The sequence below is a fragment of the Nocardia sp. NPDC003482 genome, from assembly GCF_053588115.1.
Window position 1 is genome coordinate 112,095 of the sequence record NZ_JBSFPI010000014.1, and the last position, 53,165, is coordinate 165,259.

Genomic DNA, 53,165 nt, shown 5'->3' on the forward strand with positions numbered 1-53,165 from the left:
CGGGTGGCGAGCCGGTCGATCGCCCACAGGAACGCCGACAAGGTCTTCCCCGAACCCGTCGGCGCGACGACCAGGGTGTGTTCACCGGCCGAAATGGCCTGCCACGCGCCCAACTGAGCGGCCGTCGGCGCGGCGAAGGCGCCGTCGAACCACTCCTGGGTGGCGCGCGAGAACTGGTCCATGGGTCCCAGTCTGCACCCCACCACCGACAACAACGGGTGGAGCGAAGGCGCGGCAATCACGACCCGCGCCGCCATCGAGCGCCGTACGCTTCGAACCGTGCAGAAGGTCCTCCGACTCGACCTCGTCAGTCACGGTATGACCGAAGCGATGCGCAAAGCCAGATTCCCGGTGGACGAACCGCTCACCGAGGCGGGCCGCCGGGCCGTTTCCGCGTGCGGGCGATTACCCGCGGCGCGGGTCCTCACCGCGCCCGAGCGCCGGGCCGTCGAGACCGCGGCGCTGCTGGGCCTGCTCGGCGACGAGGACGATCGGCTGCGCGATCTGGACGCCGGGGCCTGGCGGGGCGGGGAATTGCTGTCGGTACCCCAGGACGAGCTCTACGCGTGGCTGACCGATCCGAAGTTTCGCGGGCACGGGGGTGAGTCGGTCGTCGACGTCCTCGAGCGGACGCGGGAGTGGCTCGACGACATGGCCGCCCAGGACGTGTCCACCATCGCGGTCACCCATCCGGCGGTCGTCCGCGCGGCGCTGCTGGTGACCCTCGACGCGCCCGCGAAGTCGTTCTGGCGCATCGACATTCCGCCGCTGAGCGTCACCCGGTTGCACTATCGTGGCGAGTGGACGCTGCACTTCCGTTCGTAGCCGAGCGCAGCAGACCGCGGACCGCCGCGGTGATCAGGCGCGCGGACAGCGACGGATCCACCGCCCGCTGAATGCCCAGGCCCAGTCCCGTACTCAACACCAGCGTGGCCGCGTCCTCGGCGGGCATCGGCAGCTCGACGCCGAGATCGCCGGCGAGGGCGTGCAATTGGGCGGCGACCGTGCCGCGCACCAGGCTCAGATCGGCGACCAGCGCGGCTTGGAGCGCGGGGTCGTCGCGGGCGACGATGGCGAACTCGAATTCCAGCATGGTCCAGCCCACGTCGCCGAGGGTGGCCTCGGCCCAGTCCTCCAGCCGGGCGAGCCGATCCTCCAGCGTGCCCGCGGTGCGCACGACCTCGCTCACCTCGGCGAACTTGGTCTCGTGGATGAGGGCCAGCACCTCGAGGCAGAGCTGGGATTTGGTGCGGAAGTTCGAGTAGACCGCGCCCTTGGAGTAGCCCGCCTCCTCGGCCACGCGTTCCAGGCTCGTGCGGGCGTAGCCCTCGGACAGGAACAGCGTCCGCGCGGTGTCGAGCAGCTCCGCGCGAGTGCGGGCCTGGCTTTCGGACCGGGTCAATCGGGGCATGGGGTGATTCTAGGGACGAGAGGTTTTGGGATACCGGTGGTATTTGAAGTCTGTTAGTGTGCGAAACCATGAGTAACGGCAATGGGGCCAGGCGCGGATTGGCGATCGGGTGCGGCGGCACCCTCGGGGCGGCGTGGACGGTGGCGGCGCTGGGGGCCGTGCGGGACGTGCTGGCGTGGGATCCGCGGGAGGCGGACGTGCTGATCGGGACGTCGGCGGGGGCGGAGCTGGTGACCATGCTGGGCAGCGGGGTGGGAGTGGACGAGCTGCTGGATATGCAACGCGGACAGGGCGATTCGGTGTTGGCGCGACATCTGCGGGACGCGCCCGGGCGGTTTCCGCCGTTGCCGCGCCCACGGCTGGGCTCGCCGCGGCACGGGCTGCGGACATTGGCGTCGCCCCGGGTGCGGCGGGGACAAGGGCTGTTGACGGCGGGCAGCGGGTTGTTGCCGGAGGGCGGGGGCGACGCGGCGTGGTTGCAGCGGCTGGCCGAGGAACTCGCGCCCGGCCGGGAGTGGGTGTCGCATCCGGCGACCTGGCTGGTGGCGATGGACTACGCGAGCGGGCGGCGGGTGGCGTTCGGGTCGCCGGGCGCGCCGACCGCGAATCTCGGTGCGGCGCTGCGGGCTTCGTGGGCGATTCCCGGCTGGTTTCCGCCGGTGACGATCGAGGGGCGGCGGTATGTCGACGGGGGCGCGGCCTCGACGGCGTCGGTGGATCTGCTGGCGGACGCGGAGCTGGACGAGGTCGTGGTGCTGGCGCCGATGGCGTCGGCGCGTCGGGAGCGGGCCGAGGGGCCGGGGCATCTGTTGGAGCGGCAGCTGCGGAATCGGATGAGCGCCAGGCTGTCTCGGGAGATCGCCGGGCTGCGGGCGCGGGGGACGAAGGTGCTGCGGATCGACGCGCGGGCGGAGGATCTCGCGGTGATGGGGGCCAATTTCATGGACGGACGGCGGCGGGTGGCGACGTTCGAGCACAGTCTGCGCAGCACTCGGCGCGCGGTGGAACAGGGAGTCTTCGCATGAATCTCTTCGGAAACGATTATCCGGCAATCGATTTGAACGGCGCGCGCGTGTTCGTCACCGGGGGCGGGCGCGGTATCGGCGCGGCGACCGCCGAGTCGTTCGCGCGGAAGGGAGCCGAGGTCGTGGTCGCCGATGTGGATCTCGCGGCGGCGCGGGAGGTGGCCTCGGCGGTGCACGGGCGCGCGGTGCGGCTCGATGTCCGGGTTCGGGAGCAGTGGGACGCGGCGGTCGGCGAGATGGGGCGGATCGATGTGCTGGTGAACAATGCCGGGGTGATGCCCGCCGGGGAGTTCCTGGCGGAGCCGGATGCGGTGGGGCGCACCACGATCGATGTGAACGTGTGGGGATTGATCCACGGCATGCGCGCGGTGGTGCCCGGCATGATCACCCGCGGGCGCGGTCACGTCGTCAATGTCGCCTCCCTCGCGGGCAAGGTGCCGCTGCCCGGCCTCGCGGTCTACAACGCGAGCAAGTTCGCCGCCGTGGGCCTGTCGGCCGCCACCCGTTTGGAATTCGCCGATCACGGCATCAGCGTCAGCTGCGTCCTCCCCTCGGCCGTCCGCACCCGCCTCTCCTCCGGCCTCACCCTCGGCCGCGGCCTCCCCACCGTCGACCCCGAGGACGTGGCCGCCGCCATCGTCAAAACCTGCCACACCCGCCGCCCCGAAATCCCCGTCCCCGCCTACCTGTCCCCCCTCGACCTGGCCCTGGCCGCCACCCCCGAACCCGCCACCCGCCTGGTCCGCCGCCTCCTCAACGGCACCCGAGCCCTCCACCCCACCGACCCCACCACCCGAAACACCTACGAATCCGAAATCCGAACCCTCTAACGCCAAACCTCTCAAAACGCCAGGCGCTCAAGGGTTTACGGCATCCCCAGCCGCACCCTTTATCTGGATCCGCACCCTTTGTGGGGCCCTGGAACGGGTGCGGATTCGAATAAAGGGTGCGGCTGGGTTGGTTTGCCTGGGGGTGGTCAGGTGAAGTGGATGCCTTGGGCGAGGGGGAGGTCGGGGGAGTAGTTGATGGTGTTGGTGGCTCGGCGCATGTAGGACTTCCAGGCGTCGGTGCCGGATTCTCGGCCGCCGCCGGTTTGTTTCTCGCCGCCGAAGGCGCCGCCTATTTCGGCGCCGGAGGTGCCTATGTTGACGTTGGCTATGCCGCAGTCGGAGCCGTCGGAGGAGAGGAAGAGTTCGGCCTCGCGTTGGTCGGTGGTGAAGATGGCCGACGACAGGCCCTGGGGGACGGCGTTGTGCAGGGTGATCGCGGCGTCGAAGTCGTCGTAGGTGAGGACGTAGAGGATGGGGGAGAAGGTCTCGGCGCGGACGATGTCGGTCTGGGCGGGCATGCGGATCAGGGCGGGGCGGACGTAGTAGGCGTGCGGGTCGGGGCCCTCGACTCGGTCTCCGCCGCAGCGCAATTCGCCGCCGTCGGCCTCCGCGCGGGTGAGCGCCTCCCGCATGGCGGTGTAGGCGCGTTCGTTGATCAGCGGGCCCACCAGGACGCCGTCGTCGAGCGGATTGCCCACGCGCAGTTGGCGATACGCCTGGGCGATCCGGTCGACCAGTTCGTCCACCACCGACCTGTGCACGATGAGCCGCCGCAACGTCGTGCAGCGCTGTCCGGCCGTGCCCGCCGCCGCGAAAACGACGCCGCGCGTGGCCAATTCGAGATCCGCCGAGGGTGTCACCACGGCCGCGTTGTTCCCGCCCAACTCCAGCAGGCAGCGCCCGAACCGGGCCGCCACGCGCGGCGCGACCGCCTGCCCCATCCGCACCGAACCCGTCGCGCTCACCAACGCCACCCGCTCGTCGTCCACCAGCAGCGCGCCGACATCGCCCGCGCCCTGGATCAATTGGTGGATCTCCGGATCCGCCCCGACGTCCTCCGCCGCCCGCCGCACCAGCGTGTGACAGGCCAGCGCCGTCAACGGCGTCGTCTCCGACGGCTTCCACACCACCGTGTCCCCGCACACCAACGCGAGCGCGGTGTTCCAGGACCACACGGCCACCGGGAAATTGAATGCCGACAACACCCCCACCACACCCAGCGGATGCCAGGTCTCCATCAGCCGGTGCCCGGGCCGCTCCGACGGCATCGTGTAACCGTAGAGCTGGCGCGACAATCCCACCGCGAACTCGCAGATGTCGATCATCTCCTGCACCTCGCCGCGCGCCTCCGCGCCGATCTTGCCCGCCTCCAGCGTCACCAATTCGCCCAGCGCGCCGAGATGTTCGGTCAGCAGTTGTCCCAGCCGCCGCACCACCGCCGCCCGCACCGGCGCGGGCACGGTGCGCCAGGACCGAAACGCGTTGGCCGCCTTGCCGATCGCCGCGTCCACCTCCGAAGCCGAACTCGGCGCGAGCGTGGCCAGCTCACCGCCGGTGATCGGGGTACGGGCCGACAGCGGGCCCGGTGCGGGCGGGGTGGCGCCCAACTCGCGCAGCAGTTGCTCGGCGCGGGCGCGCAGTTCGTCGGTCAATGGTGCGGTGGGTGCGGATGTCATCCATTTCTCCATGTGAGGCGGGAATCTTCGGACGGCCCGAGACCATGTTCCGGCCACGAGTTCGGTTCGCTGGGTTAGCCTTCGCTGATGGCGGATGCACCGACGAAAGCTGTTCTGGACGATATCGATCGACTCTTGATCCGCGAGCTGATGGCCGACGGTCGCGCCACGCTGTCGAATCTCGCGGAGAAGGCCAATCTGTCGGTGTCCGCGGTGCAATCGAGAGTTCGGCGGCTAGAGGCGCGCGGGGTGATCCGAGGCTATACCGCGAAGGTCGATCCGGAAGCCCTGGGACAACTGCTGTCGGCATTCGTCGCCATCACTCCTCTCGACCCGTCCCAACCCGATGACGCCCCCGCCCTGCTGCAACACATCCCCGGTATCGAGGAGTGCCACTCCGTCGCGGGCGACGAGAGCTACGTGCTGCTGGTCCGGGTGGCCTCGCCGCGACACCTCGAACAGCTGTTGCAGGAGATCCGCGCGACCGCCAACGTCCGCACGCGCAGCACCATCATTCTCCAGACATTCTACGATCGTTAGCCGGAGATCGTTACTTTTTACGGTGTTTCCGTAGTGATGTCGTAAAAATTTACGTTAGCCTGGTTCGTGTGACCCTCGAACTGGAGCGGCCGGGGGCAGTCGCCGACGCGACGCCGGTCACCCCCGCCCGCGTACACGACATCCTGTCCGCGAACATCCTCGCCGACGGCTTCGACCTGGTGCTGGATCTGCGACGCTCGCAGGGCCGGCGCCTGGTCGACGCCCGGGACGGCACCGCGTATCTCGACATGTTCGGCTTCTTCGCGTCCTCGGCGCTGGGCATGAACCACCCCGCCCTGGCCGCCGACGACGAGTTCCGCGCCGAACTGACCACCGCGGCGCTGAACAAGCCCAGCAACTCCGATGTCTACACCGTCGAAATGGCGCGCTTCGTCGACACTTTCGCGCGTGTGCTCGGCGATCCCGCACTGCCGCACCGGTTCTTCATCGACGGCGGCGCCCTCGCGGTGGAGAACGCGCTCAAGGCCGCGTTCGACTGGAAGAGCCGCCACAACGAAATGCACGGGCGCTCAGGCGATCTCGGCACCAAGGTGTTGCATCTGACCGGCGCCTTCCACGGTCGCAGTGGGTACACCCTCTCGCTCACCAACACCGAACCGGTCAAGATCGCGCGCTTCCCGAAGTTCGATTGGCCGCGCATCGACACCCCGTACCGCACCGACGGCGTCGACATCGCCGCCGCCGAGCGCCGGGCCCTGGCGCAGGCCCGCGCCGCCTTCGCCGAAAACCCTTACGACATAGCGTGTTTCATCGCCGAGCCCATCCAGGGCGAGGGCGGCGACCGGCATCTGCGCGCGGAGTTCCTGCTCGCGATGCAGGAGCTGTGCCACGAATACGACGCGCTGTTCGTCCTCGACGAGGTGCAGACCGGCGCCGGCATGACCGGAAGTGCTTGGGCCTACCGGCAACTCGGCCTCGCGCCCGACATCGTGGCATTCGGCAAGAAGACCCAGGTCTGCGGAATCATGGCGGGCCGCCGCGTCGACGAGGTGCCCGACAACGTCTTCCGGGTCAGCTCGCGGCTGAACTCCACCTGGGGCGGCAACCTCGGCGACATGGTCCGCGCCCGCCGCATCCTCGAGGTGATCGAACGCGACGGACTCATCGAGCACGCCGCGACGCTCGGTCCCTATCTGCTGGATCGCCTCGAGGGGCTGGCCGCGCGCCACGCGGAGGTCACCGAACCGCGCGGGCGCGGGCTCATGTGCGCGATCACGCTGGCCTCGCCCGAACTGCGCGATGCCGTGGCCGCCGAACTCTACGAGCGCGAACGCGTCCTCATCCTCGGCACCGGCGAGCGCGGCCTGCGGTTCCGGCCGCCGCTGACCGTCACCGCCGAGGAACTCGACGAGGCCGTCGACGCGCTGGATCGGGTACTGAAGTCTTTGCTGCTCAGGGGCTTTCACCAGCGGTTTCTTACTGACGAGTAGCCAATAGCGGTACCCGCGGGTAGTGGATACTGGAATTTTCAGGAGGTCTCGGACTGGTTACACTCCCCGTCATGACGAGTGTCCAGCAGCAGCCTCAGCCGGGTTCGGCGGGCGCACCCGATATCCACACCACCGCCGGGAAGCTGGCCGATCTGCGCAACCGCATGGAAGAGGCCCAGCACCCGATGGGTGAGGCCGCGGTCGACAAGGTCCACGCCAAGGGCAAGATGACCGCGCGCGAACGGATTCTCGCACTGCTGGACGAGGGCTCGTTCGTGGAACTGGACGCGCTCGCCCGCCACCGCAGCGTCAACTTCGGGCTGGAGAACAACCGTCCGCTCGGCGACGGCGTGGTGACCGGTTACGGCACCATCGACGGCCGCGATGTCTGCATCTTCTCCCAGGACGCCACGGTCTTCGGCGGCAGCCTCGGCGAGGTGTACGGCGAGAAGATCGTCAAGGTCATGGATCTGGCGCTCAAGACCGGCCGCCCGCTGATCGGCATCAACGACGGTGCGGGAGCGCGCATTCAGGAGGGCGTGGTCTCGCTCGGCCTCTACGGCGAGATCTTCCACCGCAACATCCAGGCCTCCGGCGTGATCCCGCAGATCTCGTTGATCATGGGCGCGGCCGCGGGCGGGCACGTGTACTCCCCGGCGCTCACCGACTTCGTCGTCATGGTCGACGAGACCAGCCAGATGTTCATCACCGGACCGGACGTCATCAAGACCGTCACCGGTGAAGAGGTCACCATGGAGGAGCTGGGCGGCGCCCACACCCACATGGTCAAGTCGGGCACGGCCCACTACGTGGCCTCCGGCGAGCAGGACGCCCTGGACTGGGTCAAGGATCTGCTGAGCTACCTGCCCAGCAACAACCGCGCCGAGGCCCCGCGCTTCCCGGCCAGCGATCCGATCGAGGGCGCGATCGAGGAGTCGCTGACCGAGGAGGACCTCGAGCTCGACACGATCATCCCGGACTCGCCGAACCAGCCCTACGACATGCACGAGATCATCCGGCGACTGCTCGACGACGACGAGTTCCTCGAGGTGCAGGCCGAGCGCGCGATGAACGTCATCGTCGGCTTCGGTCGCGTGGACGGCCGCAGCGTCGGCATCGTGGCCAACCAGCCCACCCAGTTCGCGGGCTGCCTCGACATCGACGCCTCGGAGAAGGCCGCGCGGTTCGTGCGGACCTGCGACGCGTTCAACGTCCCGATCATCACCCTGGTCGACGTCCCCGGCTTCCTGCCCGGCACCGGCCAGGAGTACAACGGCATCATCCGGCGCGGGGCCAAGCTGCTCTACGCCTACGGCGAGGCCACGGTCGGCAAGATCACCATCATCACCCGCAAGGCCTACGGCGGCGCCTACGACGTCATGGGCTCCAAGCACATGGGCGCGGACGTGAACCTGGCCTGGCCCACCGCGCAGATCGCGGTCATGGGCGCGTCGGGCGCGGTCGGCTTCGTCTACCGCAAACAGTTGCAGCAGGCCGCGGCCGAGGGCGCCGACGTCGACGCGCTGCGCCTGGAACTGCAGAACGAGTACGAGGATACGCTGGTCAACCCCTACGTGGCCGCCGAGCGCGGCTATGTGGACGCGGTCATCCCGCCCTCGCACACGCGCGGGCAGATCGTGTCGGCCCTGCGGTTGCTCGAGCGGAAGATGGTCACCCTGCCGCCGAAGAAGCACGGCAACATTCCGCTGTGATCGGACGATATGCGCGGTGAGAGGGACAAACTGTGAAATGTCCAACAGATCTCTCTCGATCAGTGTGAACCGGCTCGTTCGGGTCAAGATGGAAAGAGATGGACGCCGACCCCACCCGGGTCCGGCACCTGACAGGAGGAGCTGGCGCTGTGACGGCTGTGGCTGATGAAGAAGTTTTGCGCGCCGCGGAGCTGGATCTGGCGGCCGATGATCTCGCCGCGATGGAACCGCTGGTCGCCGATGCCGAGTCGGACGCGGGACCCGTCATCCGGATCCTGAAGGGCGCGCCCACCGACGACGAGATCGCCGCCCTGGTGTGCGTGCTGACCGCCGCGGCCGCGAGCGCCGATTCCGCGCCGGAGCCGCGCGGCCCGATCGATCTGTGGGGACGGCCGACGTTCATGCATCGCGGCACCGTCCCGTTCTCGCCGTACGCGTTCGGCTACCCGAACGCCTGACGTGCCCCGATTCGTTCTCGCCTCGGCCTCGCCCGCGCGATTGCAGGTGTTGCGCTCGGCCGGGGTCACCCCGGTGGTCCGGGTCTCCGACGTGGACGAGGACGCGGTGGCCGCGGCCCTGCCCGCCGGGACCGCGCCCGTCGATGTGGTGGTCGCCCTGGCCAGCGCCAAGGCCGAGGCCGTCGCCGCCGCCCTGATCGCCGAGGACGCCGACGTGATCACGGATTGCGTTGTGGTGGGCTGTGATTCGATGCTGCTGCTCGACGGCGAACTCCAGGGCAAACCGCTGACCGCCGAGGTGGCCCGCAAGCGCTGGGCCGTGATGGCCGGGCGCGCGGCCGAACTGCTGACCGGACACTGCGTACTGCGCCTGCGCGAGGGCCGAATCGTCGCGCTGGCCCACGACTGTTGCGGCACCACGGTCGAATTCGGCACGCCCGACCCCGACGAACTGGACGCCTACATCGCCACCGGCGAGCCGTTGCGGGTGGCCGGGGCCTTCACCCTCGACGCCCGCGGCGGCTGGTTCGTCGAGGGCCTGCGCGGCGATCCGTCCAGTGTGATCGGGATCGGCCTGCCGCTACTTCGTCGACTGCTTCGCGACGTGGGCGTCTCCGTTGCGCAATTGTGGGTCGGCGGTACGCAATTGGGGAGCGACCCGGCCTCCTGAGGGCGTCGCGATGCGCGGCTCGCCGGTCTCGGGCCGGGCGTCGGGCATGGTCGCGGCGTCGGGCACCAGCACGGTCCGCAGCGCCTCGAGCCGGGCCACGCACAGTTCGGGCTGCACGAACGGATGCAGCCGCACGTTCACCGTGTCGCGGCCGCCGTTGCGGTCGATCACCTCGCGCATCAACCCGAGGTGCACCCCGCACACGACCTCCGAATGGGTGCGGGCCAGATCGCGCAGCGGGCAGGCCGTCATCCGGATCAGCACCTGATCGCCGGTCTCGCTGCCGGGGTCCCGCTCGGGGGCGTAGCCCAGTTCGGACATCATCGTCATGGTGGCGTCCTTGGCGTCGTCGAGCGAGGTGATGGGTTGTTCCATCGTCTCGAGTCGCGCGCCCCACGCCCGCCCGGCCGCGATGGCCGCGTCCGAGCGCCGCCGCGGATCCGACCCGAGCTGATCGGCCAGCACCTGGGCCAGATCCTGGTAGCCGACCGATCGCTGAACGGCGGTGTACCCGATGCGCGGACGGCCGCGCCCGCGTGGCGGCTGCTGGAACTGCCGCACCAGCGACTCACGCGTCAACACGTCCAGGTGGAAGCGCACCGTGGTCACGTGCTGCCCGGTCACTCTCGCGAGTTCCTGGGCATCGAGAGGCTCGCTGGCGCCACGCAGGATCGCGAGCAGGCGCCGTCGTGGCCAAGAATCGGACATAGCTCACCCCTCCTCCCAGGAGACTTTATCGGATGGAGCTGCGACTTAATCGAGCTTCACCAGATTCGTGATGTGAAACCGGTTGCTGTCGGTTCCCCGCCTACCATCGGAGAGGAACCGCTGACTCACAACGAAGGACCGACCATCGTGCCCGTCGCCCCGGACCCGCATCACTCCTTCGGCGCCCACGCCTATCCTCACCGACTAGTAACCACAGAGTGGCTGTCGGCAAACATCGGCGCGCCGGGATTGCGGATCGTCGAGGCCGACGAGGACATCCTGCTATACGACATCGGCCATGTCCCGGGTGCTGTCAAGATCGACTGGCGGGCCGAGCTTACCGACCCGGACACCCGGGACGTGGTCGATAGCGTCCGTTTCGCGGAATTGATGCGAGCCAAGGGCATCGAGCGCGACGACACCGTGGTCCTCTACGGCGACAAGGGCAACGGTACGGCCGCGGCGGCGCTGTGGGTCTTCGACCTGTTCGGCCATCCGGACGTGCGGTTGCTCGACGGCGGTCGGGACGCGTGGATCTCCGAGGCGCGCGACACCACCTTCGAGGTGCCCGCCGTCGGGTTGGGCGAATACCCGATGGTCGAGCGCGACGATCCGCCCGCGCGCGTGTTCCTCGACGAGGTCCGAGGGCTGGTGAATTCGGCCGACCGCGCGGCCGCCCTGCTGGATGTGCGTGCCGCCGAGGAGTATTCGGGGGAATGCGATCGAATCCGCGACCGCCCCGAGGAACAGTCGTTGCGCGCGGGCCACATTCCGACGGCGGTGAACATTCCGTGGAATCGAGCGCTCGCCGCGGACGGCCGGTTCCGTTCCCGCGCCGAATTGGATCGGATCTACGAGGAGTTCCGCGCGGCCCCCGAAACGATCGTCTACTGCCGCATCGGGGAACGGTCCGCGCACACCTGGTTCGTGCTGACCGCCCTGCTCGGGCTGGCGAACGTTCGTAATTACGACGGTTCCTGGACCGAATGGGGAAATGCTGTGCGAACTCCCATGGTCAAGGGCGCTGAACCCGGTGAGGTGTCCGAACTCTCGTCCCAGGCGGCGGGCGCGGCGTAAAGTCCCGGCTTGCCATTCGGCGAGACTGTTGTTCATATCACTTGGCGGGACTACTGTTCAGTAGCCCCTAGCCCGGTGCGGAGTCTGTTGGCAGACTGCCTACACTCGCTCCAGACGAAAGTTGTCCACAGCATCAGGAGGCTCAGTGCCCAGCCACGCCAGCGCGCAGATCACGAAGGTTTTGATCGCGAATCGGGGCGAGATCGCGGTGCGGGTCATCCGGGCCGCGAAGGATGCCGGTATCGCCAGTGTCGCGGTGTACGCCGAGCCCGATGCCGAGGCGCCGTTCGTGAAGCTCGCCGACGAGGCGTTCGCGCTGGGTGGTCAGACCTCCGCCGAGTCGTACCTGGTCTTCGACAAGATTCTGGACGCGGCCCGCAAGTCGGGCGCCGACGCCATCCACCCGGGTTACGGATTCCTTTCGGAGAACGCCGATTTCGCGCAGGCCGTGCTCGACGCCGGTCTGATCTGGATCGGGCCGAGCCCGCAGTCGATTCGCGATCTGGGTGACAAGGTGACCGCGCGGCACATCGCCGAGCGTGCTCAGGCGCCGATGGCGGCGGGCACGAAGGATCCGGTGAAGAACGCGGCCGAGGTGGTCGAGTTCGCGAAGCAGTACGGGGTTCCCGTGGCCATCAAGGCCGCCTTCGGCGGTGGGGGTCGTGGCATGAAGGTGGCCCACACCATCGAGGAGATCCCGGAGCTGTTCGACTCGGCCACTCGTGAGGCGACCGCGGCGTTCGGTCGCGGTGAGTGCTTCGTCGAGCAGTATCTGGACAAGGCTCGGCACGTCGAGGCGCAGGTGCTGGCCGATCAGCACGGCAATGTCATCGTCGCGGGCACCCGGGACTGCTCGCTGCAACGGCGGTTCCAGAAGCTGGTCGAGGAGGCCCCGGCCCCCTTCCTGTCCGATGAGGTGCGCGCCAAGATCCACGAGTCGGCCAAGCGGATCTGCCGCGAGGCCGGGTACTACGGCGCGGGTACGGTCGAGTACCTGGTGCAGGGCGAGACCGTGTCCTTCCTCGAGGTCAACACCCGCTTGCAGGTCGAGCATCCGGTGACCGAGGAGACCTCGGGAATCGACCTGGTGCGCTGGCAGTTCCGCATCGCCAACGGCGAGCAGCTGACCATCACCGAGGATCCGACCCCGCGCGGGCACGCCATCGAGTTCCGCATCAACGGCGAGGACGCGGGCCGCAACTTCCTGCCCGCCCCCGGCCCGGTGACCGTGTACAAGGAGCCCACCGGCCCCGGCGTGCGGATGGATTCCGGTGTGGTCGCCGGTTCGGTGATCGGCGGGCAGTTCGACTCGATGCTGGCCAAGCTGATCGTCTGGGGTGAGACCCGCACCCAGGCGCTGGAGCGGGCGCGGCGCGCGCTCGACGAGTACGAGATCGAGGGCCTGGCGACGGTGCTGCCGTTCCATCGCCACATCGTGAGCAACCCGGCGTTCATCGGCGACGGCACCAAGTTCGACGTCTACACCAAGTGGATCGAAACCGATTGGGACAACCCGATTCCGCCCTACACCGGCGCCCAGCCGATCGAGGAAGAGGACGAGGCGCCGCGGCAGAAGGTCGTGGTCGAGGTCGGCGGTCGTCGGCTCGAGGTGTCGCTGCCGGGTCAGTTCTCCGTCGGCGCGGGCGCGGCCGGTGCGGGCGGCAACGGCGCGGGCGTGGTCCGCAAGAAGCCCAAGCCCCGCAAGCGCGGTGGCGCGAGCGCGGGCGCGGCGTCCGGCGACGCGGTGACCGCGCCCATGCAGGGCACGGTCGTCAAGGTCGCGGTCGAGGAGGGCCAGACCGTCGAGGCGGGTGACCTGATCGTGGTGCTCGAGGCCATGAAGATGGAGAACCCGGTCACCGCCCACAAGGCCGGTGTGGTCAGCGGGCTGGCCGTGGCGGCCGGGGCCGCCATCACCCAGGGCACGGTGCTCGCCGAAATCAAGTAGGCGACAACGGTTTCCCCAGGCCCGTCCGCACCCGCGGACGGGCCTCGCGTCATTTGTCCTTCTTCTCCTTCTTGTCGTGGCCCGGCGGATTGCCGTGGCCCGCGGGGTTTCCGGGTTTGTCGTCCTTCGGCTGGTTCTGGGAGATGCCCGGAATCTGGAACGGCGGGGTGCCGAAACCCGGCGGCACGGGAATGGTCATGGTCGGCGGGGGCGGCGCGTCGGTCGTGGTCTGTTCGATCGGGGACGTGGGCGCGGGCGCGGGCGCGACGCTCGCCGGGGGTGTGGCGGGAGGCGTGGTGGGTCGTGCGTTTCCGTCGCGGGTGAGCAGGGCCGTGCCGAGCGCGATGGCCGCGAAGACGACCAGCGCCCCGAATGCGAGCGCCGCCACCTTCACCGCCGTCCCGGTCGAGGCGCGTCGTCCGGTGCCGTTCCATGTGGTCAACAGCCGCGTGCCCGGTGCGTCGGCGGCGACCGGTCCGGCGACGCGCGCCGCGTCGAAGCGCCCGCCGGGTTCGGCGGCGAGGCCCGGCCCTGGACGACCGGGCCGCGCGGGCGCGGGCGGGTAGCCCTGGGCCGTGGCGCCAAGCACCGTGGTCGGCGCGCTCGCGTCCGCGTCGAGCACCGGTGGAACCCGCGAGGTCACCGCGCCCGCGCCGATCGCCGCCCGAGCCGCGGCGGCCAGTTCGCCCGCACTGCGATACCGCTCGTCGGCGCTCTTGGCCATGCCCCGGGCGATCACCGCGTCCAAGGCTTGCGGCACAGCGGGATTCAGGGCGCGGGCACTCGGCGGGGCCTCGTGCAGATGCGCGTGCAACTGCCGCACCGGATCGGTGTCGCCGAAAGGTCTTTCCGCCGTGAGGCATTCGTAGAGCACACAGGCCAGCGAGTAGATGTCGGACCGGGCGTCGCCGTGCCCGGAGAACCGCTCCGGGGCCATGTAGGCGAGCGTGCCGACCGTGAACCCGGTCGCGGTGATCGTGGTGTGATGCGCGGCGCGGGCGATCCCGAAGTCGATGAGATACGCGAACCCGCTGGCGTGCACGATGACATTGGCCGGTTTGACGTCGCGATGGACCAGCCCGGCCGCGTGCGCGGCGTCCAGGGCCGAGGCGACCTGGCCGATCACGTCCACCGCCGCGTCGACGTCCATCGGCCCCGACCGCAGCCGCGCGGCGAGGTCGACGCCCGGAATGTAGGCCATCGCCAGGAACAGCCGCCCGTCCTGCTCACCGAAATCGAAGATCGGCACGATGTGCGGATCGGCCAGATCGGCCCCGATGCGGGCCTCCCGCTCGAAGCGCCGCCGATAGTCCGGCTCGTCCGCGGTGACCGAGAGGATCTTCAACGCGACGACGCGGCCGGTGTCGTCGCAGGCGCGCCAGACCTCGCCCACCGAGCCTCGCCCGATCAGCCCGTCGAGCCGATACCTCCCGAACCACCGCGTCACCGTTCGACCCTAAACCGGGCACGTCGGGCGGAACCACCACCCGGTCGCTACGCTCGAATGTATGGCTGAGTCACCCGACATCCGCATCGGCACCACCGAGCGTGAAGAGGCCATGCGGCGCTTGTCGGATCATTTCGCGGCGGGCCGGTTGTCGGTCGCGGAATTCGACGAACGCAGCGCGGTCGTCGCGGCCGCCGTCACCCGCGGCGACCTCACCGAGGTGTTCACCGACCTCCCCGAACCCACGTCCGACAAGCCGCTGCCCGTTCGCAAGACCGGCGACAAGCCGGAGTTCCAGGGCCCGGTCGTGGGGTTGGTGGTCATCGCCGCCCTCGTCCTGTTCTTCACCACGCATGTCTGGCTGTGGTTCCTGATGATCCCGGCCACCGCGCTCCTCATGGGCGCGTTCACCCAGGCCGGGGACAAACGCCGCGAGGACCGCCGCGCGCACCGCCGCGACCGTCGGCAACGGCGACGGGAGCGCTGATGGAACCCGTCGAGATCAACGCGGGCAGTTGGTATCTGCGCGCCCTGCGCGCCGACGACCGCATCGACGACCGGCCCGCGCTCGCCGCGGGCGGCATCGACGACCCCGGCTACGTCGCGCGCCGCACCCGCGAATGGGCCGAGTCCACCCGCTATTCGTGGGCCGTCTGCGAACCCACCACCGCCGAGCTGGTCGCCGAGATCGTGGTGACGCCGAATCCCGATGGCACCGCGGAGGTTTCGGGCTGGGCGCGCGAAGGCCACAGTGCCGCACTGGATTCCGGGCAGACCGCGGTGCGGCGTTTCGTCGCGGGCGCGCTGGGACTGCAACCCCTCTGAGTCGAATCCGGTTGTATCCGGAGAAAATTCGCTGTCGCTCGACCGCGCCCTCCCGCTATCGTGGAGATCTCCAAGCGCAGGGGAGGCGCGAAATGTGGGAATGGAGTAGATCCGTCGCGGAGCGAGCCCTGGCCGCGACCTGGCAGAGTTGGCAACCATCCGAACCGACACCCACCGTGGTCGATCCCGAGTTCTGGGAGGACGGCGCCGGGGACGACGAGTCCATCGACGACGTCTGGGTAGCGCTGATCGGCATGCTGAGCCACACCCGATGAGGTGAGTAGTAGCCTGCGGTGGTGCACAGGCCACCCTTGGACGCCGAGCGGTTGCGGCGTGACCTCGCCGAATCGCCCGAACTGTCGTTCTTCTCCCGCATCGATGTGGTGGAGTCGACCGGCTCCACCAACGCCGATCTGATCGCGCACGCCGGGGAGCCGGACGCCGATCGCCGGGTGCTGATCGCGGAGGCGCAGGAGCGCGGCCGCGGTCGGCACGAGCGCACCTGGGTGAGCCCGCCGCGGGCGCAGATCGCGATGTCGACGCTCGTGCGGCTGCGCGGCATCGACCCCGCGGTGCTGGGCTGGCTGCCGCTGCTCACCGGCGTCGCGGTCGTCGACGGCGTCCGCGCGGTCACCGGTCTGCACGCGAACCTCAAGTGGCCCAACGACATTCTCATCGACGGGCGCAAGGTGTCGGGCATCCTCGCCGAGGTGGCCTCCGGTGCGGGCGCGCCCGCCGTGGTGGTCGGCGTCGGACTGAATGTGAGCCTGGCGCAGGACGAACTGCCGGTGCCGCACGCCACGTCGCTGACGCTGGCGGGCGCGCCGGACGTCGACCGGACCGAACTCGCGCTGGCGCTGCTGCGCGAGTTCGCCCGCCGTTTCACCGACTGGAGCGCCGCCGACTGGGACATCGCGGACGTGGCCCGCGAGTACCGGAACCGGTGCGGCACAATCGGTGCCGAGGTGCGCGCCGAACTTCCGGGCGGCCGGGTGCTGACCGGGATCGCGACCGATGTCGACGAGCACGGCCGGTTGCTGATCGGGGATCGGCCGGTCGCCGCCGCCGACGTGACGCACCTGCGTTAGACCGAACCTTCGCGCGCGGTTCGGGTCCCGTTCGGCCTCCGGAAATGTCCGCTCGGACTTGGTGTTGCGAAAGCCGCGACGATCCCTCGGCGCTCGCGCGCGCACGCGGTAGGGTGCGCGTATGGGCTATCCGGAGGAACTGCTCGCACCCGACGAGCAGTTGCTGCTGCACCGTCATCCGCACTGGAAAATGCTGTTCTGGCCTGCCGTCACGTTCATCGTCGCGAGCGCGCTGGCGGGCTTCGCCGGGGGGCTGTCCTGGCGGCACACCGAGGGCACCGCGCACACCGCCGTGCTGATCGGCATCGCCGTGCTCTGGGCCGCCATCGTGCTGTGGCGCTGCGCGGGCCCGGTGATCCGTTGGAAGTCAACACATTTCATCATCACCGACCGTCGCGTGCTGGTGCGCGAGGGCGTGCTCACCCACACCGGCATCGACATCCCGATGAGCCGGATCTCCAGCGTCCAGTTCCGGCACGGACTGTTCGACCGCATGCTCGGCACCGGCACCCTCATCATCGACGCCGCCTCCGGCGACCCCCTCGAATACGACGACATCCCCCAGGTCCAGCGCGTCCACGCCCTGCTCTACCACGAGGTCTTCGACAACACCGACTACGACCCCCGCCGCGACCCTCGTCCGGACGCCCCCGAGCGCCGGTGAGCGCCACGGGTTTTCCATTCGGTAGCGAAGTGCGTCGGAGAACGCGACGCGGATTCGGACACAGTGCGTAATCTTGGGTCGTGACCGCCGTACTGCTGGCCGAAGACGACGAGGCCATCGCCGCCCCGCTGTCGCGGGCGCTGGGGCGCGAGGGGTATTCGGTGACCGTGGAGAGCTTCGGTCCCGCGGTGCTGCAACGCGCGCTCGAGGGTGAACACGATCTGCTGATCCTCGATCTCGGGCTGCCCGGGATGGACGGGCTCGAGGTGTGCCGTCAGGTGCGGGCGCGCGGGGCGGATCTGGCGGTGCTGATGCTGACCGCCCGCACCGACGAGGTCGACTTCGTGGTCGGGCTGGACGCGGGGGCCGACGACTACGTGGGCAAACCCTTCCGGCTCGCCGAACTGCTGGCCCGCGTGCGAGCCTTGTTGCGCCGCAGCGGAATCGGCGACGAGGCCGTCGAGATCGGCGGCGTCCGGCTGGAACCGCAGGCGCGCCGCGTCCTGGTCAACGGCCACGAGGTGAACCTGGCCAACAAGGAATACGAGCTGCTCAAGGTCCTCATCGACCGGGCCGGGCAGGTGGTGCCGCGCGAGACCATCCTGCGCGAGGTGTGGGGCGACGCGGATCTGCGCGGCTCCAAGACCCTCGACATGCACATGTCCTGGCTGCGGCGCAAGATCGGCGACGAGGGCCCGGTGGCCGAGCGTCGCATCGTCACCGTCCGCGGCGTCGGCTTCCGGTTCAACACCGACTGACGGCCGATGCGACGACGCATATTGCTGTCGATGCTGGCCGCACTCACCTTCACCACGGTGGTGCTGGGCATCCCGCTGGCCTACACGGCCTGGCAGTGGGTCGCCGACATCACGCGAAACGACCTGCGCGCCAGGCTGGATCGCATGTCGGTGGAGATCGTGTCGCAGGAGCGCGACGACGGCATGGTGCACGGCACCCTCGACCTGCGCTCGGTGCGCCCGCTGATCCCGCCGGGCGGGCGGCTCACGATCATCTACCCCACCCCCGAGGACGCGGCGCTGCGCGTGGACGCCGGGACGTCACACGTGGACGATCCGGTGATCGAGTCGCTGGCGATGGGCACCTCGGGGTCGCTGCGGCTCGAGGTTCCGGCCGGGCCCATGCACGCCATGCAGCGTCAGGCCGTCGGCGCGGTCGGCCTGGTGGCGGTGGCCTCGCTGGCCGCGGGCGCGGCGGTCGCGGTGGTGACCGCGCGCCGGGTCGCCGATCCGCTGCGCGATGTAGCCGCCCGCGCGGCCCGGCTGGCGACCGGGGACTTCCGGCTCGACCCCACCCGGCACGGCGTCACCGAACTCGACCGCGTCTCCGATGTGCTGGACTCGGCCGCGGTCGAGATCGCGGGACGGCTGCAACGCGAGCACGCCCTGGTGGCCGACGTCTCCCATCAGCTGCGCAGCCGGCTCACCGCGGTGCGGCTACGGCTGGACGAGCTGTCCGAGCACGCCGATCCGGCCGTCGTGCACGAGGCCGAGGAGGCCATGGCCCAAGTCGACCGCCTCACCGCGGCCATCGACGAACTGGTCCGCGCGTCCCGCGACGAGAACGCCGCCGACCGCGACCCGGTGCGTGTCATCGACGAACTGCGCGGCGTGGTCACCGAGTGGCGGCATCCGTTCGCCGAGGCGGGCCGCCGCCTGATCCTGTCCGGTGACCCGAGTCTGCGCGCCCCCGTGAGCGGTTCCCGCCTGCGCGAGGCGGTCGCGGTGCTGGTCGACAACGCCCTCATGCACGGCGGCGGCGACTGCACGATCTCGGTCCGCACGGTCTACGGCGGCCCCGATCGCGAACCGCTGGTGGCCGTGGAGATCGCCGACGAGGGCGAGGGCGTCAGCGACGATCTGGCCCCGCACATCTTCGACCGTGGTTTCTCCGGCGCGGGGTCGACGGGCGTCGGCCTCGCGCTCGCTCGCGCACTCATCGAGGCCGACGGGGGTCGCCTCGAACTTCAGCGTCGCCGCCCGGCCTTGTTCGCGGTCTTCCTCGGTCACTCCTCGCCGGCGCGCTCGAATCTGTCGACGACGATCGCGGGCGAGCCGCGCTGAGCGCTCCGCTCGTCGACCACGGCGAGGCACGGCTAGCTGTGCCCGAGCTGTTCTTCCTCTTCGTAGAGTTCCTCGAATTCCTCGACGAGGGAATCTATTTCGTCGGGGAAGACCCAGCGCCGCATCGCCCAGAAACGGAAGACCATCTGGAGGAGATTGCCGATCAGGAACGCGCTGAAGAAGTCGGCGATGTTCTCGACGGCGAGGCTGACATCGGGGACGTGGAGGTGGAAGACGTAGCGCGAAATCCACAACGGAACGTTCGACAGCAGCACGCCCACGCCGCTCACCACGAAGAACAGCAGCGCCTCGTGATGGCGTTCGCGTCCGCCGCGGCCCTTGAACGACCATTCCCGATTCAGGATGTAGGACGCGATGACCGCGATCACCCCGGAAATGATCTTGGCCGTGATCGGTTTGGGCGACAGCACGGTCAATTTCAGGAGATAGAAGATGCCGCTGTCGATGACGAAAGTGGTCGCGCCCACGATCGCGAACTTGATCAGTTCCCGATGGCGATACGCGAAGTCCCGGAACGTGCTGGGCAGGACGTTGACCGCGTCGTCGACGAATGACACGGGGCGAGTCTACGTCCCTCGTTCTCGCGGCAACCAACCCGCACGCGTCGCCCCGGTCGTCGGCATGACAACATGGTGGGCCGTGACCACCCGTTTCTTCGACAAGTCGGGCATGCCGACCGTCACCATGATCGGTGGCGGCCAGCTGGCGCGCATGACCCATCAGGCCGCCGTGGCGCTGGGACAGCGACTGCGGGTGCTGGCCGAGCGCCCCGACGATCCGGCCGCACAGGTGACCCCCGAGGTCGTCCTCGGCTCGCACACCGATCTGTCCGCGCTGCGCAAGGCCGCGGTCGGCTCGCACGCGCTGACCTTCGACCACGAGCACGTGCCGACCGAGCACCTCGAGGCGCTGGTCGCCGAGGGCGTGAACGTGCAGCCCCCGCCGGGCGCGCTGGTCTACGCCCAGGACAAACTGGCCATGCGCCGCAAACTCGCCGACCTCGGCGTGCCGGTGCCGCCCTTCACCGCGGTCGAATCCGCTTCCGACGCAATCGCTTTCGGCGACGAGCACGGCTGGCCGTTCGTGCTCAAGGCGGTGCGAGGCGGCTACGACGGGCGCGGCGTGTGGATGATCGACGACCGGGCCGAGGCCGAGTCGATCGTCGCCGAGCAACTCGCCGCGAACGTGGTGCTGCTGGCCGAACAGCGGGTCGACCTGAAGCGCGAGCTGTCGGCGATGGTGGCGCGTTCCCCGTTCGGCCAGGCCGCGGCGTGGCCGGTGGTCGAGACGGTGCAGCGGGAGGGTCAGTGCGCGGTGGTCATCGCCCCCGCCCCCGACCTGCCCGCCGAACGCGCGACCGAGGCGACCGAACTCGCCCTGCGCCTGGCGCGGGAACTCGGCGTCACCGGCGCGATGGCCGTGGAGCTGTTCGAGACCCACGACGGCACGCTGCTGGTCAACGAATTGGCCATGCGCCCGCACAACTCCGGGCACTGGGGCATGGACGGCGCGGTCACCGGCCAGTTCGAACAGCATCTGCGAGCAGTACTGGACTATCCCCTCGGTGACACCAGCCCGCTGGCCCCGGTGACGGTCATGGCCAATATCCTCGGCGCCCCCGAGGCTCCCGCGATGTCCATGGACGAACGCCTGCACCACCTGTTCGCGCGCATGCCGCACGCCCGCGTGCACCTCTACGGCAAGGGCGAACGCCCCAAGCGCAAGATCGGGCACGTCAACATCCTCGGCGAGAACGTCGCCGAGGTCCGCGAACAAGCCGAGCGCGCGGCGCACTGGATGTCGCACGCGATCTGGACCGACGGATGGGACCCCCATGCCTGACACCACCACCCCCCAGGTCGGCCTCATCATGGGCAGCGACTCCGATTGGCCCACCATGGAAGCCGCCGCGGAAGCCTTGGCGGAGTTCGGTATTCGCTTCGAGGTCGGCGTCGTCTCCGCCCACCGCACCCCCCAGCGCATGCTCGACTACGCCCGCGACGCCGCCGCCCGCGGCCTGAAGGTCATCATCGCGGGCGCGGGCGGCGCCGCCCACCTGCCCGGCATGGTCGCCGCCGCCACCCCCCTCCCCGTCATCGGCGTCCCCGTCCCCCTGAAATACCTCGACGGCATGGACTCGCTGCTGTCCATCGTCCAGATGCCCGCGGGCGTCCCGGTGGCGACGGTCTCCATCGGCGGCGCCCGCAACGCGGGCCTGCTGGCCGCCCGCATCCTCGCCACCGCCGACCCCGAATTGCGTTCCCGCATGGAGCGATTCCAGTCCGACCTGGAGGCTCTGGTCCTGCGGAAGGACGACGCCCTGCGTCAGCGGCTCCTGGGGTGAGCCCGGCGGTGCCGGATTACGGTGGTGCCATGGACGAGACCTCGCGCTTCAAGTTGACGGTCGTCGACCACGCCCTGCGGTTGTTCGCCGAGAAGGGGTACGAGGCGACGACCGTGGACGAGATCGCGGAGGCGGCGGGGATCTCGCGGCGGACGTTCTTCCGGCAGTTCCGGTCGAAGGAGGATGTGGTCTTCGCCGATCACGAGGCGCAATTGGCGCAGGCCGAGGCGTTTCTGGGGGCGGCGACGGGGGATCCGTGGGACGCCGTGTGCGAGGCGGTGGTGGGGGTGTTCGAAAGGTTCTCGCAGACACGGGAATTGGCGGCGCGGCGGTACCGGGTGGTGCGGCAGGTGGCGGCGCTGCGGGATCGGGAGATCGTCACCGTGTTCCGCTACGAGCGGTTGTTCACCGACTATCTGCGGTCGCGCGTCGCGGGCGTCGACGATCTGGCGTTGATCCAGTTCACCGCGGCCGTGACCGCGACCCACAACTATCTGTTGCGCCGCATGGTGCGGGGCCGGTCCGAGGCGAGTGCGGGAGACCTGCGGGCCGCGCTCGCGGCGATTCCGCGGCTGGGCCGGGAGAGCGCGGGCGAACTCGTCGTGGCGGTCTTCCCCCGGGACATGCCGCCCGGTCGGATCGCCGACCTGCTCGCGCACCGACTCGGTAATCTGTGATCAGCACCACATTCACCTGAGTGACACTCAGTGCCAGGGCAGGAACCTGCATGTGCTGGCAGTACCGCCGCGTATACTGGAGGTTGGATGGCACTGAGTGCCGACATGCCGGAGATTCGCGGACCAGGCGAGCAACACACCCGACGACCAGGAGTGCAACCCATGGCGGGCAACCCCGATTTCGATCTGTTCAAACTGGACGACGTCCATCACGAGCTGCGCGAGGCCATCCGCGGCCTGGCCGAGAAGGAGATCGCCCCGCACGCCAAGGACGTCGACGAGAAGGCCCGCTTCCCCCAGGAGGCGCTCGACGCGCTGAACGCCGCGGGCTTCAATGCCGTTCACGTACCCGAGGCGTACAACGGGCAGGGTGCGGATTCGGTGGCGACCTGCATCGTGATCGAGGAGGTCGCCCGCGTGTGCGGTTCGTCCTCGCTCATCCCGGCCGTCAACAAGCTCGGCACGATGGGCCTGATCCTCAAGGGCTCGGAGGAGCTCAAGCAGAAGGTGCTGCCCGACATCGTCGACGGCAAGATGGCCTCCTACTGTCTGTCCGAGCGCGAGGCCGGTTCCGACGCCGCGAGCATGCGCACCCGTGCCCGCCGCGACGGCGACGACTGGGTCATCAACGGCTCCAAGTGCTGGATCACCAATGGCGGCGCGTCGACCTGGTACACCGTCATGGCCGTGACCGATCCCGACAAGGGCGCCAACGGCATCTCCGCGTTCATGGTCCACTCCGACGACGAGGGCTTCGTCGTCGGCCCGCTCGAGCACAAACTCGGCATCAAGGGTTCGCCCACCGCGGAGCTCTACTTCGAGAACTGCCGCATCCCCGGCGACCGCATCATCGGCGCGGAGGGCACCGGCTTCAAGACCGCCCTCGAGACCCTCGACCACACCCGCCCGACCATCGGCGCGCAGGCCGTCGGACTGGCCCAGGGCGCGCTCGACGCCGCGATCGCCTACACCAAGGACCGCAAGCAGTTCGGCAAGGCCATCGCCGACTTCCAGAACACCCAGTTCATGCTCGCCGACATGGCGATGAAGGTCGAGGCCGCCCGCCTGATGGTCTACACCTCGGCCGCCCGCGCCGAGCGCGGCGAGAAGAACCTCGGCTTCATCTCCGCCGCCGCCAAGTGCTTCGCCTCCGACGTCGCCATGGAGGTCACCACCAACGCCGTCCAGCTGTTCGGCGGCGCGGGCTACACCACCGACTTCCCGGTCGAGCGCATGATGCGCGACGCCAAGATCACCCAGATCTACGAGGGCACGAATCAGATTCAGCGCGTGGTCATGTCGCGCGCGCTGCTCAAGGGCTGACGACACCCGCCGAGAGGCAGGCCCCGTTCGTAGGGGTCTGCCCTTCCGGCGCACCGGCATTCGCCGCACGGGAGATTCCGGCCAGCCAGCTTGCGTGAGCACGCCCGCCGCCTCGCGCCGGGGACGCGTGAATCACGAAAACCGTTCTTGCATCTGCACATTCAGTCGCAATTTGGCGAATTCGGGACTATCCGTCGGCGCTCGAGCGGAGCACTATTGATGCATGGCCGGAGTCGAGATCAACGACAGGTTCGTCCGGCGCACGTTGGACAACGGGCGTGTCGAAGAGGTCTTGTGGCAAGAGCTTTCGGAGGTGCGGATCATCACGACCGCCGACGGGCCCTTCGCCGATGATGTGTTCTTCGTGCTGATCGGCGCGCGGGGAAACGGCTGTGTCGTTCCGCATTCCGCGGCCGATCCGCACTTCCTCGCGCGCCTGCAGCAGCTGCCGGGTTTCGACAACGACAAAGTGGTCGAGGCGATGTGCACGGTCCAGGATCGTCAGTTCCTGGTGTGGCGGCGGCGCAATTAGGCCATCAGATCCGCGTATTCGCGGTGTTCCTCGATGAACTTCTCGACATACCAGCAAGTCGGTACGACCGACAGTCCGGCCTCGCGGGTGTCGCGCAATCCGAATTCGACGACCTGCGCGGCCACGCCGCGACCCCGGAATTCGGGGAAGGTCAGCGTGTGCTGGAAATCGCGCACCGTCTTCTCGCCCACCTCGCGGTCGCTGTAGTCGGCGTACCCGGCCAGGGTGTCGTCGAGGTAGATCTCGTATCGGGTGGCCTCGGCGTTGTGCTCGAGCCTGGGGGTCATGATCGCTGGAACTCCTGCCTTCGGTCCGTTGTACCGCTTACAACACCGCTCCGGGGTTGAGTATGCCGTGCGGGTCGAGTGCGGTTTTGATACGGCGCGTCAGGTCCATCACCTCGGGCCCGACCTGATCGGGCAGCCACGCCTTCTTGAGCCGGCCGACGCCGTGTTCGCCGGTGATGGTGCCGCCCAGCGCGATGGCCAGATCCATGATCTCGCCGAAGGCCCGATGCGCCCGCGCGGTCTCGTCCGGATCGGCGGGGTCGTGCACGATCAGCGGGTGGGTGTTGCCGTCGCCCGCGTGCGCGATCACCGAGATCAGCACGTCGCGCCGGCGCGCGATCTCGGCGACGCCCTTGACCAGTTCCCCCAACCGCGGCAGCGGCACCCCGACGTCCTCGAGCAGCAGCGGCCCCCGCCGCTCCACGGCCGGGATGGCGAACCGCCGCGCGGCGCAGAACGCCTCGCCCTCCTCGGGGTCCTCGGTGCTGAAAACCTCGTGCGCCCCGGCCTTTTCGCACGCGGCCACGATGATCTCGGCCTCGCGGGCGGCGAATTCGCCCGGTGCGTCGGATCGGGCCACGAGCATGGCGGCGGCCTCCCGGTCCAGACCCATGCGCAGCTCGTCCTCCACGGCGTTGACCGCGACGGAATCCATGAACTCGAGCATCGAGGGCCGCAGCCGGCCGGTGATCTCGAGGATGGCGTCGGTGGCGGCCGTCAGTGTGGAAAACGTTGCCACGACGGTACTTTGGGGCGGTTGCGCGGGCAGCAGGCGCAGGGTGAGTTCGGTGATGACCCCGAGCGTCCCCTCACTGCCCACGAACAGCTTGGTCAGCGACAGCCCCGCGCTGTCCTTCAGCCGCGGCCCGCCCAGCCGCACCACGGTGCCGTCGGCCAGTACCACCTCCATGCCCAGTACGTAATCCGTTGTCACCCCGTACTTCACGCAGCACAGCCCGCCCGCGTTGGTGGCGGCGTTCCCGCCGATCGAGCAGATCTCGAACGACGAGGGATCCGGCGGATACCACAGCCCGTGCGCCGCGACGGCCCGCTTGACCTCCGCGTTGAGCAACCCCGGTTGCACCACGGCCGTCCGGGTCACCGGATCCACGGCGATCTCCCGCATCCGCTCCGTACTCAACAGCAGCGCCCCGTCCTGCGCGGTCGCCCCGCCCGACAGCCCGGTGCCCGCGCCGCGCGGCACCACCGGGACCCGGTTCTCGTGCGCCCATTTCAGCACCGTGGCGATCTGCGCGGTGGTGCTCGGTCGGACCAGCGCCAGCGGCGTCCCCGCATCGGGGTCCAGCGCCCGGTCCTGCCGATATCCCGCGAGGATGTCCACGTCGGTGACGACGGTCCCGTCGGGCAGTTGGCTGGCAAGCGTATGCACGTCCACACATCGAAAGTACGTGGTCGCGGCCGCTTCCCGGGCCTCGGGTTGGCGTCGGTACGGCGAAAGCGTCAGACTTCTCGAAGGCCAGCCGCCTCGAGTCGGGCGAGCGGCGGCGCCCCGACGACCTCGAGGAAGCATGTCCATGCGCTTGGATTCGCCCGATTTCCGTGACCTGGTGGCCTCGCTGTTCACCGACGAGCCCCTCGACCACGCCACCCTCGCCCGCATCCACGCGGGCACGATCGACTATTGGGTCGATACGGTGGATCGCTCCGGCCTGTTCGGCCGCGCACTCGTCGAAGCGGCACAACAACATTGGCGCGAGCATCCCAAGGCCCTGGTCGAGACCCTGCTCGTCCGCGCGGACGACATCACGCGCCATCGCTGGCTGAGCGTGTGGGATGAGGATTTCCCGGCTCGCCTGATCTCGTGACCTACAAAGCGCAACGCTCCCAGTCGATTCCGTCGATCCGAGTCCGGTCCTCGGCCAGCCAATCCCAGATCAATTGAGCGACGAGGTCGAGATCGCCGACCGTGGTCACCAGGTACCGGCCGTCGTCGGCGCCGGTGTGCACCTCCAGCGAGTAGTCGTTCGCGTCGTTGCGATAGGTCTGGATGAATCCCGGCTGCCCGGTTCGCGCGACGGTCATGAACGGACCTCCCGCCACGAAGCGCAGCTTGGTGAGCCAGTAGCCCAGATGCTCGCGGGTGAGGGTGCTGAACTGCCGCGCACCGACATTCACCTCCAAGCCGTAGTACGCCTTCGGCGCCTCGGCGGGAAGAACATCGTCCCGAGGACCGGTGGTGTTGTCAGTCCTCATCGACGTACTCCCAATCGAAGACGAGCTTCGCATGCGGTACGAGACCGGTCACCCGGCTGCTCACCATCTCCTCGAACGGACCCCGCCAGCGATAGAACCCACTGAAGATCACCGGCCGATCCGAATCCGCTGTCACACACAAACTTCCGCCCTCCTCGCCGAACGTGAGGAACACCTCGCTTCCCAGCCGCTCACTCTCGAGCACATCATCGAGCAAGGCCGCCACCCCCGCCCGCTCCCGCTCGTCCCGCAACTCTCGAACCGAGAAGTAGACACCGATATTCACTGACACACGCGAGACGGTAAGGGGTACCACCGACACGGTTCGCGCATCGGCGCTGTCGTGCGGTGGTATGGGTTTGGTTTGGTGACGACGGAACAGAACCGCTTCGTGATCGCGGAACTGTGTGTTCCGGTGGGGACGACGGAACTTGGCCATCAGGTGCCCGACCTCGGTCCTCGACGGTCCCGAGTCGCGGTTTTCCCGGGCACGCAGCGCACTTTCCCGGCCAAGGTAAACTGCCGCGGGTGTCCGATGCCAAGCTAGAGATCCAGATGTTGCACGACCGGGTCATGGTGCGCGTGTCCCAGGAATCCGGTGAACGGCGCAGCAGCGGCGGCATCCTCATCCCGGCCAACGCCCAAGTCGCCAAGCGCCTCTCCTGGGGCGAGGTCTGCGGCGTAGGCTCCCATGTCCGCGCGGTCAGCGTAGGCGACCGAGTCCTCTTCAGCGCCGACGACCAATACGAGGTAGAAGTCCAAGGCCACGCCTACCTGGTCCTCCGCGAACGCGACCTCCACGCCGTAGCCAACGAACGCATAGAACACGGCACCGGCCTCTACCTCTGACCACCACCCCCAGGTACAGCAGTACAGCCGCACCCTTTATTCGTATCCGCACCCTCTACATAGCTCTACAAGGGGTGCGGATCCGAACAAAGGGTGCGGCTGTGTTGGAGTACCTGGGGGACCGGGTCTTGGGGGTACGCTGGGGGCTTCGTATCGGCCCAGTTTGTCGGGGCCTCAACATGATTGGGGGAAGCATGGCAAGGCAGACGATCGAACGGCGCGTCGAGATGTTGGAGGAGAGCATGAGCCGACTGGCAGCCAGAGTCGGTGAACTCGACGACGGTTACGGGGAGGCCATCTATCGAACCGATCGGAACGTGGTAGGGCTGGAGATCACCCTCAGCCGAGTCGCCGCGGCCCTCAACGTCGCCCCGGCCTCCGAAGAGGAGATCGACGCCTCCTACGACGAACGGTCGTAACCGTAGGCCGCGGCGGGGCCTCGGCTGTCCAGGCCCCGCCGCGCTACACCGCCCTTCATCCCCAACCTCGGCAACACAGCCGCACTCCTTATTCGAATCCGCACCCTTTGTATAGCTCTACAAAGGGTGTGGATCCGAACAAAGGGTGCGGCTGTGTTGCGTCGGCGAGTGGTAGGTGGGGTGGTGGCGGTGCGGTCGGGTTAGGCAGCTGCTGTGCGGGGGAGGGACAAGGCCGCGGCGAGGACCACTGCCAGGACCACAATCCCACCCAAAGCCGCAGCCTCCATCGCCCGGATGTAATTCGCACTCGAGCCCAGTGCCGAGAAGAAGATCACCCCGAGAACCGTTGCGCCGATAGCGTTTCCGAACTGCTGGGAGGTCGTGAGGACGCCCGCGGCCATACCGGCCTGCTGGGGCGGAATGCCCGAGGACAGCACCGCGCCGACGACCGACGGGATGGTCAGCCCGTTGCCCGTGCCGACGATCATCATGCCGGGGACGAGGGCGAGCACGGCGACCTGCGGGCCTGCGAAGGCCAGCACGCCGAGGGTGATGAGCAGGCCCGTCAGGCTGGTCAACGTTCCGACGACCATCACCCGGTTCCCAATCCGGTTGGCCACCCGCGGTGCGAGGAAGAATGAACTCGCCGCGAAGCACACTCCCAGCGGAGCGAACGCCAAACCCGCACGCAGCGGCGACAATCCGAGGCCGTTCTGCAACATCAGCGTCAGGCACAGCATGAATCCGGCGAAGAACGTCAGATAACCCCCGGCGATGACCAGTCCGAGGCTGAACCCGCGTTCCCGTACCATCCCCGTATCGAGCACGGGCTCACCGCCCCGCCGCGCCAGCCGGTTCTCGTACCGCAGCGTGAGCACCAGCACCGGCACCGAGGCGAGCATCGAGATCCACGTCCACACCGGCCAGCCCTCCGGCCGCCCCAGCGTGATCGGCACCAACAGCAACGCCAGCGCGGCCGAGATGCCCAGCGCGCCAATGGGATCCAGTCGCGGTCGCCGCCCGGCCTCGTGCGTCGGCAACCAGCGCGCCGCCAGCGCCGCGGCGGCCAATCCGATCGGCACATTGATGTAGAAGATGGTCCGCCACCCCCACCCGAACAGATCCAGGTCCAGCAGCACCCCGCCCAGCACCTGACCGGACACCGCGCCGATGCCGATGGTCGCACCGAAGGCTGCCATGGCCCGTGCTCGCTCCCGTACCGGGAACATGGTGTTGATGAGGGCGAGCATCTGCGGCACCATCAGCGCCGCCGTCGCGCCCTGGAGCACGCGGAACGCGACCAGCGCCCAGGCGTTCGGCGCGAGCCCGCACAGCAGGGACGCCACCGTGAAGGCGAGCATCCCGATGACGAACAGACGTCGGTGCCCGTGCAGGTCACCCAGTCGGCCGCCGGTGATCAGTCCCGAAGCGTAGGCGAACCCGTAGCCGCCGACGATCAGTTCCAGCGCCGCCTCCCCGGCGTGCAGGTCGTGTTGCAACGACGAGGCCGCGACATTGACCACGAACCAGTCGAACATCGCCATGAACATGGCGCTGAGCACGACCGGCAGTACCCGCCAGCGCGTGGGAAACGCATCGGGTTCGAGTGAAATCGTTGGGACGGAACGAGTTTCGAGCATGGACACGGCAAGCTCCGAGAATCGTGGGACGGTGAACGACGCGCCGTTGCGCCGGACGGATGTGCGGTGGTGACCGCACAAGAGCTGTAACTAACCGGTTGGTTGTCACTATTCCCACCCGACCCCCACCTTGTCAACCAATTAGTTGGTTACTATCGACCCATGGCACCCAGAGACCCCGAGGCGACCAAGGCCCGCATCTTCGCCGCGGCCACCCGGGAGTTCGCCGCCTACGGGATCGCCGGTGCCCGCGTCGACCGCATCGCCCGCAGCGCCCAGGCCAACAAGCAGCTGATCTACGCCTACTTCGGCGACAAGGAGCAGCTGTTCCACCAGGTCCTCGAGCGCGCCATGGTCGACGCCGCCGCCGCGGTGACCATCGACATCGACGACGTCGACCACTGGGTCGACCAGCACATCGACTACCACCGCGACCACCCCGAATTTCTGCGCCTGATGCTCTGGGAGGCACTGGAACTGGGCGCGGACGGCGCGTCCGGCGGCGAGGCCCGCATCGGCCGCTACGCCGCCAAACAGGCCAAGGTCGCAGATGCCCAGTCCCGCAACCTGATTCGCGCCGACATGCCGCCCGCCGCTGTCCTGCTGCTGATGCTGAGCATGATCAACTACCCGCGCGCGGTGCCGCAGATGCAGCGGTTCCTGTTCGGGGAGGGCTTCGAACCGGAGTCGATGCGGGAGTGGGTGAAGGACGCGGTGCGACGGATGGTCGCGCCGGGGGGCGACGAGGCCGACCCGGGCATCGAATCCCGTCCGTCTGCGGTGCGCACCTGATTCCCGGCGGATTTCGAATCCGGGCGATTCCGGCGGGTGCGTGGCGAGCGGACCGAGCCCGGCAGCACTACCCCGAGCCCGGCGAACCGCCGCTACCGCACACCCGTGCACCGAATCGATTCGAGATCGATGACAGGAATGATCAGTCCTCGTATTCGTCCGATATCGCCAGAATGCGTGCGCTGGAGTCGCTTTCGCTCAAAGCCACCCGGCGCAGCTCGCCGATCGCCGCCTTGTAGCGTTCGACCTCGGCGAAGCGTTCGAGGTAGAGATCGCCGGTGTATTCCTCGACGTGGACGATCGGGCGCTCCGCGAAGCGGGTGTGCGGCAGCAGCGGGAATTCGAGCAGGGAGAAGGAGCCGACCAGCGCCCCGAGATGGCCGCGCGTATCGAACGGTACGACCCGGATCGAGACGTTCGGGCGCTGGCCGATATCGACCAGCAAGCGGCGTTGCTCGGCCATGACGGACGGACCACCCCATTGCTCCCGAACGGCCGCTTCGGACAGGTGAATTTCGACGGTGAAATTCGAATCGTCCAGTCGGCGTTGCCGAGCCGCGACCTGCTCGATGCGCTTGTCGATCTCGTCGGTGGGCAGGTGGGGCCACTTGGTCCAGGCGACCGCGCGGCGGTAGTCCGGGATCTGCACGATTTCGGGCAGGAGGATGAGCTGCCAGGCCGTCAAGCGGACGGCCGCGTGATCGAGAAACGCGCGCGGCTCGAAATCGATTGCGGGACGGTCGATATGGGGCCGCCACCAGCCGCCCCCGTTCTTCGCCGAAATCCGCGCCTCCCGGGCCATGGCGAGAATCGTGCGCCGCCTTTCGTCGGAGACGCCGTAATGATCGCACAGGGCGTTCATGTACAAATCGTTCGTGGACGGCAGTGAAAGCCCGTCCTCGAGCCGCGCCATCGTCTGCGGCGAAATACCCAGAATCTTCGCCGCCCGGTTCTGGCTCAGATCCGCCTTCTTGCGCAATTTCTCCAACTGCCGCCCCAACGCCCGGCGCGCGATCGTCGAACCTTCCGCGACCATTTCGATACCCGCTTTCGTGTGAGTGGATCCCGTCGGGGACCGACCGTATGCCGCACACCAGGGGCCGACCGGCGCAAATAGGCGAAACACCTGCGATATTCGGAGAATGGTATACCGTGTCCCCACGGGTGAAAGTCGTTGCCTGACAACATGGATCGAACGCTCGGACCGATCTTGCAGCAGCACGTTCATCAGGAAGCGGGGGCAGTATGCATATGACCACAGGTGAGGTCATCCGGCGGATCCGCATGTCGCTCGGGATGACCCAAACCGAGCTGGGCGCCATCCTGGGCTACTCCCAGCCGGTGATCTCGCAGCTCGAACACGACGGGGGCGCCATCAACGACATAAGGGTGCTCCGCCGTATCGCCAAGGCGCTCGACGTCCCACTTGCCATACTGGTAGTGGAGTCGAACGAGGAGGCGGATGTGAACCGTCGAAATTTCCTACGAGCCAGCGCCTTTGGTACCGGCGCCGCCGTCGCGGCGGGGGCGGGAACGGCAACGTCGATGGACGGTATTCACCTCGGAAGCACCGATGTAGCTGAGATAGTCGCCAGTAGCAACGAAATTCATGAACTCGATATGCTCGTCGGCGGGGACAGACTGTGCCGCGTGGCCGCGAGTCACGTCCGCTTCGTCGAACAGTTGCTGGACCACGGGACCTATACCGATGCTGTCGGCCGGGACCTGACCAGCGCCGCCGCCGAGGCGATGACGGCTGCCGGGTGGGTGCATTACGACGCGGGCCGACCGGATCGGGCGCGACAGTACTATGCCAAGGCACGGCAAACCGCTTCTGCCGCAGGCAATGTCATCGCCGAATCGCACGCGCTGCTCAATGCCAGTCTGATCAGCTTTCAAGGTGGGTTCGGACCGTCGAAGCCGTCGAAGCAGTTGCGTCCCCGGGAGGCGGTCAATCTCGCCGAAGCCGCGCAGACCTCCGCGCGCGGCGGTGGCGGCCCGAGGCTGCGGGCACGGGCCGCGATCTACGAAGCGGGCGCCCACAGTACCGCAGGGGACGGCAGTGCCATGACGAATGCGATCAGCCGCGCGCATCGCGCCTACGAATCGACGCGCGGCCACGACCCGGAATGGGTGTATCTGCCGCCAGCCGCTCTGGCCGGTATGACCGGTTGGTCCTATATGCGCATCGGTGACCACCGAACCGCGACGGGCTACCTTCAAGAGGCGGTCGAAGGCACCACCCATTGGCCGAGGGAGAACATCGGCTGGCGAATCAAGCTGGCCGAGAATCACATTCAAGCGGGCGAACTCGCCGAAGGCTGCCAAATCCTGATCGACCACTTCGATCAGATCGCGGGTATGACCTCGTCCCGCCTGCGGGCGACGCTCGACGGCATCACCCAGGATGTCCGCCCGCACGCGAGTGCGCCGGAAGTGCGCGAGTATTTGGGCATGGTCGCGGTACGGGTTTAGTACGAGGACCGTAGTACCGGGCTCGCGGGTCGGTCGCTCGGCGAACGGGAGGCAGCATGTTGCGACGGGGCTTTCTCATCGCCGTGCCGCTCGTCGCCGTCTCCCGGCCGTCCGGGGAGTGTCGCCTCGAAGATGTCGCCGCCGTGCGGAACGCGTTCGCCCACTTCCAGGAGATGGACATCTTCCAGGGCGGGGGCAGCGGGCGGCTCGTCCTCGCCGCCTACATGAACGAGCACGTCTACCCGCTGCTGCGCCGCACCTACACCGAGGACGTGCGGCGCGCCCTTGCCGGTGCCGCCGCCGAGCAGACCTATCTGCTCGGCTGGATGGCGTACGACAACGGGGAGCACGGTGCGGCGCAGCGTTATCTCATTCAGGCGTTGCGGTTGGCCGAGGAGTCGGGGGACGCGGCGCTGGGGGCTCACGTTCTCGCCGGGATGGCGGATCAGGCCACGCTGCTCGGGCATCCGCACGAGGGGCGACGGCTCGCGCAGGCGGGGCGGCAGGGGCTGGGGCGGGGGCGTTCGTCCGCGTGTAGGGCCGATCTGTGGACGCTCGAGGCTCGGGCGCTCGCGACGGTCGGCGACGGGCAGGGGGCCGCGCACGCCATCCATGAGGCGGAGCGCTGTTTCGAACGAGTCGAGCCCGCTACCGAGCCGGAGTGGGCCCGCTTCATCGATACGGCCTATATCTGCGGAGAGTGGGCCAACGCGTTCCGGGACCTCGGGCTCCCGAAGGATGCCGAACCGCACGCGCGCCGATCGATTGCCCACGCGCGCAACCAGAATCGCGCGCGGCGGGGTGCTTTGTCGCATGCGGCATTGGCGGTGGCGCACGTCCAGAACCGCGACCTCGAGGCGGCGTACGTCGCGGGGGTCCGAACGATCGATCTGTCCCGCAAGGTCAAGTCCTCGCGTTCGATCGATGCCGTGCGCGAGGTGCGCCGACACATGTCCTCGCTCGGTCCGCACCCGCTGGTCGCGGACTTCGATGAGCGTGCCCGCCTTGTCGTTTCGGCATAGCCCTCGCACCTCGTATGCGACAGCACGTGGCGACGTCGGTGATTCGTAACCGAATCTCGCATCGATCCCTTACCGGTCTGTGCTGCAGAGGCGGCGCGTGGCGCTGGTTCAGCGGCAGCAGTTGGGGTCGAGGACGACGCAGAGGGCGGTGAGGGCGTCGCGGCGGGGGCGGTGGAGGGTGTTCATGCCGCGGCGTTCGGATTCGATGAGGCCGGCGTTGCGGAGTTGGGTGAGGTGGTGGCTGACGGTCGATTCCGAAAGGCCGACGGTGGTGGCGAGGTCGCCGCTGTTCTCCTCGCCGTGGGGGCTGGTCAACAGCAGGGACATGAGTTTGACGCGGGCCGGGTCGGCGATTGCCTCGAGCCGCAACGCCACTTCCAGCGCGGCGGCGTCGCCGACCGGCCCGGCCGCCACGGGTGGGCAGCAGACGGGGGCGGACATGTCGATCACCGGTAGCGCCTTGGGCATGTGACCGAGCGTAGCCACCTTATTGACTTATGTCGAAGAAGGGGAGCAGACTCGGATCGGTCGAGTTCTTCGACATATATCTCATAACCGGAGGTTGATCATGTCCCGCGTCCAGCTCGCTCTCCATGTCGACGATCTCGACCAGGCCGTCGCCTTCTACTCGACCCTGTTCAACACCGAACCGGCCAAGCGCAGGCCGGGTTACGCCAATTTCGCGATCGCCGAGCCGCCGCTGAAGCTGGTGCTGCTGGAGAACACCGGCCGAGGCGGCACCATCGATCACCTCGGTGTCGAGGTGGAATCCTCCGGGCAGGTGCGCGGCGAGATCGCGCGCCTTACCGAAGCCGGTTTGTTCACCGAGGAGCAGATCGCGACCACCTGTTGTTTCGCCACCCAGGACAAGGTCTGGGTCACCGGCCCGCACGGCGAGCGCTGGGAGGTCTACACCGTGCTCGCCGACAGCGAAACCTTCGGCGCCGCACCACAACTCGCGGACGCCGACGCGGGGCGGGCATGCTGCGGCACCGCCGACGAAGCCGCCGCCGAGGGTGCGTGCTGCGGCAGCGCGGCGAAGGCGAAGGCCGTCGCGCCGGGCGCGAGCTGCTGCTCCGGAGCCCTGTCGTGAGCGGCCCGCCCCACCACTTCCCCGGCACCCGCTCCCTCGCCGACGCCGCCGACCGAGACATCGACGCGATCCGGCCCCTCCGCGACGAGATCGAACAACGCGTGCTCACCGGCCTCGGCCTGTCATCACCCGCATGAGCGTCCGGCGGTCGTCCAGGACCGAATCATGAACGAGCACGGGTGAATTCGAGCCGCTCGTTACTTCGTCTCGATGGTGACCGTCGTCTCGATTTCGGCCTTCTCCTCGTCCGTTTCCGCCCGGTACAGGACGGCCCTCACCGTGACCGGGCCCGGCTTCCATTCGTCCGTGCCCTCTTCGCCGTAGGGGTTGGCGTCGCTGCCCGCGAAGCGAACCTTCCAGGGGTGGGACTTGCCGTCGCAGGTGAACAGGCTGTGTTTTCTCACGCGTCCGGCCATTTTGTCCTGTACGGCCCTCACTTCGAGGTCCACTCCACCGGCTTTGCAGGTGCCGGAGCCGGAGATTTCGATGAAGTTGCGGGTCGCCGTGGCCTTGGCGTCGACGCTCACCTGGGTTCCCTTGGTCTTCTTGGGCGGGGCCGCGGATACTGCCCCGGCGCCCAGGGCGGGGCCGCAGAGCGCGGCGCCGATCGACATCATGATCAGCGCGGCCCGAAGATTCGTCACTGTTGTCGGACTCCCTTGCGGATGGAAGGAACTGGGACCGCGGGCGATACTAGAGTGTCGTGCGCGATGCGCCCGCTACCTCTGCGCAACACGGCGATTCGCGGAACCGCATGTAACGCCCAGTTCTCCCCCCGCGACAGAGAACGTGAGTGTTCGTGATCTCCGGGTACGGCGTCGCGAGGACCAACCGAGTCAGTCAAGTTCATTGCACGCCAACATGTTCGGAGATGTCGGCGAATACAGGAGGGGGAGAGCGTGCGAATCACGCGGGCGTTGGGTACGAGGAAAGTGGAGCGCGCTGGCGCGGTTGTGGCGTTGGGTGTCGTGGTGACCGCGTTCGCCGCGGCGTGTGCGCCGAGCGAAGGCAGCACCGCGGCAACGCATTCCAGCACTGCGGTGTTCACCTCGAGCGATGTGCCGTCGCCGACATCGGCCCACCCGGCCCAACCGGGCACCGGGCAGTCGAACGGCGAACAGGGCGGCACCGACACATGCGGTGCGACCCCGTGTGGAGTTCCGGGCAGTCCGGTCCCCGTCACGCTCTGGGATCCCTGCGATATCTCCGCCGCCGATATCGCCGCCCAGGGCTTCCGTCCCGAGACCAGGTCGGCACTGAGCGGTTCCGGCGGAGTGGACGACAAGAACTGCCGGTGGCAATCCGCCTCGGGCGCAACGGAATTGACGGTCGCGGCGACCCGGCAGACGATCGACGATTTCGAGGCGAGCGGGAAATACGTGGGTTTCAGTTCGCTGACGGTCGGTGGCCGGCCCGCCTCGCAGTTCCGGGCGGCGCAGGACGGGAACAAGATCGGCTGCTATGTCGGCGTCGTCGTCCCGTTCGGGGTGGTCGCGTTCGTCACGCGCAACCTCCAGCCCGACGCCGAGGAACCGTGCGCCGGCGCGCGGCGGATCAGCGGGGCGCTGGCCGGATACCTGCACTGACCACTCGGCAACGGAAGCGCGAACCCGTTCCGTCCCACCGCACTTCGTCGCGGACGGCGCGAGATTCGCTCCGCTGCCGTCGAATTGGCCGTAGGCAGCGCAACCGCTTGCCTATGGCCACCGAAAACTCAGTCCCGGTAGATCTTCACGTAGGCGTTGGTGGTCGTCCCGATGCTCGTCGGGCCGAGGCAGGACGCCGAACCCTGGCCCGACGGGCCGAACGAACCGCTCCACGAACCCTGGTACGGGCCGAATGCCATGAGCGGGAAGGCGTTCGGGACGCCGTGCAGGCCCCAGCACTCGACGATCAGGGCGTACTCCCGCCCGGCGGGGCCGTCGTCGTGGCAGGTCGCCGATGCGCCGATCAGGTCGCGGGTGATCGTGCAGTCCTCGGGCGCGGCGTGTGCGGTTCCGGCCGCGAGGACCGTGGCGAAGCCCGCTACGGCGGCGGCGAGGGCGGCGACTGCGGTCGTTCTTCTCATCTGAATCCCCATCTCCCACATTCTTTTACTGTGCCTTGGCCATCGATTTTCCACCTGGAAACGTTACATGGGGTGAGAGTGCGAAATATGTTGCCCTACTCCGTGATTCGCAGCACGATCTTGCCCCGCGTATGTTTGCCCGCCACCCGCGTCAGCGCCTCCCGAACCTCGCTCAGGGGCAATACCGCCTCGATCTGCGGGCGCAGCCGGTCGCTGTCGACCAGTTCGGCGAGCGCACGCAGCCGGTCGCGGTCGACGTGGGCGGCGAAGGATTCGGCCGTGATACCTCGGGGCAGCGGCGGGGCCTCGTCCTGGAGGACAATGAAACTCGCCCGGCCGTTGTCGCGCACGGCCTCGAGGGCCCGGTCGCGGGTCTCGCCGCCTGCGCAGTCCATGAGCAGGTCGACGCCGCCGGGGCAGGCGGCGAGGGCCTGGCGGACCCAGTCGGGATCGTGGTAGTCGAATGTGTCGCTCGCGCCCAGGCCGCGCAGGTAGTCGTGGTTGCGCGGGCTCGCGACGCCGAGCACCCGGGCCTCCAGCGCCGCCGCGATCTGCACCGCGGCACTGCCCACGCCGCCCGCCGCGGCGGTGACGAGCACGGTCTGGCCGGGTCGCAGGCGGCCCCGATCGACGAGGCCCTCGTGGGCGGTTCCGGCGGCGATCACCAGGGCGGCCGCCTCCGCGAAATCGGCCTTCGCGGGCATGGGCGCCATGCGGGCCGCATCGACCAGGACCAGTTCGCCGAAGCCGCCGCCGGTCGGAAACGTGGTCGCGAAGACGCGCTGACCGGGGCGGGCATCCGTCCCTTCGCCCGCCGTTTCGACCACGCCCGAAATCTCTTGTCCCGGAACGAAAGGCGTGGCCAGCCCCGGGAATCCGCCGCTGAGCATTCCGACATCCCACGGCCCGACGCCCGCGCAGTGCACGCGCACCAGGACCTGCCCCGGCCCGGGGGCCGGATCCGGCCGATCCACCAGTTCGACGTTGTCGATCCCGGTCAGTTCGGTGGCGATCGCGACTCGCATCCTGCACCCCTGTCTCGTCGGACTACGGCTCGATCACCACATTGGCACGGCCGACCTGCTTTCGGCTGTTCCCCAGGGCGTGTTGGCCGCCTACTTCCGCTCGATGGTGATCGACGTGTCGATCCGGGCCCGGACGTCGTCCGTTTCGGCCTTGTACAGGATGGCGGTGGCACCGGCGGTCTTTCCGATCTGCCATTCGCTCGGGCCCCTGTCACCGAAGGGGGTGGCCGAACTCCCCACGACCTGAACCTTCCACGCGTGCGGCTTACCGTCGCAGCGGAACAGGCTGTGCTTGGTCACGCCGCCTTCCAGACCGTCCTGGCTGACGGCCACATGCAGATCGATCCCGCCGCCCTTGCAGGTGCCGGACCCGCTGACCTCGACCGCGGCGCGATCGGCCTTGCCGATGGGGTCGATGCTCACCGTGGTGCTCTTGGCGGGGGCCGCCGCCGCCGTCCCGGCATTCACGGCCGGGCCGCAGAGCACCGCGCCGACGGTCATCGCGACCCCCGCCGCGCGGAATGTGCCGATCACTGTCGTGAAGCTCCTTTCGCACGAAATGAAGCAGGACAGCGCCGCACACTAAACCCTTTCCCGCGCCGAACCTTTCACCGCGCATACCGTGGCGATTCGCATCGAGGTTCGGGACGGCCTCAGGATCCGCTGAGGACCTCGATCCGATCCCCGTCGACCACCACCGCATCGTCATCGGTCAGCGCCCAATGCGCCACACCCTCGCTGCGAAAGCGGCGGGCCAGCTCGGTGCACAGCCCGTCGGGATCGGTGCCCGGCGAGTCGACATGGGGAACGATGCGCCGATCGACCAAACCCAAACCGTCCCAGAGCACGTCGATACCGCACGCCGGACGGACCTCCGCCGGATCGTCGGCGATCTCGATACCGTGCAGATCCGGCCCGAGCAGACACGCCCCCGCGCTGTATCCCGCGTAGGCGAGCGCGTCCTCACCCAGCAGCGCTGGCAGCACGAGATCCGCTCCGCTACGGGCGAATTGAGCGCGCAGCACGAAGGTGTTCCCGCCGCGCACCCACAGCACGGGGAAGCGTCGCAGCGTCCGCTCCAATTCCCCTGTGCGACCGACATATTCCCGCAGATCGACCACCTCGGGCCGAAACCCCAACCGCCGCAAGGGCGCCGCGTCGCTCGTGATCGCACCCTTCCACGCCGCGGGCCACGCGTCACAGGCGTTGGGAACGAACGCGATCGGCCCCGGCTCACCGGCCAGCGCCGCGAACCGGTCGTAGTGCGCCCCGAATCGATAACTCGACAGGAACAGCCGCATCAGATCGTGAAACCCAGATTGTCCACGATCCGCTGCCCGAGCTCCCGATCGCCCGACAGCGCGATCTCCTCGGCGTGCTCGCGCGCGGACACCCGCCCGCCGCACAACCGCGCGAACAACCCCGAGCCCAGCTCGATCACCACATCGGCCGGACGGTCCAGCGCCGCAACGAGTTCCGCGCGCCCGTCCACCCGCACATGCAGCTCGCGCCGGACCGTGCCGGTCAGCGCGAAACTCACCCGCGCGCCGTCCGGCGCCTTACCCCGCTTGACCACCGTGCGGCCGAGGAACGGCTCGATCTCGTCCACCGCGAACTCGGCCCGCGCACCGCCCTCGTCCACGCGCACTCCCAGCGCGTCGGCGATGTCGAGTTCGTGCATCCAGCAGTCGAACAACCGCACCCGCATGAACCGGCCGTAGCTGACCAGCCCGACCGGCGACTGGATATCGGCCTGCCAGGCCGCGTCGTCGGTGTCGCGCAACGCTTTCCGGCGGCGGTCGGTGACCTCGGTGAAGCGTTCCAGCAGCCCCGCCCCGGACAACGGCCGCAGCGACTCCAGCCACGCCTCGTTCAGCGCCCCGGTGTCGTTGCGCACATGCGCGAAGGCGCGCAGGTCGGTGTCGGGCCGCGGTATCGACTCGCCCAGCAGCATCGATTCCGTGCCGACCACTTGCGCCAGCACGTCGAACACCGTCCAGCCGGGCAGCGGAGACGGTGTGCGCCAACGGTTCTCGTCGATGTCGTCGACCAGACGGGCCAGCGCGTCCCACTGGTCGGAGAGCGCGGCGACGATCTCGGCGCGATTCAGGCTGCCACTCATGCGCGGGTCTCCCTCTCCTCGGTCTCGAGCCGGTCCAGCCCGGCGCGGATGGCCGCGGCCGTGCTCTCGGTGTCGTGCGGTCGCCGCAACACGAAGCCCGTGGCGAAACCCCAACGGTCGCCGTGCTTTCGGGGCACCACGTGCAGGTGGACGTGGCCGACGGTCTGGAAGGCCGCACGGCCGTCGTTGAGCACGAGATTCGCGCCGTCGGCGTTCAGGTCGCTGCGCCGCACGGCCTTGGCGAGGCGGTGGCCCAGGGTGAAGACGCGGGCGCCCAGCGCGTGGTCCAGCTCGTCCAGATCGGTCGCGTGCTGCTTGGGTACGACGAGGGTGTGGCCGCGGGTGATGGGCCGGATGTCGAGGAACGCCAGCAGCGTGTCGTCCTCGTACACGCGGGTGGACGGTGCCGAGCCCGCGACGATGCGGCAGAAGATGCAGCCACTCACCCCGCCGACATTACGGCGTACGAGACGGAATCGGGAGTGCCCGACGATGTTCGGTTCGGGGCAAATGCGTGGAACCTCACCCTTCGTTGTGATGTTGATCTCGGTTAGGCTTCCCTGCGACCAGGTATCCTCGCACGAACCTACCAGCAAGTAAGTTACTCGCTCGCCGCTCGAGTTAGGAAGATGACCAGTGGAGACAACGCAAAGCGCAGACGCGGACGCGCCGCGCGGGACGCGTGTCGGAGTCGTACGTGAATCCAACGCCGACGAGCGTCGGGTGGCCTTGGTGCCCAAGATCGTTCCGTCCCTGGTGAAACAGGGCGTGGAGGTGATCGTGGAGGCCGGGGCCGGAGCCGGAGCTCTCATCCCGGACGAAGCATACGTCGCGGCCGGGGCCACCATCGGTGATCCGTGGTCGGCGGAGGTGGTCGTGAAGGTCGCCCCGCCCAGCGACACCGAGATCGCCAAGCTGTCCTCGGGACAGACGTTGATCGGATTCCTCGCACCCCGCAACGCCGACAACAAGATCGGCGCGCTGAAGGCCGCGGGCGTGCAGGCGTTCGCCGTGGAGTCGATCCCGCGGATCTCGCGCGCGCAGGTGATGGACGCGCTGTCCTCGCAGGCCAATGTCGCCGGGTACAAGGCGGTCCTGTTGGCCGCCTCGGAATCGACCCGGTTCTTCCCCATGCTCACCACCGCCGCGGGCACGGTGAAGCCCGCGACCGTGCTGGTGCTCGGCGTGGGTGTGGCCGGGTTGCAGGCGCTGGCCACCGCCAAACGGCTCGGGGCCCGCACCACCGGCTACGACGTGCGGCCCGAGGTGGCCGATCAGGTGCGTTCGGTGGGCGCGCAGTGGCTGGATCTGGGCATCGACGCCGCCGGTGAGGGCGGCTACGCCCGCGAGCTCACCGACGAGGAGAAGGCCCGGCAGCAGCAGGCCCTCGAGGACGCCATCAAGGGCTTCGACGTGGTGATCACGACCGCGCTGGTGCCGGGTCGTCCCGCGCCGCGGCTGGTGACCGCCGCCGCCGTGGAGGGTATGAAGCCCGGCAGCGTGATCGTGGACCTGGCGGGGGAGACCGGCGGCAACTGCGAGTTGACCGAACCCGGGAAAACCGTTGTGCGCCACGACGTCACGATCACCTCGCCGCTGAATCTGCCCGCGACCATGCCCGAGCACGCGTCGGAGTTGTATTCGAAGAACATCGCCGCCCTGCTGGAGTTGATGCTGACCGAGGGCCGTCTGGCGCCGGACTTCTCCGATCAGGTGCTGGCGGATTCGTGCGTGACCCGCGAGAAGGAAGCCCAGAGCTGATGTATACCGAACTGCTGGCCAATATCGCGATCCTGGTGTTGTCGGGATTCGTCGGATTCGCGGTCATCTCCAAGGTCCCCAACACCCTGCACACCCCACTCATGTCCGGCACCAACGCCATTCACGGCATCGTCGTGCTCGGCGCGCTGGTGGTGCTCGGCCGCATCGAGCATCCCTCGATCGCCACCCAGATCATCCTGTTCATCGCCGTCGTGTTCGGCACCCTGAACGTGATCGGCGGGTTCGTGGTGACCGATCGCATGCTGGGAATGTTCAAGGGCAAGAAGCCCGCGGCGAGCGAGAAGGCGGGCAAGTAGGCCATGGACAATCTCGTCAATATTCTCTATATCGTCGCGTTCGCGCTGTTCATCTACGGTCTGATGGGTCTGACCGGACCCAAGACCGCGGTGCGCGGCAACTGGATCGCCGCGATCGGCATGGGCATCGCGGTCGTCGCGACGTTCATCGCGATCCGCGACACCACCAACTGGATCATCATCGTCGCCGGTCTGGTCGTCGGTGTGGTGCTGGGCGTGCCGCCCGCGCGGTTCACCAAGATGACCGCCATGCCGCAGCTGGTGGCGGCGTTCAACGGCGTCGGCGGCGGCACGGTCGCGTTGATCGCCCTGTCGGAATTCCTGAACACGCAAGGGTTTTCGCGGATTCCGGAGCAGCCCAGCGTGCACATCGTGGTGGCGTCGCTGTTCGCGGCGATCATCGGTTCGGTGTCGTTCTGGGGTTCGCTGATCGCGTTCGGCAAGTTGCAGGAGATCCTGCCCGGTAAGCCCATCGGGATCGGGAAGTTGCAGCAGCCGTTGAACATTCTGCTGTTCGTGGCCGCCGTCGCCGCCGCCGTGGTGATCGGTGTCGGGGCGTCGAAGGACGGCGTGTCCACCTGGTGGATGGTGCTGGTGCTCGTGGCGGCGGCGGTGCTCGGGCTGATGGTCGTGCTGCCGATCGGCGGCGCGGACATGCCGGTGGTCATCTCGCTGCTCAACGCGCTGACCGGATTGTCCGCCGCCGCAGCGGGTTTGGCGTTGAACAACACCGCGATGATCGTGGCGGGCATGATCGTCGGCGCGTCGGGCACCATCCTCACCAACCTCATGGCCAAGGCCATGAACCGGTCCATTCCCGCGATCGTCGCGGGCGGATTCGGTGGCGGCGGCGCCGCGCCGAGCGGGGCGGGCGGGGAGCAGAAGCAGGCCAAGGCCACGTCCGCCGCCGACGCCGCGATCCAGATGGCCTACGCCAACCAGGTCATCGTGGTGCCCGGCTACGGCATGGCCGTCGCCCAGGCCCAGCACGCGGTCAAGGAGATGGCGTCGCTGCTGGAGGGCAAGGGTGTGGAGGTCAAATACGCCATCCATCCCGTGGCGGGCCGGATGCCCGGTCACATGAACGTGCTGCTGGCCGAGGCCGAGGTCTCCTATGACGCGCTCAAGGAGATGGACGACATCAACGGCGAATTCGCCCGTACCGACGTGGCTTTGGTGATCGGCGCCAACGACGTCACCAATCCGGCCGCCCGCGAGGACTCCTCGAGCCCTATCTACGGCATGCCGGTGCTCAACGTGGATCAGGCGAAGTCGGTGATCGTGCTCAAGCGGTCGATGAACTCCGGTTTCGCCGGTATCGACAATCCGCTGTTCTACGCCGACCACACCTCCATGCTGTTCGGCGACGCCAAGAAGTCGGTCAACGCGGTCACCGAAGAGCTCAAGGCGCTCTAGGCGATTCGCGCGATGGCCCCGGTCCGCTTCGAGGACCGGGGCCATTCCTCTAAGCTGCCCCTGTGACGCTTCGTGAACGGTTCGGCCTGCCCGCCGCCGGGGACGCCGTGGGCTACGGCGCTCCGCACGAGACGGCCGACGGGGCCACGGTCATCACGGTGACGGGGTCGGGCGGCCCGTTCCGGCCGGGCCCGCGGCCGCTCGGGATCTTCGTCGTGCACGGCGAAAAGGTCTCCTGGGCACCGGTTTACGACGGCGAGCGGATCGCCTTCGTGGGCGTGCTCACCGGACTGCTCGCCGCCGTCATCGGCACCCTCGCGGTGCTGCGCCGCCCGCCGTGGCCGGATCTTTCCGGGCGGTAACTACGGTGCGCCGCCCGCCGTGGCCGGACCTGAGGCGGTAACCCCCTAGCGGACCCGGGTGCGGCTCGCGGCGATCTCGAAATCGTCGAGCATCCGGTGGTTCAGGCTGGCGAGCAGCGACAGATCCTCGGATGTCCACTGGGCCAACGCGTCTCGGATCGATCGGCGGATGACCGCCGAGATCGCGTCCACCGCGTCGTGCCCGGCCGTGGTCAGCCGCACCTGCTGGGCGCGGCGATCGTCGGGGTCGAGCACCCGCGACACCATGCCCGCGCGTTCGAGCCGCTGCACCTGCCGGGTCACGTGCGGTGCCTCCACATCGAGTCGGCACGCCAATTCGCCCAGGCGCAAGGGCTTTCCGGCGTCGGCGAGCATTCGCAGCAGCGGCACGTTCGCGCGGTCGATGTTCACCCCGGCCGCCGCCACCGTCTGATCGTGCCGCCGCGCCCGGGTGAGCAGATGCGCCAGCCGCGTGATGGCGCGTTCCAGTTCCGCGACATGCCCTGCATCAGCGTGGATTTCGGGCGGGGAGATTGCTTCCGGGCGCGGCATGCGGTTATTGTACGGGTAACTTACTTACGTTTGTTAAGTAATAGATGAGGACGAAAAGATGACGTCGACCGTCGCCGGACGGTCCAGCGGCACCGCCGCCGGGACCGGCGCTCCGGCCCATCTCGGAATGACCCTGCTCGCGTTGTGCTCGGCCGGACTGGTGGTCTCCCTCCAGCAGACGGTCGTGATCCCGCTGCTGCCCCGCCTGCTCGTGCAGCTGCACACCGATGTCGCGGGCGTGACGTGGCTGTTCACCGCCGCGCTGCTCACCGGAGCCGTTGCGACGCCGCTGCTTTCGCGATTCGGCGACATGTACGGCAAGAAGCGCATGGTGCTGCTGTGCATGGGCCTGCTGATCGTGGGATCGGTGGTGTGCGCGCTGGCGACCTCGCTCGGTGTCTACATCGTCGGCCGGGCGTTGCAGGGCACCTCCTCGGCGATGATCCCGCTGGCGATCGGGATCATTCGCGACACCTTCCCGCGCGAGCGGCTCACCACGGCCATCGGCGTGGTCAGCGGGACCATGGGGGTGGGCGGCACGATCGGCATGCTCGTCACGGGCGTGATCGCGGACAAGACGACCGATCCGCATCCGGTGTTCTGGATGGTCACCGGCTGCGCGGTGCTCGCGACCGCGCTGATCCAGGTGAGCGCCAAGGACATCGGCGCGCGGCACGGCGGGCGACCGGACTTCCTCGGCGCGATCCTGTTGGCCGGGCTGCTGGTGTGCCTGCTGCTCGCGATCAGCGAGGGGCCGCGCTGGGGGTGGGGTGCGGCCAGCGTGATCGGGCTGTTCGCCGCCTCGGCGGTGTTGGCGGTGGTGTGGGTGCTGGTGGAGCTGAAGGTGGCGCAGCCGTTGGTGCGGTTGCCGCTGCTGGTCGGGCCCATGTCGTCGTCGGCGAATCTGGCCTCGGCGCTGCTGGGCTTCGCGATGTTCGGATCCTTCACGCTCATCTCGAATTTCGTGCAGGCGCCGCACGACAAGCTGGGCTACGGATTGTCGGGTTCGGTGCTGGCGGTGGGGCTGTACGGCATCCCGAGTTCGGTTCTGATGACGTTCTTCTCGTTCCGCACCGGCCGCATCGTGGCCCGCATCGGCGCGGCCAAGACGCTGGCCATCGGCGCGGTGTTCGGCGGGCTGGCGACCGGCTGGCTGGCGATCTTCCACAGCCACGGCTACGACATGATCGTCTCGAATGTGTTGCAGGGCATCGGCTTCGGCATCGGGTACGCGGCGCTGGGCACGCTGGCCGTGCAGCACGTTCCGATGAGCGAGAGCGGTATCGCCAGCGGGATCAACTCGCTGGTCCGCGTGGCGGGCGGCAGTATCGCCGGGGCCATCACCGCGTCGGTGCTGAGCGCGATCACCATCGGGGACACCGGGATTCCGTCGCTGCGCGCCTATGTCGTCAGCTTCGCCATCCTGAGCGTGGGTTCGTTCGCCGCGGCGGCGGTGGCGCTCGGGAACGGGTTGCGGCACAAGCACGTTCGGGAGTAAAGCCGGGTCCCCTGCCCGGGGGCAGGGGACCGCCGGCGGCTCAGAGGATCTTGACCGATCCGCCATCGATGACGTGGTCCGCGCCGATTATGTTGGTGGCGCGGGCCGAGACGAGGAAGGACACCAGGGCGGCGACCTCCTCGGGTTCGGTGATGCGGCCGGAGGTGATGCCGAACTGCTGGGGGATCGCCTGGAGCAGCTGGTCCAGCGAAACACCGTTCGCCTCGGCCACTTTCGAGCCGAATCCGGCCGGATCGCGCCAGAGCGGGGTGCCGACCACACCGGGGGAGACCGTGTTGACGCGCACGCCGCGCGGGCCGAACTCCTCGGCCAGCCGCTTGCCGAACGCGGTCAGCGCGGCCTTGGCCTCGCTGTAGCCGACCGGGCCGCCGCTGGGCCAGCGGGCGTTGATCGAGGAGATGTTCACGATGGCGCCGCGCCGCTCGATCAGCGAGGGCAGGGCCGCGCGGGCGGTGCGGATCGCGCTGAACAGGTTGAGGTCGAACATCTTCTGGATCTGGTCGTCGTCGATGTCGAGCAGGGTGCCCAGCCGCAGTTTGTCCGCGTCGCCGCCGCCGACATTGTTGACGAGGATGTCGAGGCCGCCGAGTTCGGTCAGGGCGGCGTCGACGACCGAGCGCGCGCCCTCGGCGGTGCCCAGGTCGACGGAAATCGCCGCGACCGAAGCCTTTTCGAGTTCGGGGGTGATGGTGCGGGCCGCGCCGACCACCCGCACGCCCTCGGCGGTGAGCGCCTCGGCCACGGCCAGGCCGATGCCCTTGCTGGCGCCGGTGACGAGCGCGGTCTTGCCGGTCAGTTCGAGATCCATGGGGATTTCCTTTCTTGAACTAAGGGTCAAAAATTGGGGTATGACGAAGGCCGCGGGATGCGGACCGGGTGGTCAGAGGACGGTCAGGGCGGTGTCGATGACCCTGTGCAGGGTCGGCGCGTCGTAGCTGCGGGCCATGACGCGCAGGCCGCTGATGGTGGTGAGCAGGAATTCCGCGGTGGCTCGCGGGTCGAGGTCGGCGCGCACATCGCCGTCGCGCACGCCCTGTTCGAGGCGGGTGCGCAGGGCGCCGAGGGTGTGCTCGGCCATGCGACGCACGACGCGTCTGATCTCGGGATCGTGCCCGGCCAGTTCGGTGGCGGTGTTGACCGCCAGGCAGCCGCGCCGATCGGGATGGGACAGGTCGGTGTCGACGAGGAAGCGCAGGAACGCGCCGATCCGCTCGCGGGTGCCGCCCGGTTCGGACAGAATCGCTTGCGCCAGTTCGGTTCCCGCGACGTCGTAGCGATCGAGGGCTCGATCGAACAGTTCGCGTTTGCTGCCGAAGGCGTTGTAGAGACTGCCCTTTCCGACGCCGGTGGCCTCGGCGAGCTGGGCCGGTGAGGTGTTGGCGTAGCCGTGGGTCCAGAACACCTCCATGGCCCGCTCCACCACCGCGTCGGCCTCGAAGTTGCGTGGTCTGCCCATGTCTCGAACCTACAGCCTTTTAGACCTCTGGGTCAAGAACTTGGTCGGACGACCCGCGCGCCCCACGCGCACAGCAGGACGGCCGCCAGCGGGACCAGCAGCGCGGCGGTGAGCGAGGTCGGTTTCGACAGCCAGCCGATGATCGACGGTCCGGCCAGCAGTCCCAGGTAGCCGAGGCTGAACACGCGGGACATATCGGTGGCGGCGGTCTCGGTGCCGAGATTGCCCGCGGCGGTGAAGATCTGGGGGATGCCGCCGGACAGGCCCAGTCCCATCAAGCCCCAGCCGACGAGGGTCAGCGGAATCCACGACGAGGCGACGATCGCGATCAGCCCGGCCGCCGCGAGCAGCGCGCCCCAGCGCACCACCGCGACCGGACCGAAGCGTCCGCTCACCCGATCGGAGCCGAATCGGCCGAGGGTCATGGTCGTGGAGAAGGCGGCGAAGGCGAGCGCGGCGGTCGCCTCGTTGGCCCCTAGGTGTTCGCGCAGTTGCAGCGCGCTCCAGTCGTTGGCGACGCCCTCGGTCATGAGCAACGCGAAGGCGATGGCCGCCAGGGCGAACACCTTGCGCCGCACGGTTTTCCGCGCCGAATCACCCGTGCCTCGCGGCGCGACGGGAGCTGCGGGCCCGGGTGGGCGCGCGACCGCGGCCGCGGAGACGTCCGGGCCGTCGGCGGGCGTGGGCGGGAACGAGGTCGCGGGATCCTCGGTGGTTCCGGTGCGCGCCAGCATCTTCGGCACGCACACGGCCACGGCCGCCAGTCCGAGGACCGCCGCGATGGTGAGGGTCAGCCGGATGTCCCAGCCCGCGCGCAGCGCCGCCGCGCCCGCCAGCGAACCGACGAGGCCGCCGCAGGAGAACAGCGCGTGGAAGGCGCCCATGATCGGCCGGGGGTAGGCGCGTTCGACGTGCACGGCCTGCGCGTTCATCGACACGTCGAGCGCGCCGTTGCCGAACCCGAACAGCATCAGCGCGATCGCCAGCGAGACCGGTCCCGTCGCGAGACCGGGTCCGACGACCGCCACCGAGAGCATCCCGGCCGCCGCGGCGACCAGGACCCGGCTACCGAACCGGTCGGCCAGCGGCCCCGCGACCCGCATACCGACGATGGCCACCCCGGCCATCAACAGGATCAACATGCCCAGCGTGGCATTGGAGACCCCGGTCCGCTCGGTGACGGCCGGAATGTGCACGACCCACATGGCCCCGAGAAACCCGTTGAGCCCGAACACCCCGAACACCGCGGCGCGCGCGATCCGGACCGGAGGGGCAAGCGTCGTAGCGTCCACCGATTCGACGGTACCGTTCGGAACCGTTTCGGGGTCGGTGGATTCGTGGTCCTGTCGGAACAGGGTTGAGAACCTCGTACGGGTCTGTCAGGGTCAGGGGGTGGATCCGCTGGAGAGCCTGCTCGAGGGGCCGCGGGCGCGGGGGGCGTTCGTGGTGCGGTCGTTGCTGGATCCGCCGTGGTCGCTGTTGGTGCGGGACGAGGCGCCGTTGACGGTGGCGGCGATGGTGCGCGGGGACGGGTGGATCATCCCGCATCCGGCGACGGGGAGCGCCGCGCCGCGGCCCTTGCACGCGGGCGATGTGGCGGTGTTCCGGGGGCCGGACCATTACACGGTCGCCGACGATCCCGCGACCGCCCCGCAGGTGTACATCGAACCGGGCAATGTCACCACCACGCCCGAGGGCGAAGTGCTCTGCGAGACATGGAGTTTGGGCGTGCGCGGCTGGGGCACCGATCCGAACGCCGCGACCATGTTGGTCACCGGCACCTACGAACAGGAGAGCGCGGCGAGCCGTCGCCTGCTGCGGGCGCTGCCGCCGGTCGTGGTGCTGCGGCGCGCGGAGTTGGACTCCCCGATTCTCGATCTGCTCGTCGAGGAGAGCGCCCGCGACCGTCCCGCCCAGGGCGCGATGCTGGACCGGCTGCTCGATCTGCTGCTGATCGCGGTGCTGCGCGCCTGGTTCGCCCGCGCCGACGCGCCCGCCTGGTACCACGCCTACGCGGATCCGTTGGTGGGCAAGGCACTACGGCTCTTGCAACACAATCCCGCCCATCCCTGGACGGTCGCCGCGCTCGCCGCCGAGGTGGGCGCGTCCCGGGCGGCGCTGGCCCGGCGCTTCACCGATCTGGTCGGCGAGCCGCCCATGGCGTTCCTCACCGAGTGGCGGCTGGCGCTGGCGGCCGATCTGCTGCACGAATCCGACGCCACGGTCGAATCCATCGCGCGCCGAGTCGGATACAGCAGCGCGTTCGCCCTGAGCACCGCCTTCAAGCGGCACTACGGGGTGAGCCCGCGCGATCACCGCTCGGGGTCCGCGTCGATCGAGCGCGAACCCTCCGGCGTCGCCCGCGCGTCCGGCGGCCGGTGACCACTCGGGCGGTTCCGTTACGACATGATCACGGCCCTGGCTAAGGTCGAGCGGGTGACGACCACGCAGCAGGACTACCCGGTGCTCTGGCCCATGCCGACCAGGTGGGCGGACAACGATCACTACGGCCACGTCAACAACGTGACCTACTACTCGTACTTCGACACCGCCGTCAACGCGTGGCTGATCCACGCCACCGGCACCGACATTCGCGATCTACCGGCGATCGGCGTCGTCGCCCAGACCTCCTGCCGGTTCCTGGGTTCGCTCAGCTTCCCCGACGAACTGCGGGTGGGGCTGCGGGTGGCCCGGCTCGGCAACTCCAGCATCACCTACGACCTGGCCATCTTCCGCGCGGACGGGGACGCGCTCGAACTGGCCGCGACGGGCACGTTCGTGCACGTCTACGTCGACGACGTCACCCGGCAACCGGTCGAGATCCCCGCGGTGATCCGCGCGGTCGCCGAGGAACTGGTCATACCCGACCCAACAGCGTGAGCGGATCCTCCAGCAGCGAGGACACCGTCGCCAGGAATCGGGCCGCCAGCTCGCCGTCGATCATCCGATGGTCGAAGCTCAACCCCAGTTCGGTGACCCAGCGCACGGCCAGCTCGTCGCGATAGACCCACGGCCGCTTGCGGATCGAGCCCAGGCACAGGATCGCGGCCTCGCCCGGATTCACCAGCGGCACACCGGTGTCCACGCCGAACACGCCCACATTGCTGATGGTGAACGTGCCGCCGCGCAGATCGGCCGGGGTGGCCGTGCCCGCGCGGCACACATCGGCCAGCCAGCCGATCTCCCGGCACAGATCGCGCAGGCTCAGCGCGTGCGCCTCCTTGATGTTGGGGACCAGCAGCCCCCGCTCGGTGGCGACGGCGATGCCCAGGTTCACATAGTGCTTGGTGACGATCTCGTGCTTGTCCTCGTCCCAGAACGTGTTGATGCCCGGGAACTCGGCCATCGCCGCGAGGGTCGCCTTGGCCACCAGAGCCAGCGGAGTCAGCGAGAGTCCGGCGAAGGATTCGGTGGCCCGCAGATGATCGAGCAGTTCCATCGACGCGGTGAAGTCGGCGGCCACGAAGGCGCTGGCCTGCGGGATGCCGCGGGCGCTAGCGACCATGGCCGCGGCGGTACGCTTGCGCACCCCGCCGACCGGGGTACGGGATTCGCGCGCCGTGGGTGCGGGTCGTACGACGCCGCTGTCCGGGCGCATGAGCGGCACCCGGTGCGGGACCGGGCGCGGCGCGTCCTCCGACTCGTCCTCGCGGCGAATCCGGTTGGGCGGCTGGGAAACCGGGACGGCGTGGCGCACATCCTCCACGGTGACCGCGCCGCCCGGACCCGAACCGGCGACGAAGGCGATATCGATGCCGAGTTCGCGGGCCAGCTTGCGCGCCGCGGGGGTGGCCGGTGGGCGGCCGGGAATCTCGGGATAGCCCTGGGGATCCGGGCGGGTGGGAGGCGAAACTTGTTGGGGTGCTTCGTCTTTCCCGTTTCGAGTCGAGGCGGAATCGGCGTGTGCCACCGCGGGACTCCTGCGGCCGCGGCGGGATGTGGCTTCCGCTTCGGGACCGTAGCCGACCAGTACCGACTGTCGACCCTCGGGGGCGGCGTCGACCCGGACACGGATCAGGGGCGCGCCGACGGGCACGGTGTCGCCCGGGGTGGCGAGCAGCTCCGCGACCGTCCCGGCGAACGGGCTGGGCAGGGCCACCTGGGCCTTGGCCGTCTCGACCTCGGCGATGGTCTGGTTCAACTCCACGGTGTCGCCCACGGCGACCGACCACGCGACCAGTTCGGCCTCGGTCAGGCCCTCGCCCAGGTCGGGCAGGCGAAATTCGAGAACGTTCCGGTCCGGTTCAACCGAGTCTTCCAACGGGCACCTCTGTCTGAACGAGCGGATCAGGCGGCGAGCGTGCGGTCGACCGCGTCGAGGATGCGGTCGGGGTCGGGCAGGTGGTGCCGTTCGAGCTTAGCCGGGGGATAGGGGATGTCGAAGCCGCCGACCCGCAAGACCGGGGCCTCGAGGTGGTAGAAACACCGTTCGGCCGTGCGTGCGGCGATCTCCGCGCCGAGCCCGGCGAAGACCGGGGCCTCGTGTGTCACGATCAATCGGCCCGTGCGGCGCACCGATTCCTCGATGGTGTCGAAGTCGATCGGCGACAGGCTGCGCAGGTCGATCACCTCGAGGTCGCGGCCCTCGCCCGCGGCGATCTCGGCGGCGGTGAGCGCGGTGCGGACCGTGCCGCCGTAGGCCACGATCGTCGCGTCGGCGCCCGGGCGCAGCACGCGGGCGCGGTGCAGCGGGAAGGGGTCGTCGTCGAGGGCGGCGAAATCGACCTCGGCCTTGTCCCAGTAGCGGCGTTTCGGTTCGAAGAAGATCACCGGATCGTCCGCCGAAATCGCCTGGCGGAGCATGAGATACGCGTCGGCGGGGTTGCTCGGCGCGACCACGCGCAGACCCGCGGTGTGCGCGAAGTACGCCTCGGGGGATTCGGAGTGGTGCTCCACCGAGCCGATGCCGCCACCGAACGGAATGCGAATCGTCAAGGGTGCGTTGACTTTTCCTTGCGTGCGGTAGTGGATCTTGGCGACCTGCGAGACGATCTGATCGAAGGCCGGGTAGACGAAGCCGTCGAACTGGATCTCGCAGACCGGACGCAGGCCGCGCAGCGCCATGCCGAAAGCCGTTCCGACGATGCCGGATTCGGCCAGTGGGGTGTCGATGACGCGGTTGTTGCCGAAGTCCTTCTGGAGGCTGTCGGTGACGCGGAAGACGCCGCCGAGGCGGCCGATGTCCTCGCCCATCAACACGACGCTCGGGTCGTCCTCGAGGGCTCGGCGCAGGCCGGTGTTGAGCGCGTTGGCGAAGGTGGTGATCAC

The 53,165-nt window shown here is 68.7% G+C and carries 65 protein-coding genes (2 of these 65 cut by a window edge); 38 read left to right on the top strand and 27 right to left on the bottom strand.

The window, feature by feature from the left end; all coding sequences use genetic code 11:
• A protein-coding gene (locus ACWDSJ_RS22640; RefSeq protein ID WP_450034060.1) for an ATP-dependent helicase crosses the window boundary here: on the bottom strand, positions 1–182 show its start. Its footprint begins 4,591 nt before the window's first position; only the first 182 of its 4,773 coding nucleotides appear in the window; its start codon is at positions 180–182; the stop codon falls past the left edge of the window.
• 148 nt (positions 183–330) lie between these two features.
• Between ACWDSJ_RS22640 and ACWDSJ_RS22645 the strand changes: the two genes are divergently transcribed.
• Positions 331–825 (top strand): histidine phosphatase family protein, encoded by a 495-nt coding sequence (locus tag ACWDSJ_RS22645; protein WP_450034062.1) that lies wholly within the window; start codon positions 331–333, stop codon positions 823–825.
• Here the strand turns inward: ACWDSJ_RS22645 and ACWDSJ_RS22650 are convergent.
• A complete protein-coding gene (locus ACWDSJ_RS22650) occupies positions 776–1,411 on the bottom strand; it encodes a TetR/AcrR family transcriptional regulator (protein WP_450034063.1) in 636 nt (211 codons plus the stop codon). The genes ACWDSJ_RS22645 and ACWDSJ_RS22650 overlap by 50 nt on opposite strands.
• Before the next feature lie 68 nt (positions 1,412–1,479).
• On the opposite strand from ACWDSJ_RS22650, the gene ACWDSJ_RS22655 reads away from it, so the two are divergent.
• The gene (locus ACWDSJ_RS22655) at positions 1,480–2,436 is read left to right on the top strand and encodes a patatin-like phospholipase family protein (protein ID WP_450034064.1); all 957 of its coding nucleotides are present in this window, start codon (positions 1,480–1,482) and stop codon (positions 2,434–2,436) included.
• Positions 2,433–3,266, top strand: a complete 834-nt coding sequence (locus ACWDSJ_RS22660) for an SDR family oxidoreductase (protein ID WP_450034065.1) — start codon at positions 2,433–2,435, stop codon at positions 3,264–3,266. Before ACWDSJ_RS22655 ends, ACWDSJ_RS22660 begins: the two co-directional genes overlap by 4 nt.
• Before the next feature lie 146 nt (positions 3,267–3,412).
• Here the strand turns inward: ACWDSJ_RS22660 and amaB are convergent, their stop codons facing one another.
• On the bottom strand, positions 3,413–4,942 hold the full coding sequence (gene amaB / locus ACWDSJ_RS22665) for an L-piperidine-6-carboxylate dehydrogenase (protein WP_450034067.1): 1,530 nt from the start codon (positions 4,940–4,942) through the stop codon (positions 3,413–3,415).
• An 87-nt stretch (positions 4,943–5,029) separates the two neighbouring features.
• Between amaB and ACWDSJ_RS22670 the strand changes: the two genes are divergently transcribed.
• The 5 genes from ACWDSJ_RS22670 to ACWDSJ_RS22690 all read left to right on the top strand — a co-directional run bounded on the left by ACWDSJ_RS22670 (position 5,030) and on the right by ACWDSJ_RS22690 (position 9,773).
• A complete protein-coding gene (locus ACWDSJ_RS22670) occupies positions 5,030–5,482 on the top strand; it encodes an Lrp/AsnC family transcriptional regulator (RefSeq protein WP_387362473.1) in 453 nt (150 codons plus the stop codon).
• A 68-nt stretch (positions 5,483–5,550) separates the two neighbouring features.
• On the top strand, positions 5,551–6,933 hold the full coding sequence (gene lat / locus ACWDSJ_RS22675; RefSeq protein WP_450034068.1) for an L-lysine 6-transaminase: 1,383 nt from the start codon (positions 5,551–5,553) through the stop codon (positions 6,931–6,933).
• A 71-nt stretch (positions 6,934–7,004) separates the two neighbouring features.
• Complete coding sequence (locus ACWDSJ_RS22680; RefSeq protein ID WP_450034069.1) at positions 7,005–8,645, top strand: acyl-CoA carboxylase subunit beta; 1,641 nt, start codon at positions 7,005–7,007, stop codon at positions 8,643–8,645.
• 149 nt (positions 8,646–8,794) lie between these two features.
• On the top strand, positions 8,795–9,103 hold the full coding sequence (locus tag ACWDSJ_RS22685; protein ID WP_450034070.1) for an acyl-CoA carboxylase subunit epsilon: 309 nt from the start codon (positions 8,795–8,797) through the stop codon (positions 9,101–9,103).
• Between the two features lies 1 nt (position 9,104).
• A complete protein-coding gene (locus tag ACWDSJ_RS22690; protein WP_450034071.1) occupies positions 9,105–9,773 on the top strand; it encodes a nucleoside triphosphate pyrophosphatase in 669 nt (222 codons plus the stop codon).
• Here the strand turns inward: ACWDSJ_RS22690 and ACWDSJ_RS22695 are convergent.
• Positions 9,684–10,481 carry a helix-turn-helix transcriptional regulator gene (locus tag ACWDSJ_RS22695; protein ID WP_450034073.1) on the bottom strand — a complete coding sequence of 266 codons (798 nt, stop codon included), beginning with the start codon at positions 10,479–10,481 and terminating at the stop codon, positions 9,684–9,686. The two genes, ACWDSJ_RS22690 and ACWDSJ_RS22695, sit on opposite strands and share 90 nt — an antisense overlap.
• Positions 10,482–10,628: 147 nt before the next feature.
• Here ACWDSJ_RS22695 and ACWDSJ_RS22700 point away from each other — a divergent pair, with 147 nt between their 5' ends.
• The gene (locus tag ACWDSJ_RS22700) at positions 10,629–11,558 is read left to right on the top strand and encodes a sulfurtransferase (RefSeq protein ID WP_450034074.1); all 930 of its coding nucleotides are present in this window, start codon (positions 10,629–10,631) and stop codon (positions 11,556–11,558) included.
• Positions 11,559–11,703: 145 nt separating this feature from the next.
• Positions 11,704–13,506, top strand: coding sequence for an ATP-binding protein (locus ACWDSJ_RS22705; protein WP_450034076.1), 1,803 nt, complete (start codon positions 11,704–11,706; stop codon positions 13,504–13,506).
• A 49-nt stretch (positions 13,507–13,555) separates the two neighbouring features.
• On the opposite strand, the gene ACWDSJ_RS22710 is transcribed toward ACWDSJ_RS22705, so the two are convergent.
• Complete coding sequence (locus tag ACWDSJ_RS22710) at positions 13,556–14,953, bottom strand: serine/threonine-protein kinase (protein ID WP_450034077.1); 1,398 nt, start codon at positions 14,951–14,953, stop codon at positions 13,556–13,558.
• A 61-nt stretch (positions 14,954–15,014) separates the two neighbouring features.
• Here ACWDSJ_RS22710 and ACWDSJ_RS22715 point away from each other — a divergent pair, with 61 nt between their 5' ends.
• The 7 genes from ACWDSJ_RS22715 to ACWDSJ_RS22745 all read left to right on the top strand — a co-directional run bounded on the left by ACWDSJ_RS22715 (position 15,015) and on the right by ACWDSJ_RS22745 (position 19,611).
• Positions 15,015–15,440, top strand: a complete 426-nt coding sequence (locus tag ACWDSJ_RS22715; protein ID WP_450034078.1) for a DUF1707 SHOCT-like domain-containing protein — start codon at positions 15,015–15,017, stop codon at positions 15,438–15,440.
• The gene (locus tag ACWDSJ_RS22720) at positions 15,440–15,778 is read left to right on the top strand and encodes a hypothetical protein (RefSeq protein WP_450034080.1); all 339 of its coding nucleotides are present in this window, start codon (positions 15,440–15,442) and stop codon (positions 15,776–15,778) included. The genes ACWDSJ_RS22715 and ACWDSJ_RS22720 overlap by 1 nt, the downstream gene beginning before the upstream one ends.
• 92 nt (positions 15,779–15,870) lie before the next feature.
• A complete protein-coding gene (locus tag ACWDSJ_RS22725; protein ID WP_450034082.1) occupies positions 15,871–16,053 on the top strand; it encodes a hypothetical protein in 183 nt (60 codons plus the stop codon).
• A 21-nt stretch (positions 16,054–16,074) separates the two neighbouring features.
• Positions 16,075–16,866: a biotin--[acetyl-CoA-carboxylase] ligase gene (locus ACWDSJ_RS22730; protein ID WP_450034083.1), complete on the top strand. Its 792-nt coding sequence runs from the start codon at positions 16,075–16,077 to the stop codon at positions 16,864–16,866.
• Between the two features lie 121 nt (positions 16,867–16,987).
• Entirely contained in the window at positions 16,988–17,530 is a 543-nt protein-coding gene (locus ACWDSJ_RS22735) for a PH domain-containing protein (RefSeq protein ID WP_387362448.1), read from the top strand.
• Between the two features lie 80 nt (positions 17,531–17,610).
• The gene (locus ACWDSJ_RS22740) at positions 17,611–18,288 is read left to right on the top strand and encodes a response regulator transcription factor (RefSeq protein ID WP_062504717.1); all 678 of its coding nucleotides are present in this window, start codon (positions 17,611–17,613) and stop codon (positions 18,286–18,288) included.
• A gap of 6 nt (positions 18,289–18,294) precedes the next feature.
• Complete coding sequence (locus tag ACWDSJ_RS22745; RefSeq protein WP_450034086.1) at positions 18,295–19,611, top strand: sensor histidine kinase; 1,317 nt, start codon at positions 18,295–18,297, stop codon at positions 19,609–19,611.
• Positions 19,612–19,643: 32 nt separating this feature from the next.
• Here the strand turns inward: ACWDSJ_RS22745 and ACWDSJ_RS22750 are convergent, their stop codons facing one another.
• Positions 19,644–20,189, bottom strand: coding sequence for a GtrA family protein (locus ACWDSJ_RS22750; RefSeq protein ID WP_450034088.1), 546 nt, complete (start codon positions 20,187–20,189; stop codon positions 19,644–19,646).
• Between the two features lie 64 nt (positions 20,190–20,253).
• On the opposite strand from ACWDSJ_RS22750, the gene ACWDSJ_RS22755 reads away from it, so the two are divergent.
• The 5 genes from ACWDSJ_RS22755 to ACWDSJ_RS22775 all read left to right on the top strand — a co-directional run bounded on the left by ACWDSJ_RS22755 (position 20,254) and on the right by ACWDSJ_RS22775 (position 24,508).
• Positions 20,254–21,474 carry a 5-(carboxyamino)imidazole ribonucleotide synthase gene (locus tag ACWDSJ_RS22755; RefSeq protein WP_387362442.1) on the top strand — a complete coding sequence of 407 codons (1,221 nt, stop codon included), beginning with the start codon at positions 20,254–20,256 and terminating at the stop codon, positions 21,472–21,474.
• The gene (gene purE / locus ACWDSJ_RS22760) at positions 21,467–21,976 is read left to right on the top strand and encodes a 5-(carboxyamino)imidazole ribonucleotide mutase (RefSeq protein ID WP_387362440.1); all 510 of its coding nucleotides are present in this window, start codon (positions 21,467–21,469) and stop codon (positions 21,974–21,976) included. Before ACWDSJ_RS22755 ends, purE begins: the two co-directional genes overlap by 8 nt.
• Positions 21,977–22,005: 29 nt before the next feature.
• Complete coding sequence (locus ACWDSJ_RS22765) at positions 22,006–22,653, top strand: TetR family transcriptional regulator (protein WP_450034090.1); 648 nt, start codon at positions 22,006–22,008, stop codon at positions 22,651–22,653.
• 162 nt (positions 22,654–22,815) lie between these two features.
• Positions 22,816–23,976, top strand: coding sequence for an acyl-CoA dehydrogenase (locus ACWDSJ_RS22770; protein ID WP_387362436.1), 1,161 nt, complete (start codon positions 22,816–22,818; stop codon positions 23,974–23,976).
• A gap of 223 nt (positions 23,977–24,199) precedes the next feature.
• Positions 24,200–24,508 (top strand): hypothetical protein, encoded by a 309-nt coding sequence (locus ACWDSJ_RS22775; RefSeq protein ID WP_387362434.1) that lies wholly within the window; start codon positions 24,200–24,202, stop codon positions 24,506–24,508.
• Here ACWDSJ_RS22775 and ACWDSJ_RS22780 read toward each other — a convergent pair.
• Positions 24,505–24,795, bottom strand: a complete 291-nt coding sequence (locus tag ACWDSJ_RS22780; RefSeq protein ID WP_387362432.1) for a GNAT family N-acetyltransferase — start codon at positions 24,793–24,795, stop codon at positions 24,505–24,507. The genes ACWDSJ_RS22775 and ACWDSJ_RS22780 overlap by 4 nt on opposite strands.
• A gap of 37 nt (positions 24,796–24,832) precedes the next feature.
• Entirely contained in the window at positions 24,833–26,191 is a 1,359-nt protein-coding gene (locus ACWDSJ_RS22785) for an FAD-binding oxidoreductase (RefSeq protein ID WP_450034093.1), read from the bottom strand.
• A gap of 172 nt (positions 26,192–26,363) precedes the next feature.
• Here ACWDSJ_RS22785 and ACWDSJ_RS22790 point away from each other — a divergent pair, with 172 nt between their 5' ends.
• Complete coding sequence (locus ACWDSJ_RS22790; RefSeq protein ID WP_450034095.1) at positions 26,364–26,621, top strand: hypothetical protein; 258 nt, start codon at positions 26,364–26,366, stop codon at positions 26,619–26,621.
• A gap of 1 nt (position 26,622) precedes the next feature.
• On the opposite strand, the gene ACWDSJ_RS22795 is transcribed toward ACWDSJ_RS22790, so the two are convergent.
• Both ACWDSJ_RS22795 and ACWDSJ_RS22800 read right to left on the bottom strand, forming a co-directional pair.
• Positions 26,623–27,009: a hypothetical protein gene (locus ACWDSJ_RS22795; RefSeq protein WP_450034097.1), complete on the bottom strand. Its 387-nt coding sequence runs from the start codon at positions 27,007–27,009 to the stop codon at positions 26,623–26,625.
• Positions 26,999–27,448, bottom strand: a complete 450-nt coding sequence (locus tag ACWDSJ_RS22800) for a hypothetical protein (protein ID WP_450034098.1) — start codon at positions 27,446–27,448, stop codon at positions 26,999–27,001. The genes ACWDSJ_RS22795 and ACWDSJ_RS22800 overlap by 11 nt, the downstream gene beginning before the upstream one ends.
• Before the next feature lie 89 nt (positions 27,449–27,537).
• Between ACWDSJ_RS22800 and ACWDSJ_RS22805 the strand changes: the two genes are divergently transcribed.
• Both ACWDSJ_RS22805 and ACWDSJ_RS22810 read left to right on the top strand, forming a co-directional pair.
• On the top strand, positions 27,538–27,858 hold the full coding sequence (locus ACWDSJ_RS22805; RefSeq protein ID WP_387362414.1) for a GroES family chaperonin: 321 nt from the start codon (positions 27,538–27,540) through the stop codon (positions 27,856–27,858).
• 242 nt (positions 27,859–28,100) lie between these two features.
• Positions 28,101–28,277: a hypothetical protein gene (locus ACWDSJ_RS22810; RefSeq protein WP_450034100.1), complete on the top strand. Its 177-nt coding sequence runs from the start codon at positions 28,101–28,103 to the stop codon at positions 28,275–28,277.
• 200 nt (positions 28,278–28,477) lie between these two features.
• Here ACWDSJ_RS22810 and ACWDSJ_RS22815 read toward each other — a convergent pair whose 3' ends face one another.
• Positions 28,478–29,917: an MFS transporter gene (locus ACWDSJ_RS22815; RefSeq protein WP_450034198.1), complete on the bottom strand. Its 1,440-nt coding sequence runs from the start codon at positions 29,915–29,917 to the stop codon at positions 28,478–28,480.
• A gap of 162 nt (positions 29,918–30,079) precedes the next feature.
• On the opposite strand from ACWDSJ_RS22815, the gene ACWDSJ_RS22820 reads away from it, so the two are divergent.
• Positions 30,080–30,709: a TetR family transcriptional regulator gene (locus tag ACWDSJ_RS22820; RefSeq protein ID WP_450034101.1), complete on the top strand. Its 630-nt coding sequence runs from the start codon at positions 30,080–30,082 to the stop codon at positions 30,707–30,709.
• A gap of 142 nt (positions 30,710–30,851) precedes the next feature.
• Here ACWDSJ_RS22820 and ACWDSJ_RS22825 read toward each other — a convergent pair whose 3' ends face one another.
• Positions 30,852–31,937: a helix-turn-helix domain-containing protein gene (locus ACWDSJ_RS22825; protein WP_450034102.1), complete on the bottom strand. Its 1,086-nt coding sequence runs from the start codon at positions 31,935–31,937 to the stop codon at positions 30,852–30,854.
• 23 nt (positions 31,938–31,960) lie between these two features.
• On the opposite strand from ACWDSJ_RS22825, the gene ACWDSJ_RS22830 reads away from it, so the two are divergent.
• Positions 31,961–33,184 (top strand): helix-turn-helix domain-containing protein, encoded by a 1,224-nt coding sequence (locus ACWDSJ_RS22830; protein ID WP_450034104.1) that lies wholly within the window; start codon positions 31,961–31,963, stop codon positions 33,182–33,184.
• Positions 33,185–33,240: 56 nt separating this feature from the next.
• The gene (locus tag ACWDSJ_RS22835; protein ID WP_450034105.1) at positions 33,241–34,206 is read left to right on the top strand and encodes a hypothetical protein; all 966 of its coding nucleotides are present in this window, start codon (positions 33,241–33,243) and stop codon (positions 34,204–34,206) included.
• A 108-nt stretch (positions 34,207–34,314) separates the two neighbouring features.
• Here ACWDSJ_RS22835 and ACWDSJ_RS22840 read toward each other — a convergent pair whose 3' ends face one another.
• Positions 34,315–34,674: an Rv2640c family ArsR-like transcriptional regulator gene (locus ACWDSJ_RS22840; RefSeq protein ID WP_450034107.1), complete on the bottom strand. Its 360-nt coding sequence runs from the start codon at positions 34,672–34,674 to the stop codon at positions 34,315–34,317.
• Between the two features lie 100 nt (positions 34,675–34,774).
• On the opposite strand from ACWDSJ_RS22840, the gene ACWDSJ_RS22845 reads away from it, so the two are divergent.
• Positions 34,775–35,299: an ArsI/CadI family heavy metal resistance metalloenzyme gene (locus ACWDSJ_RS22845; protein WP_450034108.1), complete on the top strand. Its 525-nt coding sequence runs from the start codon at positions 34,775–34,777 to the stop codon at positions 35,297–35,299.
• Positions 35,296–35,436 (top strand): hypothetical protein, encoded by a 141-nt coding sequence (locus ACWDSJ_RS22850; RefSeq protein ID WP_450034109.1) that lies wholly within the window; start codon positions 35,296–35,298, stop codon positions 35,434–35,436. The genes ACWDSJ_RS22845 and ACWDSJ_RS22850 overlap by 4 nt, the downstream gene beginning before the upstream one ends.
• Positions 35,437–35,496: 60 nt before the next feature.
• Here ACWDSJ_RS22850 and ACWDSJ_RS22855 read toward each other — a convergent pair whose 3' ends face one another.
• Positions 35,497–35,943: a hypothetical protein gene (locus ACWDSJ_RS22855; protein ID WP_450034110.1), complete on the bottom strand. Its 447-nt coding sequence runs from the start codon at positions 35,941–35,943 to the stop codon at positions 35,497–35,499.
• A gap of 255 nt (positions 35,944–36,198) precedes the next feature.
• On the opposite strand from ACWDSJ_RS22855, the gene ACWDSJ_RS22860 reads away from it, so the two are divergent.
• Positions 36,199–36,885 (top strand): DUF3558 family protein, encoded by a 687-nt coding sequence (locus ACWDSJ_RS22860; RefSeq protein ID WP_450034112.1) that lies wholly within the window; start codon positions 36,199–36,201, stop codon positions 36,883–36,885.
• A 128-nt stretch (positions 36,886–37,013) separates the two neighbouring features.
• On the opposite strand, the gene ACWDSJ_RS22865 is transcribed toward ACWDSJ_RS22860, so the two are convergent.
• The 6 genes from ACWDSJ_RS22865 to ACWDSJ_RS22890 form a co-directional block, all read right to left on the bottom strand.
• On the bottom strand, positions 37,014–37,367 hold the full coding sequence (locus tag ACWDSJ_RS22865) for a hypothetical protein (protein WP_450034114.1): 354 nt from the start codon (positions 37,365–37,367) through the stop codon (positions 37,014–37,016).
• 95 nt (positions 37,368–37,462) lie between these two features.
• Positions 37,463–38,392, bottom strand: a complete 930-nt coding sequence (locus tag ACWDSJ_RS22870) for an NADP-dependent oxidoreductase (RefSeq protein WP_450034116.1) — start codon at positions 38,390–38,392, stop codon at positions 37,463–37,465.
• Between the two features lie 90 nt (positions 38,393–38,482).
• The gene (locus ACWDSJ_RS22875; protein ID WP_450034117.1) at positions 38,483–38,926 is read right to left on the bottom strand and encodes a hypothetical protein; all 444 of its coding nucleotides are present in this window, start codon (positions 38,924–38,926) and stop codon (positions 38,483–38,485) included.
• Between the two features lie 119 nt (positions 38,927–39,045).
• Positions 39,046–39,693: a Type 1 glutamine amidotransferase-like domain-containing protein gene (locus tag ACWDSJ_RS22880; RefSeq protein WP_450034119.1), complete on the bottom strand. Its 648-nt coding sequence runs from the start codon at positions 39,691–39,693 to the stop codon at positions 39,046–39,048.
• Positions 39,693–40,514, bottom strand: coding sequence for a maleylpyruvate isomerase family mycothiol-dependent enzyme (locus tag ACWDSJ_RS22885; RefSeq protein ID WP_450034121.1), 822 nt, complete (start codon positions 40,512–40,514; stop codon positions 39,693–39,695). The genes ACWDSJ_RS22880 and ACWDSJ_RS22885 overlap by 1 nt, the downstream gene beginning before the upstream one ends.
• Positions 40,511–40,960, bottom strand: coding sequence for an HIT family protein (locus tag ACWDSJ_RS22890; protein WP_450034122.1), 450 nt, complete (start codon positions 40,958–40,960; stop codon positions 40,511–40,513). The genes ACWDSJ_RS22885 and ACWDSJ_RS22890 overlap by 4 nt, the downstream gene beginning before the upstream one ends.
• Positions 40,961–41,150: 190 nt before the next feature.
• On the opposite strand from ACWDSJ_RS22890, the gene ACWDSJ_RS22895 reads away from it, so the two are divergent.
• From ACWDSJ_RS22895 to ACWDSJ_RS22910, 4 genes are all read left to right on the top strand, one after another.
• Entirely contained in the window at positions 41,151–42,275 is a 1,125-nt protein-coding gene (locus ACWDSJ_RS22895; RefSeq protein ID WP_450034124.1) for a Re/Si-specific NAD(P)(+) transhydrogenase subunit alpha, read from the top strand.
• Positions 42,275–42,592, top strand: a complete 318-nt coding sequence (locus ACWDSJ_RS22900; RefSeq protein ID WP_387362377.1) for an NAD(P) transhydrogenase subunit alpha — start codon at positions 42,275–42,277, stop codon at positions 42,590–42,592. The genes ACWDSJ_RS22895 and ACWDSJ_RS22900 overlap by 1 nt, the downstream gene beginning before the upstream one ends.
• Before the next feature lie 3 nt (positions 42,593–42,595).
• Positions 42,596–44,008, top strand: coding sequence for an NAD(P)(+) transhydrogenase (Re/Si-specific) subunit beta (locus ACWDSJ_RS22905; protein WP_450034126.1), 1,413 nt, complete (start codon positions 42,596–42,598; stop codon positions 44,006–44,008).
• Positions 44,009–44,070: 62 nt separating this feature from the next.
• Entirely contained in the window at positions 44,071–44,370 is a 300-nt protein-coding gene (locus ACWDSJ_RS22910) for a hypothetical protein (RefSeq protein WP_450034128.1), read from the top strand.
• A gap of 45 nt (positions 44,371–44,415) precedes the next feature.
• On the opposite strand, the gene ACWDSJ_RS22915 is transcribed toward ACWDSJ_RS22910, so the two are convergent.
• The gene (locus ACWDSJ_RS22915) at positions 44,416–44,922 is read right to left on the bottom strand and encodes a MarR family winged helix-turn-helix transcriptional regulator (protein WP_450034129.1); all 507 of its coding nucleotides are present in this window, start codon (positions 44,920–44,922) and stop codon (positions 44,416–44,418) included.
• Between the two features lie 58 nt (positions 44,923–44,980).
• Between ACWDSJ_RS22915 and ACWDSJ_RS22920 the strand changes: the two genes are divergently transcribed.
• Entirely contained in the window at positions 44,981–46,420 is a 1,440-nt protein-coding gene (locus ACWDSJ_RS22920) for an MFS transporter (protein ID WP_450034131.1), read from the top strand.
• Between the two features lie 40 nt (positions 46,421–46,460).
• Here ACWDSJ_RS22920 and ACWDSJ_RS22925 read toward each other — a convergent pair whose 3' ends face one another.
• From ACWDSJ_RS22925 to ACWDSJ_RS22935, 3 genes are all read right to left on the bottom strand, one after another.
• Positions 46,461–47,249 carry an SDR family oxidoreductase gene (locus ACWDSJ_RS22925; protein ID WP_387362367.1) on the bottom strand — a complete coding sequence of 263 codons (789 nt, stop codon included), beginning with the start codon at positions 47,247–47,249 and terminating at the stop codon, positions 46,461–46,463.
• Positions 47,250–47,321: 72 nt separating this feature from the next.
• Positions 47,322–47,897, bottom strand: a complete 576-nt coding sequence (locus ACWDSJ_RS22930) for a TetR/AcrR family transcriptional regulator (protein WP_450034133.1) — start codon at positions 47,895–47,897, stop codon at positions 47,322–47,324.
• Between the two features lie 32 nt (positions 47,898–47,929).
• Positions 47,930–49,189, bottom strand: a complete 1,260-nt coding sequence (locus ACWDSJ_RS22935; RefSeq protein ID WP_450034134.1) for an MFS transporter — start codon at positions 49,187–49,189, stop codon at positions 47,930–47,932.
• Positions 49,190–49,289: 100 nt separating this feature from the next.
• Here ACWDSJ_RS22935 and ACWDSJ_RS22940 point away from each other — a divergent pair, with 100 nt between their 5' ends.
• Both ACWDSJ_RS22940 and ACWDSJ_RS22945 read left to right on the top strand, forming a co-directional pair.
• On the top strand, positions 49,290–50,279 hold the full coding sequence (locus tag ACWDSJ_RS22940; RefSeq protein WP_387362361.1) for an AraC family transcriptional regulator: 990 nt from the start codon (positions 49,290–49,292) through the stop codon (positions 50,277–50,279).
• Positions 50,280–50,303: 24 nt separating this feature from the next.
• Positions 50,304–50,777 (top strand): acyl-CoA thioesterase, encoded by a 474-nt coding sequence (locus ACWDSJ_RS22945; RefSeq protein WP_450034135.1) that lies wholly within the window; start codon positions 50,304–50,306, stop codon positions 50,775–50,777.
• Here ACWDSJ_RS22945 and ACWDSJ_RS22950 read toward each other — a convergent pair.
• Positions 50,755–52,158, bottom strand: coding sequence for a dihydrolipoamide acetyltransferase family protein (locus ACWDSJ_RS22950; protein ID WP_450034137.1), 1,404 nt, complete (start codon positions 52,156–52,158; stop codon positions 50,755–50,757). The genes ACWDSJ_RS22945 and ACWDSJ_RS22950 overlap by 23 nt on opposite strands.
• A 26-nt stretch (positions 52,159–52,184) precedes the next feature.
• The gene (locus tag ACWDSJ_RS22955; protein ID WP_450034138.1) at positions 52,185–53,165 is read right to left on the bottom strand and encodes an alpha-ketoacid dehydrogenase subunit beta; all 981 of its coding nucleotides are present in this window, start codon (positions 53,163–53,165) and stop codon (positions 52,185–52,187) included.
• Positions 53,162–53,165, bottom strand: partial view of a pyruvate dehydrogenase (acetyl-transferring) E1 component subunit alpha gene (gene pdhA, locus ACWDSJ_RS22960; RefSeq protein ID WP_450034139.1) — the end only. It continues 1,067 nt past the right edge of the window; only the last 4 of its 1,071 coding nucleotides appear in the window; its start codon lies beyond the right edge, outside the window; it ends in the stop codon at positions 53,162–53,164. The genes ACWDSJ_RS22955 and pdhA overlap by 4 nt, the downstream gene beginning before the upstream one ends.

What these genes read in the sequence shown, in the direction of transcription:
- ACWDSJ_RS22885 (WP_450034121.1), bottom strand. Translation starts at nt 40,514, where the DNA reads ATGAGTGGCAGCCTGAATCGCGCCGAGATCGTCGCCGCGCTCTCCGAC.
- ACWDSJ_RS22870 (WP_450034116.1), bottom strand. Translation starts at nt 38,392, where the DNA reads ATGCGAGTCGCGATCGCCACCGAACTGACCGGGATCGACAACGTCGAA.
- ACWDSJ_RS22650 (WP_450034063.1), bottom strand. Translation starts at nt 1,411, where the DNA reads ATGCCCCGATTGACCCGGTCCGAAAGCCAGGCCCGCACTCGCGCGGAG.
- ACWDSJ_RS22655 (WP_450034064.1), top strand. Translation starts at nt 1,480, where the DNA reads ATGAGTAACGGCAATGGGGCCAGGCGCGGATTGGCGATCGGGTGCGGC.
- ACWDSJ_RS22925 (WP_387362367.1), bottom strand. Translation starts at nt 47,249, where the DNA reads ATGGATCTCGAACTGACCGGCAAGACCGCGCTCGTCACCGGCGCCAGC.
- ACWDSJ_RS22720 (WP_450034080.1), top strand. Translation starts at nt 15,440, where the DNA reads ATGGAACCCGTCGAGATCAACGCGGGCAGTTGGTATCTGCGCGCCCTG.
- ACWDSJ_RS22645 (WP_450034062.1), top strand. Translation starts at nt 331, where the DNA reads ATGCGCAAAGCCAGATTCCCGGTGGACGAACCGCTCACCGAGGCGGGC.
- ACWDSJ_RS22680 (WP_450034069.1), top strand. Translation starts at nt 7,005, where the DNA reads ATGACGAGTGTCCAGCAGCAGCCTCAGCCGGGTTCGGCGGGCGCACCC.
- ACWDSJ_RS22930 (WP_450034133.1), bottom strand. Translation starts at nt 47,897, where the DNA reads ATGGGCAGACCACGCAACTTCGAGGCCGACGCGGTGGTGGAGCGGGCC.
- ACWDSJ_RS22945 (WP_450034135.1), top strand. Translation starts at nt 50,304, where the DNA reads ATGATCACGGCCCTGGCTAAGGTCGAGCGGGTGACGACCACGCAGCAG.
- ACWDSJ_RS22745 (WP_450034086.1), top strand. Translation starts at nt 18,295, where the DNA reads ATGCGACGACGCATATTGCTGTCGATGCTGGCCGCACTCACCTTCACC.
- ACWDSJ_RS22780 (WP_387362432.1), bottom strand. Translation starts at nt 24,795, where the DNA reads ATGACCCCCAGGCTCGAGCACAACGCCGAGGCCACCCGATACGAGATC.
- ACWDSJ_RS22695 (WP_450034073.1), bottom strand. Translation starts at nt 10,481, where the DNA reads ATGTCCGATTCTTGGCCACGACGGCGCCTGCTCGCGATCCTGCGTGGC.
- ACWDSJ_RS22715 (WP_450034078.1), top strand. Translation starts at nt 15,015, where the DNA reads ATGGCTGAGTCACCCGACATCCGCATCGGCACCACCGAGCGTGAAGAG.
- ACWDSJ_RS22825 (WP_450034102.1), bottom strand. Translation starts at nt 31,937, where the DNA reads ATGAACGTGCTGCTGCAAGATCGGTCCGAGCGTTCGATCCATGTTGTC.
- ACWDSJ_RS22920 (WP_450034131.1), top strand. Translation starts at nt 44,981, where the DNA reads ATGACGTCGACCGTCGCCGGACGGTCCAGCGGCACCGCCGCCGGGACC.
- ACWDSJ_RS22830 (WP_450034104.1), top strand. Translation starts at nt 31,961, where the DNA reads ATGACCACAGGTGAGGTCATCCGGCGGATCCGCATGTCGCTCGGGATG.
- ACWDSJ_RS22800 (WP_450034098.1), bottom strand. Translation starts at nt 27,448, where the DNA reads ATGGCCAAGTTCCGTCGTCCCCACCGGAACACACAGTTCCGCGATCAC.
- ACWDSJ_RS22820 (WP_450034101.1), top strand. Translation starts at nt 30,080, where the DNA reads ATGGCACCCAGAGACCCCGAGGCGACCAAGGCCCGCATCTTCGCCGCG.
- purE (WP_387362440.1), top strand. Translation starts at nt 21,467, where the DNA reads ATGCCTGACACCACCACCCCCCAGGTCGGCCTCATCATGGGCAGCGAC.
- ACWDSJ_RS22775 (WP_387362434.1), top strand. Translation starts at nt 24,200, where the DNA reads ATGGCCGGAGTCGAGATCAACGACAGGTTCGTCCGGCGCACGTTGGAC.
- ACWDSJ_RS22845 (WP_450034108.1), top strand. Translation starts at nt 34,775, where the DNA reads ATGTCCCGCGTCCAGCTCGCTCTCCATGTCGACGATCTCGACCAGGCC.
- amaB (WP_450034067.1), bottom strand. Translation starts at nt 4,942, where the DNA reads ATGACATCCGCACCCACCGCACCATTGACCGACGAACTGCGCGCCCGC.
- ACWDSJ_RS22670 (WP_387362473.1), top strand. Translation starts at nt 5,030, where the DNA reads ATGGCGGATGCACCGACGAAAGCTGTTCTGGACGATATCGATCGACTC.
- ACWDSJ_RS22815 (WP_450034198.1), bottom strand. Translation starts at nt 29,917, where the DNA reads ATGCTCGAAACTCGTTCCGTCCCAACGATTTCACTCGAACCCGATGCG.
- ACWDSJ_RS22835 (WP_450034105.1), top strand. Translation starts at nt 33,241, where the DNA reads ATGTTGCGACGGGGCTTTCTCATCGCCGTGCCGCTCGTCGCCGTCTCC.
- ACWDSJ_RS22765 (WP_450034090.1), top strand. Translation starts at nt 22,006, where the DNA reads ATGGACGAGACCTCGCGCTTCAAGTTGACGGTCGTCGACCACGCCCTG.
- ACWDSJ_RS22770 (WP_387362436.1), top strand. Translation starts at nt 22,816, where the DNA reads ATGGCGGGCAACCCCGATTTCGATCTGTTCAAACTGGACGACGTCCAT.
- ACWDSJ_RS22755 (WP_387362442.1), top strand. Translation starts at nt 20,254, where the DNA reads ATGACAACATGGTGGGCCGTGACCACCCGTTTCTTCGACAAGTCGGGC.
- ACWDSJ_RS22840 (WP_450034107.1), bottom strand. Translation starts at nt 34,674, where the DNA reads ATGCCCAAGGCGCTACCGGTGATCGACATGTCCGCCCCCGTCTGCTGC.
- ACWDSJ_RS22735 (WP_387362448.1), top strand. Translation starts at nt 16,988, where the DNA reads ATGGGCTATCCGGAGGAACTGCTCGCACCCGACGAGCAGTTGCTGCTG.
- ACWDSJ_RS22915 (WP_450034129.1), bottom strand. Translation starts at nt 44,922, where the DNA reads ATGCCGCGCCCGGAAGCAATCTCCCCGCCCGAAATCCACGCTGATGCA.
- ACWDSJ_RS22900 (WP_387362377.1), top strand. Translation starts at nt 42,275, where the DNA reads ATGTATACCGAACTGCTGGCCAATATCGCGATCCTGGTGTTGTCGGGA.
- ACWDSJ_RS22865 (WP_450034114.1), bottom strand. Translation starts at nt 37,367, where the DNA reads ATGAGAAGAACGACCGCAGTCGCCGCCCTCGCCGCCGCCGTAGCGGGC.
- ACWDSJ_RS22810 (WP_450034100.1), top strand. Translation starts at nt 28,101, where the DNA reads ATGAGCCGACTGGCAGCCAGAGTCGGTGAACTCGACGACGGTTACGGG.
- ACWDSJ_RS22795 (WP_450034097.1), bottom strand. Translation starts at nt 27,009, where the DNA reads ATGAGGACTGACAACACCACCGGTCCTCGGGACGATGTTCTTCCCGCC.
- ACWDSJ_RS22880 (WP_450034119.1), bottom strand. Translation starts at nt 39,693, where the DNA reads ATGCGGCTGTTCCTGTCGAGTTATCGATTCGGGGCGCACTACGACCGG.
- ACWDSJ_RS22660 (WP_450034065.1), top strand. Translation starts at nt 2,433, where the DNA reads ATGAATCTCTTCGGAAACGATTATCCGGCAATCGATTTGAACGGCGCG.
- ACWDSJ_RS22725 (WP_450034082.1), top strand. Translation starts at nt 15,871, where the DNA reads ATGTGGGAATGGAGTAGATCCGTCGCGGAGCGAGCCCTGGCCGCGACC.
- ACWDSJ_RS22905 (WP_450034126.1), top strand. Translation starts at nt 42,596, where the DNA reads ATGGACAATCTCGTCAATATTCTCTATATCGTCGCGTTCGCGCTGTTC.